The organism is Geobacter sp. PheSNFMC (assembly GCF_059620965.1).
In genome coordinates this window covers 1-56436 of record NZ_JCAMRN010000035.1, presented here as the reverse complement: position 1 = coordinate 56436, position 56436 = coordinate 1, and the positions used below count along the sequence as shown (strand labels likewise).

Sequence of the window (56436 nt, the reverse complement as noted above, 5' to 3'; positions counted from 1 at the left end):
GGTCGCCGTTCAGGTCCACCCAGGTTTCGGCGCTCGTCCGGGCGAGCGGGGTCTGGCCGCTGAGGGCCCAGCCGCCATAGAGGCTGAAGTGATCGATACCGGTGAAGAGGGGGTGTGCCGTCAGGTCGCGCACCTGGAAGCTGATATCGTCATCTCCCACCAGGTTGTGCTGTTCGTGGAGGACGCCGTTGGAAAAGGCGACCCCCACCCGCTGCATGAGAACGCCCACCGGGGGGCCGATGTGCAGCATCAGCGCAACCCTCCCCCCGCGCTCGGCAAAGCGGATCACCGCATCCACCTCGGCCGGCGCCAGTGGGGTAAAGGGACCGGAAATCACGAGCCCCGCCGCCTGCCGGAGCGACTCGTCGGTCAGCCGTTCCCGGCTGCTCACGACCCGGAGACCCTCTTCGCCCAGGATGGCGCCGAAGCGGGACAACTGCAGTTCTCCTTTCTGTTCAATGACGAAACGCTGGCCGTGCCCCTGGTCCACCATCACCAGCGGCGCTGCCCCCCAGGCCGGCATCCCGGCACACAACAACGCACCAAATACAAGAAACAGAGCACCGATCCTTTTTCCGGGCAGGCGAAACATGGATGCCCCCACAAAAGAGATATTTAAGGTCCTTTTTATATCATTTACTCCGTGCGGGAGGCAAACGCTTTTTCGGGAACCACGCGGAAACCGGCCCTTTTGCCTCGGGCACAAAAAAAGCCCCGGATTTCTCCGGGGCTTTTCTCACTGGGGTGCGGCCAATCTATATCCGCGTCACGTTGGCGGCCTGAAGACCCTTGGGGCCCTTGGTCACCTCAAAGGTTACCCTATCGCCTTCAGCAAGGGTCTTGAAACCGTTGCCGGTAATGGCGGAGAAGTGAACGAATACATCCTCGCCATTCTCCTGCTCAAGAAAACCAAACCCCTTGCTGTCATTGAACCACTTCACTGTTCCGTTTACCATGTACGTGCTTTCTCCATACTTCTTTTTGATATGTTCCGCATTGCGCGCGGACTTACAAACAATAGCAGGTTCACTTTCAGGAAAACAAGAAAAAAACCCGGAGCATCGCAAATTTTTTTCAGGGTGTGCCGGGGGCCTCGGCACGGACGTGCGCGTCAAGGCTACCGGACAAGGTTTTTGACCGTGTTTCCGCCACTCTACTTCATCAGCAGCAGGCTCAACGCCATGACCGCCATCCCCCCCACGAGCCCCAGCAGGCTGTCGTGCCCCTTGCCGTAAGCCCGGCTGGCCGGCAGCAGTTCATCCAAGCTGATGTAGACCATGATACCCGCCACCCCACCGAAGAGCGCACCGGTCACCTGGTCGGGAATGGTGCCGGACCCCCCTCCCGAATAGAGCAGGAGCGCCAGGTAGCCGACGGCGGCACCGGCGGGCTCGGCCATGCCGCTCAGCAGCGACAGGGCAAATGCCTTCCGCCGATTGCCGGTCGCGTAGAAGATCGGCACGGAAACGCTGACCCCCTCGGGGATATTGTGGAGCGCAACGGCCACGGCAATGGCGGCGCCGACGCGCGGATTCTCCAGGGCCGCCAGGAACGTGGCCATCCCTTCGGGAAAGTTGTGGATCGTGATGGCGAGGGCGGTGAACAGGCCCATCCGCAGCAGGTGGCGCTGCGGCGGCCGGTGATCGTGGGTGCCGGTCGGAGCGCAGCGGGGATCGGCGGCAAGGGAATCGAAGTCGGGAAAGGGGGCCGAACGGTCGTGGAGGGGGGCAATCTCATGGTCGGCGTGGATCTCGTGGGGGTTCTTCGCAGCGGGGATCACGGCATCGATGAGGCCGATGCAGAGCATGCCCCCGAAGAACGATGCGGCGTTCAGCCAGTGCCCCCAGGGCTCGCCGCAGGACCGTACCAGGGAGTCGAGCCCCTTGGGAAGGATTTCCACGAAGGAGACGTACACCATGACACCGGCCGAAAACCCGGTTGCCACCGAAAGAAACCGGTAGCTCGTCCGCTTGGCGAAAAAGGCAATGGCACTGCCGATGCCGGTGGCCATGCCGGCAAACAGTGTCAGGCCCAATGCAAGCAGAACGGGATTCATGGGGCGGCCGGGCCGGACCGGGCAAGCATGCGCACCCCTCCTTCCGTCAGGCGGCGGCAGACCGTGCGGCGCACCAATCCGTTGCCGCGGCGCAGGGTCGACTCGGCCGCTTCTTCCCCGCCAGCTGCGAGGCGGTTCAGCCAGAACAAAGTCAGCGGCCAGATCTTTTCCGCGAGGGACACCAGTCCGTCCTCCTCCATGGGCTTGAGCATTCCTTGGGCGATACTGCTTTCAATGATAGTGGCGGACCAGTCGGAGCATGGCCCGATGGTCCCTGAGACGCTTTTCGCGCAGGAGCACTCGGGGCAGCCGGCGACGTGGGCCGTGCAGGCTCCGCAGAGGTCCGGAGGATAAGTATAGCGCCATGAAGGGATGCCGCAACGGGCGAGGGGGAGGCGCCGTCGAAGTCCGGGCCCAGCCGCGTGCAAAAAAATGCCCCGGATATCTCCGGAGCATCCCGTAACCGTGGCTCACCAACTCCACGTCACCTTCATGCCGCACCGACGGATCAGCCAGCCCGTGCCCCTAACTCAGATTGTCGTAGTCGCCGCTCGTGTAGGGGAACGTATCGTGCTTCACTTCATGGGTCAGGTCGGCAATGGTCCCGCACAGATCGCACCGGTACTTGTCGCCGATGGCCGTGTAGGAATCATGCCCGCATGCTCCGCTCCAGGCCTTGATGTCGCATCTCTCCGTGGACGGACTCCCGGTTGTTGTCTTGCCTGTGTCCAGCATGACCATGCACCTCCTTCCATGTAATTCATTATATCACAGATAAGGGGCAAGGGGGCTCCGCCAATCCGCGGCCCGCGGTCAGTCGCCGGAGCTGCAGGCAAGCATCACCATGCTGAACAGCAGGATCCTTTTCGATTGAGTCCTCCGAAAAAGAGTGAGAGAGATACTGGAAGCTCGAGGGCGCGGAGACGACAGGCATTTCCAGAGTAGCGCACGCCGGGCCCGAAACGCCAGGGATATTCATCCGCTGCTTGCGCGCAGCGGAAATCCGGTGCATAGTCTCAGGCATCAACGCACCCTCAGGGGAGGACCACATGAGCAGAACGGTATTCATCACCGGGGCGTCAGCGGGATTCGGCGCGGCATGCGCCCGGCTCTTCGCCGACAGGGGAGACCGGCTGGTTCTGGCGGCTCGCCGGGAGGAACCGCTCCTGGCGCTCAGGGACGAACTGGCGCCGCAGGCGGAGGTCCACACCGTCACCCTCGACGTGCGGCGGCGCAAGGCGGTGCAGGAAGCGGTGGAAGGGCTGCCCGACGCCTTCAGCCGGATCGACATCCTCGTTAACAACGCGGGGCTCGCCCTGGGGCTGGAGCCGGCCCACGAGACGAACCCGGACGACTGGGATGCCATGGTCGACACCAACATCAAGGGGCTGATCTACTGCACCCGGTTTCTCCTGCCGGGCATGGTCGCCCGCAACCGGGGGCATATCGTCAATATCGGGTCGGTGGCCGGTTCCTGGCCCTATCCCGGCGGCAACGTCTATGGCGGCACCAAGGCGTTCGTGGAGCAATTCTCCCGCAACCTCCGGGCCGACCTGCTGGGGAAACGGGTGCGGGTTACCTGCCTGGCGCCGGGGATGGCCGAAACCGAGTTCTCCATGGTCCGCTTCAAGGGCGATGCGGAACGGGCGGCCCAGGTCTACGCCGGGACCCAGGCCCTCACGGCCGAGGACATCGCGGGCATCGTGGCCTGGGTGACGGAACTCCCGCCCCATGTGAACGTCAACGCCCTGGAGGTCATGTCGATCTTTCAGTCGTGGAGGCCGCTGGCGGTCCACCGGCCCGGGGCGAGTTGACCCCTCTCCCGCCGGCACCCGTCTCACAGCATTATCACCGCGTCCCGTGCCGGGATGCGTACGTCACGGAGGAAACTAATCGTGCCAGAAACATCGCTTGAACAGGGGGCCGAACACATCCGCCACCCCGTAGACCTGAGCGGCGAGGAGGGCTGGATCCCTTTCGATGCGCCGTCGCTGGTCGGCGCATCGCTCCGCTTCGTCTCCGGAGAACCCGACGGCAACCGCTTCCGGGCCCGCTACTATCGCGACAGCGAACAGCATCTCCATGCCCGCATCTGGTTCGGTCCCGAGACCGAAGGCCCGCCGGGCCATGCCCACGGCGGATCGATCGCCGCCGTTATGGACGAGGCCCTGGGACTTGCCGCGTGGGCCGCCGGTTACCCCATCGTGGTGGGGAACCTCAACATCAGCTTCCGCACCATGCTCCCCCTCCAGAAGGTGGTCACCGTGGAGAGCCGCGTCGTCTCCGCCCAAGGCCGGAAGGTCATGGTCCACGGCCGGCTCTTCTGCGACGATGCGGTCTATGCGGAAGGGGAATGCCTCTGCATCACCCTGCCGGGGCGCTGACCGGGCGTCCCCATCTCTCCGGCGGAACCCGGGCGGGCAGCCCCCTCCCCCGGGTTCCGCCCGGCCGGAACGCCGCGTCAGTCTTTCAGCTCAAAGGAAACCTTCAGCACCACCTGGTATTCAGCCACCTTGCCGTCGGCACCGATGTGACCGCGGATTTCCTGCACCTCGAACCAGGAGAGCTTGTCAAGGGAGTTCCGGGCCCTGACCAGGGCCGTCTCGATGGCCCCCTCAATGCTCACTGCCGATACGCCGATGATCTCAACCTTCTTGTAGATCCTGTCCTTGCCGTACATGACTGCCTCCTTTCATCCCCGAGGGACGTGCTGCAACGGGACTCCCTCCGTACGCTCAGGCGCAAACCTGTGCGGCCAGATCTTCGGCCAGCCGGCACAGGGTGGCGGATTCCTCCAGGCCGTCGATAAAGCGCCGGGGGATACGCGAAAAACCGACCTGGGCGCCGACCAGGGCACCGGCGAGCATGGCCCGGGCCTGGTTCTGGCCGCCGCCGTTGACGGCATGGAGGACCGCGGCCTCGAAATCGTCGCGAAAACGGGCCGCCAGATAGTAGACCGCCGGCAGGAGGTGATAGATGGCGCAGGGCATACCGTAGACGATGGAGACCTTCCATGCCGGCTCGATCCGGATCTGGGGGTCTGCCGCGGCCGCCGCCACGTAGGACGGGGTCAGCAGGGCATCGGGGGAAGCGAACGTACCAGCCCGCGGTGGGTCCGGCTCACCCGGGCGGGGCGGCTGCAGGTTGCCGGTGGTGACGGCGTGGAACGGCAGTTCTCCCCGCGCAACCAGCGCCATGAGTCTGGCCGACAGGCCTTCGTCGAGGGGATGTCCCTGCACCAGCATCCCCAGTACCGCACCATAGGCGGTGGTCATGGAGACGACGGTGTCGTCGATCTGGGTGAGGACGCAGTTGCCGGCCACGGCGGCGGCAAGACGGTCGGGCTCGCACGCGTAGCGCACCGCCAGGGCGAGCGTCCGCTCCGCCGCCTCCGTGGTGTCGGCATGGCCGCCGGTCCTGCCCCACGGCAGCTTCCGTTCCACCCGCTGCCGCCACAACTCGCGGATCGACTGGCTGGTATAGCCCCCCGGCCCGCACACGGGGGTGCCGTCCAGCAACGGCAGCAACTCCTCATCCAGACGGCGGCAGAAATCCGCCTCGTCATAGCCGCCGCACGCAACCAGGGAACTGAGCAGCAGTTTCAGGATGTATCCCGCCTGGGAGAGCTGGCCGGCCTTCAGCCCGGCATGGTAGCGATCCGGCCGGGGATCGGTGTAGTCGGTGATCCACGGGCCGTAGTCCCGCCGCATCTCATCGAGATCGTAATACCAGTGGGGCCCCAGGCCCAGGGCTTCGCCCACGAAGGCGCCCATGACGGCACCCGCGGCCCGGTCCCGGATGGTGGTTGCGTCAGACATGGTGATCCTCCCTCCCCGGTGGGGACGCGGGGCCGGCCTCGGCCCGCGGACAAAGATATCGGTCGTGATGGAAGGATAACAAGGACGAGGCATCAGTCAACGAGACCTTACGCATCGTTCCGTCGTGGTACACTTGAGGGACACCAATCCGCTGTCACGGGAGGTCTCCATGCGACTGCCCAGAGCCCTTCGGTTCCTGCTTCCCCACCTGTTCCTGCTGGCTGCCGCCACGGGCTGCAACGCCGCCCGGACGCTGCCGGCCGCCATCACGCTCCCCCCCGGCTTCAGCATCGCCGTTTATGCCGACAACGTGCCGGGGGCCCGCTCCATGGCCCTCGGCTCCCGGGGAACCCTGTTCGTGGGGAGCCGCGGGGAGGGCAAGGTCTACGCCCTGGTGGACCGCAACGGCGACCAGGTGGCCGATGAGGTGATCACCATCGCCAAGGGGCTGCAGATGCCCAACGGCGTAGCCTTCCGCAACGGTTCCCTCTACGTGGCCGAGGTGAGCCGGGTGCTGCGGTACGACGCCATTGAAGAGCGGCTGAAAAATCCCCCGCAGCCGGTCATCGTCAACGACTCATTCCCGGACAGGACCCATCACGGCTGGAAGTTCATCCGCTTCGGCCCCGACGGCAGACTCTACGTGCCGGTGGGGGCCCCGTGCAACGTTTGCGAGGAAAAGGATCCCCGCTTCGCCACGATCATGCGGATGAACCCGGACGGCACCGGCCTGGAGATCTTCGCCAACGGAGTTCGCAACACGGTGGGCTTTGACTGGAACCCCGGCACCGGCGAACTCTGGTTCACCGACAATGGCCGCGACTGGCTGGGGAACGACATTCCGCCGGACGAGCTCAACCGGGCGCCCAAGCCCGGTCTCCACTTCGGGTTCCCCTACCGCCACGGCCGCGACATCCCTGACCCCGAGTTCGGCGCAAAACGCAAGCCCGACGGGCTCGTGGCGCCGGAGATGGAGCTTGGCCCCCACGTGGCGGCGCTGGGCATGCGCTTCTACACCGGCACCATGTTTCCCGAACGCTACCGCAACCAGATATTCATCGCCGAGCACGGCTCCTGGAACCGCAGTGAACGGATCGGCTACCGCATCACCCTGGTGCGCCTCGAAGGAAACCGGGCCGTCTCCTACGAGCCCTTTGCCGAGGGGTGGCTGGACAACGGCAAGGTCTGGGGCCGGCCCGTGGATGTGCAGGTCATGCCCGACGGCAGCATGCTCGTTTCCGACGACAAGGCCGGGGCCATCTACCGGATCAGCTACCGGCAACAACCGCCGGCCCATGGCGCACGGTGAGTGCATCCCCTGCATATCTGGTCCCCCTGCGAAGGGATCAGCCACGTGGGGCTGTTACAGCCATCTTGGCCACGTTGCACAAGCCGCAGGAGCAAACCGCCACAAATGCCAGCACACACCGTATTCCGTTCCTAAAGGGAGGGAGGCCCCCATGAAGATTGAGACTTACGATCGTGGCTCTTATGCTGGTATCTCTTGCCCTGTGCAGTTGTTGCCACCACCATGCAACGTACGTGCAATCCAGCGCCGCCGGAGAAGTGAAGGCCTCCTATTTCTTGTCCATCGAAGTGCACCCCGGGCATGCACTGGAACTTTATTTCATTCCGGTTAAAGCGGGGCGCTATGATCTAGTCTGTACGATGGAGGGACAGCCGGCCTGGGGATGACGGGAAACATGATAGGAGAGGACAGCGACAAGGCGGCACCATGATACCCGGCGCATGACGACACAGGCGGTCCGTGATGGGCCGCCTGTCGTTACACAGGATGTCGCCGGGACACCCTGCGCGATACTTACTTTTTTTTGGTCATCCGGGATGGCCGAGAAGGCTTTGCCTCAACAGCAGCTTCAGGTGGAGGAACATATGAGTCCGGGGCAGCCGGTTCGAGCGTACAGAAGTGCGATGCCGCTATCTTACGGCTTTTTCCGTCACTGAACTGGATTACCGCCAACGTGGCCGTCACTTCCAGAACCTTGCCGGATCCCCATCCCAACCCACCAGTGTGATTGACAATATTACCGACTTTGATAGTCATTTGAGCAACTCCGGTTTCTCTTATTGAGGTGAATGCTTTGTCGACACCTCTGGGACCTGACGATACGTAGAAAACAAAGCCTGATATTTAACAATACTCCTATTTACTTTAAAACCATACAATAATATTTCTATCCATCGATTAATGTTGTCTACAATCTATTCATTACCCCTAAATATCCATACAACGCTTTCAATATACTAGGTATTTTCAATAACAACATCACTCTAATGAGAGAAGCCTCCTCTCCCTTGAAGTATTTGCAATTTGCTCAAAATAGTTTGATTTACTCCCTCTAAATAACATAAATAGATTGACTTACCTGAAACAAAACTGTTAGTGTCGGTACAAGTTCGGCATGACGCCTGACAAAAACAACAGGAAGTATCAGGAGAAAGTACACACATGGTAAACGGTACGGTAAAATGGTTCAACGACAGTAAGGGGTTTGGTTTTCTTGAGCAGGAAAATGGTGAAGACGTGTTTTGTCATTTTTCCGCCATTTCGGGTGACGGATTCAAATCCCTTACTGAAGGCGATAGAGTAACGTTTGAAATCACCAAGGGGCCGAAAGGCCTCCAGGCTGCAAACGTGACCAGAGTGTAACAGCTCGTCCCCAGCAAACACAAAAGCCCCGGGTACCTCCGGGGCTTTTGTGTTTCGAAAATTCCGGTCCATGACATTAACTCCGCGGCAGCATTGATTTCCTTGACGGGAGTTCCGGCCGGACCAACCTTGCGCAGGAGTGATGATTCAATGGCTAAACCCAATTTTCAGTTTCAGAAGAGGCAGAAAGAGTTGGAACGGAAGAAAAAAATGGAGGAAAAGCTGCAGCGGAAACTCGCAAAAAAAGATCGCCTGCCTGGCAGCATCGAGAGCACCTCTCCCGGTGGGGAAACCGAATGACAGCGGCAACAGACCGGTTGACCGCCTTTCGTGCACCTTAACACCACAAGGCTTCAGCGGGGTTTCGAAAAAACGGCATGGTCGGCAGATTGCCACGCATGCCCCGCTGCTCTTCCAGAAAACCCATATCGTCAGACTGCTTTCCTCACCTTGAAAAAACGCCCCTTGATCCTGTGTCCCCCCAGAAAGTTCAGAGCCTGATCACTGCTCTGCCGCGCAATGGCCACGTAGGTAAGGAAATCGAACACATCGATCTTCCCCACCTCGCTGGCCGGCATACCTCCCTCTCCGGTGAGTGCCCCCAGAATATCACCAGGCCGCAGCTTGTTTTTGCGACCCCCGTCGATGCAGAGCGTCACCATGGGGGGCAGCGGCGGCTTCGCCGGTAGCGGCGCCAGCGTGGACAGGTCGCCACGAGTGGTGGTGCTGCCGGGCACATCCGCGATGGCTGCAATCAGACGGCTTTCCCGGGGCGTTACCAAGCTTACGGCCAGCCCCCGCTCCCCGGCGCGACCGGTGCGGCCGATGCGGTGGGTATGGACCTCCGGATTGCGGGACAACTCGTAGTTGATCACCGCCGAAAGCTCCTTGATGTCCAGCCCCCGGGCGGCGACGTCGGTGGCCACCAGCACCGATGCACTCCTGTTGGCGAACCGGACCAGCACCCGGTCCCGCTCTCGCTGGTCCAGGTCACCATGGATGGCCAGGGCGGCATAGCCCCGGCCGGCCAGAGCATCGGCAACTTCCTGGCACTCTATCTTCGTGTTGCAGAAGATGAGTGCTGACTCCGGGCGATAATGCCCGAGAATCCGCGCGACCGCTTCGGTCCGCTGGACGCTGTCCACCTCGTAGAAGACCTGCTCGATGACCCCCTCCCCGTGGACTTCGTCCACGCTGACTTCCACCGCTTCCCGCTGAACCGCTGCGCTCATGGCTGCGATGGTTTCCGGGTAGGTGGCGGAAAAGAGAAGGGTCTGCCTTTTGGACGGGGTGGCAGCGACCAGGGCGCTGATGTCATCCTGGAAGCCCATGTCGAGCATCCGGTCCGCCTCGTCCAGTACCAGGGTCCGCAGCGAGGAGAGGTCGAGGCTGCCGCGCCGCAGGTGATCCAGCAGGCGGCCGGGTGTTCCTACCACCACATGGGCGCCATGCTCCAGGGAGCCCAACTGGGGTCCGAAAGGGACGCCACCGCAAATGGTCAGAATCTTGATATTATCGGTAAATCGAGCCAGACGCCGCAGTTCTTTGCCCACCTGATCCGCCAGTTCACGGGTCGGGCAGAGCACCAGCGCCTGCACCCGAAAGGATAACCCATCCAGACGCGTCAGCAGTCCGATGCCAAAGGCCGCGGTCTTGCCGCTACCGGTCTTGGCCCTGGCGATCACGTCCTTACCAGCCAGGATGAGCGGCAGGCTGTGGGCCTGAATCGGAGTCATCTCAGCATAGCCGAGGGAGGCCAGGTTCTTGAGCATGGGTGATTTCAGGTGGAGCGACGAAAATGCCTTCGGATTCATGGGGGATCTCCCGTTCTGCGCCCGCAAAAAAACCACAGGGCGTGCCCTGTGGTTCATACGCTTGCCAGATATACCATGCTGCAGCCCAGGGATCAATCAATAAGCCGCCCATGGCGGTGACCTTCCTCCGGAACGGGATATACTTGAGTCAAGCGGGATCAGATCATGGCAAATCAATTCGTTCATGTGGAACTGGCTACCAACGGCCCGGCAAAGGCCAAGACGTTTTATTCGATACTGCTCGATTGGCCCCTGGAACTGTTGATCACGGCCACGCTGGAGGACGTGAAGGGGAAAACGCGGCTCACCCTGCGGCACAAGGGATTGCTCGCAGGAGAGATGCGGGAGATGTGTGCGACCGGCTGGAACGAATCTTTTGACAAGCTGGCCGCGATCCTGGCACGGGAGGGAAAAGGGCCATGAGGAACACGATTTTCGGGTTGGTGCTGCTGGCGTTGGCGTCACCCGCCGTTGCCGGGGAGAAGGGAGGAACGACGATGGGCGCGATGCATCTCACCAGTCCCGCCTTTGCCAATGGCGCGGCCATTCCGGCCGCGTATACCTGCGACGGCACGGACGGCAGCCCGCCGCTCGTGATCGACGGCGTGCCGGACAAGGCCCGCTCCCTTGTCCTGATCATGGATGATCCGGACGCTCCCATGGGCACCTGGGTCCACTGGGTGTTGTGGAACATCCCACCGCAGACCGCGGCACTCGCCGAAAACAGCGTCCCCGCCGGGAGCGTGCAGGGACGCAACAGCTGGCAACGCACCGGCTACGGCGGCCCCTGTCCGCCATCGGGAAGCCATCGCTATTTCTTCAAGCTCTACGCGCTCGACACCCTCCTCAACCTGCCGGCAAGCGCGGGCAAGGCCGACGTCGAACGGGCCATGAAAGGGCATGTCATGGCCGACGCTGGGTTGATGGGCATCTACCGGCGGCGTTAACCGCGTGGGCCCGCGCAACCCACTGCACGGACGGCGACAGTGGCGATCGAAAGACAGCGGGATGTCATGTCGGGCATGCTTTCATGGCGCTGACGGCTGGCATCCATTAAATCCGTATCGTTTAGTGGCCGCGCGGGTTATGCTGTGCACATGCGCACCTCGTTCTCAGCAGGAACCGGCAAGGGCAAACGATGGGACGTCTTGTGCCCCCGCTCCTCTGCTCCTGGAGGGCAAACACCGGGAGCGTTCCCGAGCCACACTGTGCCACCCGAGAGCCCGGCATGCCCATGACCCTCCGGCGCAACATCCCCCTGCTCTACGCTTTCTCCTTCTTGCAGATGACCCTGTTTCCCATGGCGGTCATCACCCTGTTCTGGAAGGACCAGATCGGGCTGAGCCTGTCCGAGATCCTGCTCCTGCAGAGCATCTTCGCCGTGGCCATGGCGGTGATGGAATACCCATCCGGCTATATCAGCGACCGGATCGGCTACCGGCCGGCCCTGACCGCGGCCTCGGCCCTGGGAATCGCGGGATGGGCGGTCTATACGGCGGCCACATCGTTCAGGGACGTCCTCATCGCCGAGATCCTTCTCGGCATTGCCACCTCGTTCATCAGCGGCACCGACAGCGCGCTCCTCTACGAATCCCTCAAGGACCAGGGAGAGGAAACGGCCTATGCCCGCCACGAAGGGCGCACCACCTTTTTCGGCCAGACCGGCGAGGCAGCCGGGGCGCTCTTTGCCGGTGTCCTCTATGCCCGCTATCCCCTTCTTCCTTTTTTTCTCCAGGTAGGGGTCTGGGTGCTAGCCCTTTTCCTGACGCGCAGACTGACCGAGCCCTCACGGGAGCGGCACCACCAGGCCAGCCATCTGAAGGAGGCCCTTGCCTCGGCCCGCTACGTTTTCGTCCGCAACCGGCGCCTGCGCGCCACCATCCTGCTCAGCATCGCACTCGGCCTCGCCTCCTTCTATCCGGTCTGGCTGATCCAGCCCTACATGCGCGACTGCGGCGTGCCCCTCGCCTCCTTCGGCCCGGTCTGGGCCGGGGCCAACCTGGTCGTGGCCCTCTTTGCCGTGTTGAGCCACCGGGTGCGGGCCCGGTTGGGGGACCGCCGGATGATCCTGCTCCTGGTGCTGCTGGTCTGGGCCGGCTATCTGGGGCTGGGTTGGACGGCGGGGGCATGGAGCTTTCTCTTCTACTACCTGCTCACTGCCATGCGGGGGATGCGGGGTCCGCTCCTCCTCCACCTGGTCCAGGACGAAATTCCCTCGGCCAACCGGGCCGGGATGCTGTCGCTGCAGTCCCTCTGCTTCCGGCTCCTGTTCGCCTGCACCGCCCCCCTGGTGGGGCGGTATGCCGACGCCGCCGGCGCGGGCGGTACCTTCCGCCTCCTCGCCGTGGCCTACCTGCTCGTTCTGCCGCCGCTGGTTTATCTCTTCTTCAGGCACCGGCACGCGGATGCCGCCCCTGCCTGCAAGGGCGGGACTTGAGTTCCGCACGGCGTCACCGTGCTCCTCACTCTTCGTCGAGATTCAGGAGCGGCGGCAATTGGTGAATGCCGTCCAACAGCCACCGTGCCGCGCCGAAATCGCCCCCTTGGTTCATGGTGCCCGGGATCGCGGCCACGGCAAGCCCGGCCCGGGCCGCGGAGGTGACGCCCCGTTCCGAATCCTCGATGGCCAGGCAGCGGCCGGGGTCGAGCCCGGCGCGGGCACAGGCCGCCAGGTACGGTTCGGGATCGGGCTTCGATGCGCCGTAGTCCTCGCGGGTGAGGATGAAATCGAAATAGTGGAGCAGCTCGCTCCTACGGTGCATCTGCAGGAAATTCACCCGCCGGCAGCTGGTGACGATCGCCATGGGGAGCCGGCCGTGGAGCCGCTCCAGGGTATCACGGACCCCCGGTATTACCCGCGCCTCTTCCCCCAGCAGCCGGAAGTATATCTCGTCGCGGACCAGGCGCAGGTCATCCGCTGCCCTGTCGTCCCGCCCCGGCCCGGCGGCGAGATCGAGCACGCTTTCACCCCGGCGTAGGGAGATCCGGCAGAAGTCGTCGAGGGAAAGCTCTACGCCCACCCGTACCAGGGCCTCGGCATTGGCCCGGTAGTAGAGGTGCTCGGTCTCCATCAGCACGCCGTCGTTGTCCCAGAAAATACCTTCGAACATAAATCTCCCCTATCCCGTTTGGCACGGTGACGCCGAAGCGACGCCACCATCAAGCTTAAAATCCTCCGCGTTTGTCCGTCAAGGCCCAATGTCACGGCAACGCACGCTCCGCCCCCGGACGGCCTACCCACAACGGCAGCCAATGGGCCGCGCTCTGAAATCGGTGTGCGGCACCGGCGAACTCCGGAAAAATGTTGACAAATTCTCATGACGATGCTATCAATTCAACAAATTTAGTTGCGATAGACGACAATACTCAACCATTCGCGAGAATGGGGCGGAAAGCCTACAGGGTCTCACCGAGACAGCCGGGTTGCCGAAATATCACAGGATATCGGCCCCGGCTTTTTTGTTGCGCGAGTCAGTGAGAGGTGCGCCCGAACAGGCGCCGGATCGTGCCGGTTTCCATCGACGACGGACACGGCAGGACAACTGCTGGTGATAAACGATAATACTAAACCATCCGCGAGGATGGGGCGGAAAGCCTACAGGGTCTCACCGAGACAGCCGGGTTGCCGAACTATCACAGGATATTCGGCCCCGGCTTATTTATTGTCATGAGACAGAAAGGTACCCGTGTAACCCATGCGCCGATTCGTTACGCTGCCAACCGTGGCCTATTGGCTTCGTTCCGTTGTCCTGGGCATCTGCGTCATTGCCCTCACGGGCTGCGCCGCCACCCGGCAAGCCTGGTTCCCACCGGTCCACCCCGAAAGCGAACTTGAACGGAACCGGTTCCAGGTCACGCCGGGAGCTGACGTCATCGGCCGACTGGGGCTGGTCAAACTCGAAGAGGGGGATACGCTGCCGGATGTGGCGCGGCACTTCAGCGTGGGCATCAATGCCATCAGCGCAGCCAATCCGGGGGTTGATGTGTGGCTGCCCAAGGCGGGCGAACGCATTACCCTGCCCCTGAACTTTATCCTGCCGGACGCCCCCCGAAAGGGGATCGTGATCAACCTGGCCACCATGCGGCTCTTTCAATTCAAGGAAAACGGCGGAGCCCTGACCGTGTCCACCTACCCGGTCGGAATCGGGACCAAGGAACGGCCCACCCCCCAGGGCCCGACGCGCGTGGCGCGCAAGGCCAGCCGGCCGACCTGGTATGTGCCCGCCTCCATTGCCGAAGATCACCGGAAAAAAGGGGACATTCTCCCCGCAAAGGTGCCGCCGGGGCCGGAGAACCCCCTGGGAGACTACGCGCTCTATCTGAGCAGGTCGGGCTACCTGATCCACGGCACCAACAAACCGGCCAGCATCGGCCTGAAGGCATCCAATGGCTGCATGAGGCTCTATCCGGAACATATCGAGGTGCTGTTCCGGGATACGGCAGTCAACACCCCGGTGCTCATAGTCAATCAGCCCTATCTCATCGGCCAGCGCGACGGCGTGCTCTACATGGAAGCCCACACCCCCCTGGAGGATTCGGGCACCAGTGAACTGGCCCGGATCCATGCGAAGCTGAAATCCTTTGAACGCGCGTCGGCGCGCACCCTTGACTGGGACAAGATCAACACAGTCCAGACCGAGGCCCGGGGGATTCCCGTCCCCATCCTGGAGCTGAGGCCGGGAGCGGAACAGGAAGCGTCCTCCCCCCTGAGAATCGAGCACCCGGCCGCACTGTACGGCAGGCCGGAGCTGCCGGCGCTCAAGCTGGACGCATGGTATGTCCTGGTCGGCGACATGCGCGACGAAATCGAAGCACGGAGGACGGCCGCCATCATCAACCATCAGGGGCCGCCGATCCCGGCCCGAGTGCTGTCGAAGGATTCGAGCTACCGGATCGTCGCCGGCCCGTTCAGTGACGGCGGCAAGGCCAGGGATGCGGCCAAACGGTTGAAAATCGACCTTGACATAGACGGTATCGTGATCGAACCCGGCAGGACCATCTGACCTGCCCCGCCCTATCGAACCGAAGGGAGGTGATGCGGGACAACGGGACGTCCCTCGGCAACCCTCGGAGTACACTACACAAACAGGAGGTATGTGTGATGAAGAAGAGACTATCGGTAATCTCGGTGACGCTGGTTCTCGCCGCTGCCTTGGCCGGCTGCGCGACATCCCGGGAAATGGAGCAGGTACAGGCCGACCAGCGCCTGCTCGACGCGAAGATCGAACAGGCGCTGCAGGAAGCGCAGGCCGCCAAAGCCTCGGCAGATGCGGCAAAACTGGAAGCGCAGGACGCTACCACCCGCGCCGAAAACGCCGAAAAGGCCGCCCAGGAACGGGAGCGGATCGCCGATGAGAAGGCGAAAAAAGCCGACGCCGTGTTCCAGAAATCCATGAGGAAGTAGCGTCTCTCCGCACCGGGCAGGTACGTGACGGTCCGGAATCCCCGTCACGTACCTGCCGGCCGGGACAACCGGTCCCGGCACATCATATTCCCGATGCTTCCGCCATGGAGTAACGGCATCTATGACACACTCTCGACACAGGATGGCTGCGCGCCTCGTGCCGGTCTGCATCTGCTGCATGCTGCTCCTCTGCGGCTGCAGCCACCATCAGGCCGCGCCGATCTTCCAGGAGGCGAACGACCTGTTCTCCCAGGGGAACTACAGCGCCTCCCTCGACGCATATACCCGTATTGGCGAAACCCATCCCGCCGCGAAAGACCGAGTGCTGTTCGAAAAGGGATTCATCCATGCCTATCCCAGAAATGAGCTCAAGGATTACCAGAAGGCACTGGAGTGCTTCGAGCAGCTCATCAGGGAGTTCCCGGAGAGCAGGTACCGGCAGGACAGCGAGCGGATGATCTTCGGCATCAACACCGTCGCGCTCAAGGACGGCACCATTGCCGCACAGCAGGCCCGCATCGAGGCGCTCAGACAGGATCTCGACAACAGGAACAAGGACATCGCCGCCCTGCGGGAAACGATTAACACCCTTGAGCAAAAGGTATTTGCCATTGCCACCCGGAAGGGAGCGGTGGACAGGATCCTGATCGAAAAGAAAGACCGCCGGCTGTCGCTGCTCTCCATGGGCGAGGTGATCAGGACCTACAAGATAGCCCTGGGGGGCAACCCGGTGGGTCCCAAGGAACGGCAGGGCGACAACAAGACCCCGGAGGGGTCCTACGTCATCGAGGGGAGGAACAAGGGCAGCCGTTATCACCTGTCCCTGCGCATCTCCTATCCGAACGAAAAAGACAAAAAGCGGGCACGGGAACTGGGAGTCTCTCCGGGCGGGGACATCATGATTCACGGCATCAAGAACGGGCTCTCGCAGGTTGGCGCCGCGCACGCCGAGGTGGACTGGACCCAGGGGTGCATCGCCGTAACCGACGAAGAGATTGAGGAAATTGCAGAGGCGGCGCCCAACGGGACGGTGGTCGAGATCAGGCCATAGCAGAGACTGCCACGGCCAGAAAGCAGCCGCTTCGGCGCTCCCGGGTCAGGGGTGGTAGGGTGATCCGGCTGCCTCCATCTGGGTCAGGAAGAGCCGGGTGTCGAATTCCAGTTGGTGATAGCGGGGCTCCATATACTCGCAGAGCTGGTAAAACGCCTTGTTGTGCTCCTTTTCCTTCAGGTGCGCCAGCTCGTGCACCACGATCATCTTCAGGAACTCCAGGGGCGCTTCCCGGAAAATGGACGCGATGCGGATCTCGTGCTTTGCCTTGAGCTTTCCCCCCTGCACCCGCGAGACAAAGGTGTGGGTTCCCAGGGCATTCTTGATCGCATGGATCTTGCCATCATACAAGACCCGGCTGAGCGGCTGGGCGGTGCGCATGAATTCGTTCTTGACCGCGACGGTGAAGTCATAGAGGGCCCGGTCGGTCCTCACGTCGTGCACCGTCGGATACCTCTGCACCAGGACTTCGCCCAGGCGGTTCTCCGTCACCAGCTGTGCCACCTGGGCCGCCATCTGCGGCGGGTAGCCGGTCAAATACTTCAAATGATGCATCTGCAGATCGTTCCCTTCCTGGTTGCAACCGCCCATAACAACAATACAAAAAAGTCCCCGCCATGGGCGGGGACTTTCAGCAATCCGGGACTCCCGTCAGGGTGCCTGGTGGTATGCGAGCCGCAGTGCCGGGTTACCGGATCTTGGCGGAGGTGATGACCACCGGCGTCACCGGGATATTGGCGAAGAGCATGTTGAGACGCTGGGTGGGGGTGGCGGCAATCTTGTCCACCACATCCATGCCCTCAACCACCTTGCCGAACACGGCGTAGCCGTAGCCGTCGGGGCGGGGGCGGTTCAGGTTGTCGTTATTCACCAGGTTGATGAAGAACTGGGCCGTGGCGCTGTCAGGGCTGGCGGTGCGAGCCATGGCAATGGTGCCCCGGTCGTTCTTGAGGCCGTTGTCCGCCTCGTTCTTGATCGGCGCCCTGGTCTCCTTCTGTTTCCGGTCGGTGGTGAAGCCGCCTCCCTGGATCATGAAGCCGGGGATGACCCGGTGGAAGATGGTGCCGTCATAGAAGCCGCTCTTGACGTAGTCGAGAACGTTCTTCACCGTGGCCGGCGCCTTGTCCGGGTAGAGCTCCACGGCTATCTTGCCGAGGCTCGTCTCCATGACCACCACGGGATTGGCGGCCTTGGCCGCCTTGTCGGCGGCATCGGCATTGCCGGCCAGAAGCAGTGCGCCGAACAGCCCGCTCATGAGCAGGGCGATGATCAGTCTCTTGAACATGAATAACCTCCGGAAAGTGAGAAGGCGTTATGCAGCAAACAGATTATTATATAGGCATTTCCCCGGGAAAGGTCAAGCCTTCCGCATGACCAGGGTGACGTAATCCTCCATGATCCGCAGGTCGGTCTGGACGCACCCCAGGCTGGCGAACCGCCGCTGCACGTCGAACTTGTCCTGGAGCGGAATCCCGGACAGGAGCAGCCAGCCGCCGGAACGGACGCGCGCCACCATCTCTCCTGCCAGGGCCAGGTGGATATCGGCGTAAATATTTGCCATCAGCAGGTCGTAGAGCGCCCGCCCCACGGAGGCCAGCTCGCCGCAGACCGTGAAGACCCGGTCGGCCACGCCGTTCAGCCGAACGTTGGCAGCGCAGGAAGCGGCCGCATTGGGATCGATGTCCACCGCCACCACCGAGGCCGCGCCGAGCTGCACCGCCGCGATGGCGAGGATGCCGGTGCCGCTCCCCAGATCGAGGCCGCGCATGCCGGTCAGCCCGGGTATCCGCTCCAGTTCTTCCAGGCACGAGGCCGTGGTTTCATGTTCACCGGAGCCGAAGGCACCCTTTTTACCCATGATGAGGGGGATGTGCGCCCCCAGCGGCAGGGGCGCGTCCTCCGGCACGATAATGAATCCCCCGACCCTGAAGGGGGTGAAGATACGACCAGCCATGACTCAGCGCTCCGTTGGTGAGGTGCCCCAACCATACCCCATTTCGACGGTCGGGGGAACAAACAAATGGTTGACTTGACGGGAGGATGTGCGGAAAATGTCGGGTTACCGGCCCCATGGCCGCAACCATACCGACATTGCAGGAGGATTTGATTCCGTGCAGATAACATTCGGCACCGACGGCTGGCGGGGGATCATTGCCCGGGAGTTCACCTTCGACAATCTTTCCCGGGTGGCCCAGGCCACCATGGATTACCTGAAACGGGAAGGGCTCGCAGCGCGCGGGCTCGTGGTGGGGTACGACCGCCGCTTCCTCTCCCGGGACTTCGCCGACCGGGTGGCCGAGATTGCCGCCGGCAACGGCATCCGGGTCTGGCTGACCGACGGCCCCGCTCCCACTCCGGCCATTTCCTGGGCCGTCCACGAGATGAAGGCTGGCGCCGGCGTCATGATTACCGCCAGCCACAACCCTCCCGCCTACAACGGGTTCAAGGTCAAGGAGTCCTTCGGCGGCTCGGCCCGCCCTGCCACCACCAGGATTCTGGAGGAGATGACCGCCGCCAATACCGCTGCCGGCCGGGAAATCGAGGAGCGTCCCCTGGCGGCGGCGCTGGCCGATGGCACCGTAACCGTCTTCGACCCGCGCGAAGGATACTGCCGTCAGCTCGCCCGTTACGTGGACCTGGATCTCATCCGCCGGGCCGCCATCCCCCTGGCGGTGGACCCGATGCACGGGGCCGGGGCCGGCGTCATTCCGGAACTCGTGCCCGGCGCTCTGGAGATCCACGGCGACGAAAACCCGGGCTTTCGTGGCGTGCCCCCCGAGCCCACCGAAGAGCACCTGCAGGAGCTGGCTGCGCTCGTGCGGGACGGCGTCTGCCGGGTGGGACTGGCCCTCGACGGCGACGCGGACCGGATCGGCGCCGTGGACGAAAACGGCGAGTTTTTCTCCTCCCACCGGATCTTCACCGTGATCCTCCGGCACCTGGTGGAGCGCAAGGGCCTCACCGGCGGGGTGGTCAAGACGGTCTCCACCACACGGATGATCGATCTGCTGGCGCAGAAGTACGGGCTTCCCCTCCACGAAACCCCCATCGGCTTCAAGCATATCTGCGAGCTGATGCTCGAGCACGACATCCTCATGGGTGGCGAGGAGTCGGGAGGGCTCGGGGTAAAGGGACACATCCCCGAGCGGGACGGGGTCCTCATGGGGCTCCTGCTTCTGGAAGCCATGGCCATGAGCGGCAAGGGGCTTCGCCGGTTGCTGGACGAAACCATGGACGAAATCGGCGTCTTCCACTACCAGCGGCTCGATCTCCCCATTGAGGATGCCCCCAAGGCAGCCCTCATTACCCGGCTGCGGGAGGAGCGGATCGACGCCATTGCGGGACGGTCGGTGGCCGGCACCAATTTCCGCGACGGCTTCAAGTTCATGTTCGAAGATGGCTCCTGGCTCCTGATCCGCCCGTCAGGGACCGAACCGGTGCTGCGCCTCTACAGCGAGGCCGGCACGCCCGGGACCGTTGGGGAACTGCTGGCGGCCGGCCGGGAAATCGCAGGGGTCTGACCGGAGAGGGTAGTGGCTGCTTGACCCCTGCCATTCTTGCATCTACAATCGTTGTAACGTGGCAACATCCTGAATTTCTAGCAGAAAGCGGTGCACTATGATCAAGGCATACCTTCGCGCGGAAGACACCTTCAGGCCAGTGGCAGTGGAGTCCGATGAACTGGCGGAACTGGACACCGATACCCTTGTCTGGCTCGACCTCATGTCCCCCACGACCGAGGAGCTGGCCACGGTTGAGCGTTGCCTCAAGCTGGAGCTGCCGACGCGGCAGGAGTCGGAGGAGATCGAGTTCAGCTCCCGCTACTGGGAGGACGAAACCGGCATCGACATCAACACCTACTTCCTCGTGAAGCAGGATGACAAATACCATAACGAAACCGTTTCGTTCATCCTGAAGCGGCACTTCATCGTCACCATCCGGTTCAGCGACCACCGCATCTTCACCGAATTCTCCCGCCGGCTCCGGCTCAATCCGCGCGCCTTCCGGGACGGGGCCGACATCCTCAACGGAATCCTCGCCATGCGGGTCGACATGGACGCCGACATCCTTGAGGCCCTGTCCAAGTCAATTGCCAGCATCGGCCGGAAAGAGCCCCAGTCCTTCGACAATCCGACCACGTTCCTCGAATACATCACCGACTACGAGGACATCAACATCACCATCCGCGAAAACCTCACGGACAAGCACCGGGTGCTCTCGTCGCTCCTGAAGAGCACCATGATCAGCGAACCCCTCAAGAAGGAGTTCAGCATGATGATGAAGGACGTGAACTCCCTCATCATCTCCGCCAACTTCAACTTCGAGCGGCTCGACTATCTGCAGAACCTCTTCCTGAACCACATGAGCGTGGAGCAGAACAAGGTCATCAAGATCTTCACCGTCATGTCGGTCATCTTCCTGCCCCCCACCATGATCGCCAGCATCTACGGCATGAACTACAAGCACATGCCCGAGCTGGAGTGGGTGTTCGGCTATCCCTTCGCCCTGAGCCTCATCGTCCTCTCGGCGGTATTACCCCTCTACATCTTCAAGAAAAAAGGGTGGCTGTAGCATGCCGCGCAAGGCACAGGCAGCCGGGGCCGGCGCCCCGGAACCGACGGGCGCGCGCCCCCCGGAGACGAGCCTTGCCTCGCCCGAGCTCTACCTCAACCGGGAACTCACCTGGCTCGAGTTCAACCGGCGCGTCCTCCACGAGGCCGAGGACCCCCGCACCCCCTTGCTGGAGCGGGTCAAGTTCACGGCCATCGTGAGCTCGAACCTGGACGAGTTCTTCATGAAACGGATCGGCGGCCTCAAGCAGCAGGTCGGGGCCGGGGTGCAGCACCCCACCGTGGACGGCCGTACCCCCCGGCGGCAGATTGCCGAGTGCTACGCCGTGGTGCGGGATCTGGCCGAACGCAAGCGGCGGGTGTTCGGGGAGCTGCTGGGTCTCCTGGGGGACGCGGGCATCCGGATTCTCGGCTACAGCGAGCTGAGCGAGAAAGAGCGCAAGGGGCTGCGGCAGCACTACCAGCGCAATATCTACCCCCTGGTGACCCCCCAGTCCATCGATCCGGCCCACCCGTTCCCCTTCATCTCCAACCTTTCCCTCAATCTCCTGGTGACCCTGCGCTATCCGCGGGAGCGCGAAACGTCCCTTGCCCGGGTGAAGGTACCGGTGGGGGCGGGCATCCCGCGCTTCATCCGCGCGGGGGACGGCGAGCGGTTCGTCCCCCTGGAAGAGGTGATGCGCCACAACCTGGACATGCTCTTTCCGGAGATGGAGGTGACGGCGTGCGAGCTCTTCCGGGTGACCCGCAACGCAAACACTGAACGTAACGAAGAACAGGCGGACGATCTGCTGTCCCTGATCGAGTCGGAGTTGCAGGACCGCCGCTTTGCCCCCATCGTCCGGCTGGAGGTGGGCGCGGACATGGACCCGGTCCACCGGGGGATGCTGGCCGCAGAGCTGGAGCTGACCGAAGCCGACGATGTCTTCGATGTCGAGGGGATGCTGGCCTTTCGCGACCTCTTCGAGATCGCCGCCCTCGGCTACCCGGAACTGCGCGATCCTCCCCACCATCCCGTCGACCACCCCCGGCTCATGACCGACCGGAACATTTTCCACGTGCTCCGCGACGCCGGGGCCATCCTCCTGCAGCACCCCTACGACTCCTTTGCCACGTCGGTGGAGCGCTTTCTCATGGAGGCAAGCGAAGACCCGAAGGTACGCGCCATCAAGATGACCCTCTACCGGACCGCCTCGGACAGCCGGATCATCGATTGCCTGGTGAACGCGGCCAACAACGGCAAGCAGGTGGCCGTGGCGGTGGAGCTCAAGGCCCGCTTCGACGAGGCGGCCAACATCAGGCTGGCGGAGCGGATGGAGGAGGCGGGAATCCATGTCACCTACGGCGTGGTGGGACTCAAGACCCACTGCAAGGTGATCCTGGTGGTACGGCAGGATTACAACGGACTGCGGCGCTACGTCCACATCGGAACCGGCAACTACCATCCCGGAACGGCCCGGGTCTACTCCGACCTGGGGCTGCTCACCAGCGACGAGACCATAGGCCAGGATGCCACCGAACTCTTCAACTACCTCACCACCGGCTATACCCCGCGGCGCACCTATCGGAAACTGCTGCCCGCTCCGAAGCACCTGAAGCGGGCGCTGCTGGCCAGGATCGAGCGTGAAGCGGAACTTCACTCGGAAAAGAGCCCGGGGCTCATCCAATTCAAGATGAACGCCCTGGAAGACGCCGATATCGTTGCAGCCCTCTACCGGGCAGCACGGCAGGGAGTGCGGATCGATCTCATCATCCGCGACAGTTGCCGCCTCCGGCCGGGCGTACCGGGGCTCTCGGAATCGGTGCGGGTGGTGAGCGTGGTGGGGAGATTCCTGGAGCACGCCCGGATCTACTACTTCCGCAACGGCGGCGACGAGGAGTACTTCATCGGCTCCGCAGACGCCATGAAGCGCAACCTGGAGTACCGGGTCGAAGTCCTGGCACCGGTGGAAGCGCCGGAACTGAGGAAGGAAATCCGAACCATGATCGACGTGCAACTGGGAGACCGGCGAAGCGCCTGGGACATGCGGCCCGACGGCAGCTACCTGCAACGGACGCCGGGCGAAAGGGACGATCCCCGGGGAAGCCACGAAATTCTCGTGGACCTGGCTGAAAAGCGCCGCAAGGCCGGGGCGCGCCTGAAAAAGAAAAAGGCCCGGGGAGTCGTCCGGCGCTCGGCCCGGTAACCCTTCGGGTCCATGTTGCTGCTGGATCTTTCCGTTGTACTGACAGGGGTTCCGTCCGAGCCCCGCCCGCGCCTCCCGCAACGGCAACCGCCCCCCTATCCCACTGGTCCGTCCTGTGTTGCACCCCGCCCGCCACAATGCGCCGGAACCCCGCATGGTGTGGCCACAGACCATGCGCCACCGGGGCCGCGGGACCTCACCCAGGCCGTACGTCCGGCCGCGGTCGGGGCACTGCGGACTACAGCTTCACGTTCCGCCAGACCTGCACCACCGTGCCGATGATCCGGGTGTCGGGATCGGGATGGAACGGGGAATAGGCGGCATTGTCGGAGGAGAACAGCAGCTCGCCGGCCTTGAGGCGATAGCGGCGGAGAATGGCCTCGCCCCACCGGTTGGTGACGAGCACGATCTCTCCCGGCGCTGCCGGCCGTGCCGGATCGAAGAAAACCATATCCCCGTCGCGGATTGTGGGAGCCATGAAATCGCCGTAGGCAAGCACCGCATAACACCCATGCGGCATCCCGGGGAAGACAATCCGCCCCTGCACCACGTCCCCCGGAATGTCCCCAGGAAATCCCTGGGGAATGCTCTCCAGCAGCGGCGTGCCCTCGCCTGCCCCCTCGCCCGCACCGTCAGGGGGGGCGTTCATGGCGCCCTTTCCCTGGAGAAGCCAGGTCACGTTGACTCCGTAAGTCCGGCAGAGCGCAATGACGAGCGTGTCTGAAGGGGCCTTCCTCCCCCGTTCGATACTGCTCAGAAACCCCTGGACAATGCCGAGGGAGTCGGCGAACGCCTTCTGGGTCATGCCCCGCGCCTGACGAAGTTTCCTGATGCGCCCACCAAGGGGGGACTCAGCCCCGTTTCGCGCCGTATCTGTCACAATATCTCCCTGATGCACCGTCGTGGCTCTTCCACCCCACAGCACATATTTCTGACAGATATAGTATTACTTGTCAATATTGCATCCGAAGACGCACCATTGCCGTAACCTTGCATGGACCTGAAAAAAGATGTTAACCGCCTGGCCAATAGCAACTTTTGACTACCGCTTTCGGGTTACCCCTCAGCAATCCGATTATGTGATATAGTGGGGACTTGCGTCCGGGGCCTCCGGCGCCACCATGCATCACTCACGGGAGCACCATGGCACACGACACCATCATCGTCAAAGGCGCGTGCGAGCATAACCTCAAGTGCATCGACGTGGAGATCCCCCGGGACAAGCTCGTCGTCATCACTGGCATCTCCGGCTCGGGCAAATCGACCCTGGCCTTCGACACCATCTATGCTGAGGGGCAGCGCCGCTACGTGGAATCCCTCTCGGCCTATGCCCGCCAGTTCCTGGAGCAGATGGAAAAACCCGACGTGGAATCCATCGAGGGGCTCTCTCCCGCCATCTCCATCGAGCAGAAGACCACCAGCCGCAATCCCCGCTCCACTGTGGGCACCGTCACCGAGATCTACGACTACCTGCGGCTCCTCTTTGCCCGCGTCGGCCGCCCCCACTGCTATGAATGCGGCAAACCGATCACCTCCCAGACCGTGTCCCAGATGGTGGATCAGATCATGGCCATGCCCTCCGGAACCAGGCTTCAGCTTCTCTCGCCCATGGTCCGGGGCCGTAAGGGGGAGTACCGGAAGGAACTGGCCCAGTTGCGCAAGGACGGCTTCGCCCGGGTCATCGTGGATGGCGTGCAGTACGAACTGGCCGAGGATATCCCCCTCGACAAGAACAAGAAGCACGACATCGACATCGTGGTGGACCGGATCATCGTCAAGGAGGGGATCGAGCGGCGCCTGGCCGACTCCCTGGAGACGGCCCTGAACCACGCGGAAGGGGTGGTGAAGGTCCAGGTCGTGGACGGCGACACCATCCTCTTCTCCGAGGCCCTGGCCTGCATCGACTGCGGCATCTCCTACCCCGAGATGACTCCCCGGATGTTCTCCTTCAACAACCCCTACGGCGCCTGCCCCGACTGCACCGGCCTCGGCACGCGGATGTATTTCGACGAGGATCTGGTTGTGCCGAACCCGGAGCTCTCCATCCGCGAGGGGGCCATCGTGCCGTGGGAAAAGCGGCTCTCCGGCTGGTATCACATGACCCTCGACGCCCTGGCCAAGGCCTTCGATTTCGACATCCGGACCCCGTTCAAGGAGCTCTCTCCCACGGTGCAGGGGGTAGTCCTGCGAGGCTCCGGGGGGAAGAAGATTGAGTTCTGGTGGGAGGAGGACGGGGGGCGGCGTCACACCTACACCAAGGAATTCGAGGGGGTCATCCCCAATCTGGAGCGGCGCTACCGGGAAAGCGACTCGGAGCAGGTGCGGGAAGAGCTGGAGCGCTACATGAACGTGATGCCCTGCCCCACCTGCCAGGGGGCGCGCCTGAAGCGCGAGGCCCTTCACGTGAAGGTGGCGGAGCGGGACATCCGTCAGGTGACGGCCCTCTCCATCAAGGACGCCCTGGAGTTTTTCGCCTCCCTCACGCTCACCCCGAAAGAGGAGGAGATCGCCCGCCGCATCCTCAAGGAGATCCGGGAACGGCTCCACTTCCTGGTCAACGTGGGGCTCGACTACCTGTCCCTGGACCGGACCTCGGGCACCCTCTCCGGCGGCGAAGGACAGCGGATCCGGCTCGCCACCCAGATCGGCTCCAGCCTCGTGGGGGTTCTCTACATCCTGGACGAGCCCTCCATCGGCCTGCACCAGCGGGACAACGGCCGGCTGCTGCAGACCCTCAAGCACCTGCGCGACATCGGTAACACGGTGCTGGTGGTGGAGCACGATGAGGAGACGATCCTGGAGGCGGACCACGTGCTCGACATGGGGCCCGGCGCCGGTGAGCACGGGGGCCGGGTGGTGGCCCAGGGAACCCCGGCGGAGATCATGGCGAACCCCGAGTCCCTCACGGGCCGCTACCTCTCGGGGGAGCTCACCATCGCCGTGCCGAAGAAGCGGCGCAAGCCAAAGCGCTTCATCACCGTGGAGGGGGCAGCGGAGAACAACCTGAAGGATGTCACCGTTGACATCCCCCTCGGTGTCATGACCTGCGTCACCGGGGTGTCCGGGTCGGGCAAATCGACCCTGGTCATCGACACCCTTTACAAAGTCCTGGGTCAGCGGCTCTACCGGAGCCGGGAGCGGGCCGGCGCGGTACGCGACATCCGGGGACTGGAGCAACTGGACAAGGTCATCAACATCGACCAGTCGCCCATCGGCCGTACCCCGCGCTCGAACCCCGCCACCTACACCGGGGTCTTCGCCGACATCCGGGACCTCTTCGCCCAGCTCCCCGAATCAAAGGTGCGGGGCTACAAGCCGGGGCGCTATTCGTTCAACGTGAAGGGGGGACGGTGCGAGGCATGCGCCGGGGACGGGATCATCAAGATCGAGATGCACTTTCTCCCCGATGTCTACGTCCAGTGCGAGGTCTGCAAGGGGGCCCGCTACAACCGCGAAACCCTGGAGGTTACCTATAAGGGGAAATCCATCGCCCAGGTCCTGGACATGACCGTTTCGGAGGCTCTGCGCTTCCTGGAGAACATTCCGAAGATCAAGACAAAGCTCCAGACCCTGGAGGAGGTGGGGCTCGGCTACATCCGCCTGGGCCAATCGGCCACGACCCTGTCCGGCGGCGAGGCCCAGCGGGTGAAACTGGCCAAGGAGCTGGCGCGCCGGGCCACCGGCCGAACCATCTACATCCTCGACGAGCCCACCACCGGCCTCCACTTCCACGACATCGCCAAGCTCCTGGAGGTGCTGAAAAAGCTGGTGGAGGGGGGCAACACCATCGTCATCATCGAGCACAACCTGGATGTCATTAAGACCGCAGATTACATCATCGACCTGGGCCCCGAAGGGGGCGACCGGGGCGGCGAGGTGATCGCCGCCGGCACACCCGAGGAGGTGGCCAAGGTGACGCGGTCCCACACGGGACAGTATTTGCGGAAGATGCTGTGAAGAGGCGTGATAACGGCGGGGGAAGGAGGGCTAGTCCTCCCCCTCGGGGATGTCGATCGGCATTTTCTGCAGGCGTTTGAAGTAGAAGTTCTGGCCGTAGAGCACGGCCACCGGGTTGTGGCCGGTGACCCGGTCCTTGCAGACGAGGGTGGTGACCGGGGCAGCGGAATGCTTGGTGAACAGCATATCGTGGCCCACGCAGAGGCCGACGATGATGTTCATGTGGGTGCCGCAGCGGTTCAGTACCTCTGCCTGGGCAACGGGATTACAGGCGGGCTCGAAGGTGCCGGGACGGACCTTGTCGCTCTCGTCCAGGCCCAGTTCCAGCTTGTCGATGCTGCCGGCCTTGCAGCAGACGCTCACCGGCTCCAGCCCCTGGGCCTCAAGGATAGAGGCCAGCTGCCGGGTTTCATCCAGGAGCCCGATGCAGGTGGCGATGCCCACCTTGTTCCAGCCCATGAGCTTCGCCAGGGCTATGGTGTCTTCCACCCGGGTCCAACGGGCCACCACGGCGTCGCTTCCGGGCATCTTCCGGTAGCAGAGCCCTTCGACCCGGGCCGCTACCCGGGCAAGCCGGGCATCGTCGCTCTCGCCGCGGTATTCGTCGAAGCTGGAGGCCACGATGTCGCCATGGGCCGAAGACGGGCAGTCCGCAGGCCGGCCGGGCCGGTTGTCCGGGTTGCTCCAGCAGTTGGTGGTGCCGCTTTTCTGCCAGACGGCGCTGCAACGGGCACAGGATGGTGGCGTCGGCGTATCGCTCATGGTTTCTGCTCCTGGATCAGAACGTAGGGACTGATGATGAGGGTGGAAAAACTGATCTCTTCATTGGCGTCCCAGGCCGAGATCTGCTCGGCCGAGGGCTTGGCCAGGAGCCCGGTCTGGATCCAGTCTCCCACCACGGCGGTATCGTCGGAAGCAATGCTGACACCCACCTCCACAAGGTCGAGCCCCCGGTTCACGACAATGAGCCCGCCCCGCTCAAGATGAGCCCGCAACCAGCTCCACTGGGCCACGTCAACCTGTACCGCCAGTTCCTCCCGCGTTGTCTTCACTGCGTGCTCTCCCTTGTATTGATGTTCATCGTGCAGTTGTATCAGCATATCAGGATTATCGAAAAAAACCACCAATGACCGGCAACGCCGTCATTGGTCGAACTCCGGCAGGTGACGACGGTGCTTGAGAGGGAGATGCTGCCGCTGCAATTCAGGGTTACGTCGCTCCTCGATGGCGAGCCGGTCGAAATAGCGCTGCCAGAGTTCGCGAAACAGGCGCTCCCCGTCGGACAGCGGGAGCGGGCCGGTCACCTCCAGTTCAGTGTCGGTCCATGTGCGGCGGGCCGGGTCGAAGATGATGGCCTCGCCCCGGCGGGGATCGTGAATGATCCAGCGCTGGTCGGCGAAACGGTCGGCAAAATGGGGAGCCACCAGGGGAAGGATGCGGTGTTCCGGCTCAATGGCGGCATACCAGATATCGCCGTCCAGGTGCTGGAAACGGACAAGCCCCTTGTAGCGGTGCGCCTCGCGCCCCACGGCCCGCGCAAGTTTCCACACGGGCACGACCCGCTCGTGGGCGAGCATCCCGTCGAGCTGTTGTCCCACCACACACCCCAACTGCAGGAAGTGGAGGATGAGCAGCTCCCGGCCCGGTTCCGCGGCATGAAAGGCAAGGCGGAGCGTGTGCAGCGCACCGGCGGTGAGGGTTCGGCGCAAAAATCCGTAAAACGCTGCGGCACGCTGCCGGTCGGTTGCCACCTCCTCAACCGCGGCAAAGAGCGCCTGCTGCTCCGGTTGTCGGTCAGTGATCGCCTCGGGCTCCACTCCCCGTTCCCGGGCCAGGGCAACGACCGTGAGGAAACCCGCAAAGGTGCCGTCGTAACGAAGGATCACAACTCACCTGTGATGGTGGACCGGATGTCCATGCCGGCCCCACCGTCGAACAGGGACGGCTGGCTCCAGCGCTCCCGACGGGGCGGTTTTTCGGTGAGTCGCAGCCGGAGGCCTACCGCATCGGGAGTCAGATCGGCGGCGAACCGCCCCCGGGCGGTAATGAAGTAGCGGGCGCGCTTCATCACCACCCCGAGCAGGGGCAGGTCGTCCAGGGACAGATGGCTGCCCCGCCGCGCAAGGACGATCCGCTGGGCCGAGCGGACCCCGATTCCCGGCACCCGGAGGAGCGCCTCGTAGTCGGCCCGATTCACCTCGACGGGGAACAGGTGGAGATTCCGGAGCGCCCACCCGGCCTTGGGGTCCAGCGAGAGGTCCAGGTTGGGGCGCTCTTCGTCCAGGAGCTCGCCGGCGGCGAAGCCATAGTAGCGCATGAGCCAGTCGGCTTGGTAGAGGCGGTGTTCCCGCGCGAGCGGTGGGGTGCCCACCACGACGGGAAGGCGTTCGTCCCGGTTCACGGAGATGAAGGCGGAGTAGTAGACCCGCTTCAGGGAAAGCCTTCCGTAGAGCCCCGCCGCCAGCGAAATGATCTGCAGGTCAGTCTCCCCCGATGCGCCGACGATGAGCTGGGTGCTCTGCCCGGCCGGGGCAAAGGGGGGCATCTTCCGGGAAACCTTGCGCTCCTCCCTGGTCTGGACGATCAGCTCCCCCACCCGCTTCATGGGCCCCACGATCGACTCCCTGCTTTTGTCGGGAGCCAGGAGTGCGAGGCTCTCCCGCGACGGGAGTTCCATGTTGATACTGACCCGGTCGGCATGGCGACCGAGCCGCTCAACCAGGGCGAGGTCCGCGCCAGGCAGCACCTTCACGTGGATGTAGCCGTTGAAGCGGTACTCCTCGCGCAGCTGCCGGGTCGCTTCGATGAGAAGCTCCATGGTGTAGTCGGGATTCCTGACGACCCCGGTGGAGAGGAAGAGCCCTTCGATGGCATTGCGGCGGTAAAAGCCGATGGTGAGCTCCGCCACCTCGGCGGGGGTGAGCATCACCCGCCGGATGTCGTTGGAGCGGCGGTTCACGCAGTAGGCGCAGTCATAGATGCAGACGTTGGTGAGAAGGATCTTCAGGAGGGATACGCAGCGGCCGTCGGCGGTCCAGGAGTGGCAGATGCCGCACTGGGCGGCGTTTCCGATCCCGCCCTTGCCCTTGCGGGAGCTGCCGCTGGAGGCGCAGGAAACATCGTACTTGGCACCGTCGGCAAGGATTTCGAGTTTTTCAGCAAGGGTGAATTCCGGCATGGTTACACACTACCGAAGGAATATGACGGAATATGTCGCGCCACTACACGCCGCGCAGCAGCCACCACCAGACCGGGAGCGTGACGAAGGAAAGGGGAATGCCGATCCCCACCATGAGGGCCACCAGGGGCGGGTTCAACCGGTGGTCCACGGCGATGATCCCGGCGGAGATCATGGGGGCCATGGCCGCCTCGAAGAGCGTCACCTGCATGACCGGGCCGCTTCCCCCCAGAATTCCCACAAAGAGGAGAGTGATCAGGGCCGGCCCCAGGGCCAGTTTGTAGAGGAGCCCCAGAGAGAGGGGTTTCAACTCTCCCCGCATATGGGAGAGCTGCAGCTGGAACCCCACGGAGGCCAGAGCCAACGGCGTCAGGGTGTCGCCCACTTTCTGAAGCACGGCAACGGCAACAGGATGGAACGGGACCGGCTTCAGGAGGAATGCCAGGATAAGAGCCTGGAACGGCGGGAAGTAGATGATCTTACGGGCGATCTGGCGGACAGAGACATCTCCCGAGGAATAGAGCGTGGCGGTCAGGATGCCGAGGGTTGAGAGGACCAGAAAGGAGCCCAGTTGGTCGGCAATGAGACCGATGCCGAGGAACTCCTTGCCATAGTAGGCCTCGATCATGGGAAGCCCCACGAAGGAGGTGTTGCCGAGCCCCCCCACGAGCATCAGGGCACCGGTCGTTTCCCGGGGGAGAGCGGCCAGGCGGCCTGCGACACGGAAGATGAGAGCACCCGCGCCAAAGAGGAACCAGGCCATGGCGGCCGAGTAGAGGAGCGAGAGGTCGAGACGGAGGTCATGGATGTGCAGGAGCGCCACCGCAGGCAGCGACACGTGGATGATGAAGCCGTTGAGGGCCGCGGGGGTGCTGTCGGGGAAGCGGCCGGTGCGGCGGAGGATCATCCCCGCCAGGAAGCAGACCACGAGCAGGACGATATTGGTCATGGGTCAGAGGGAAAACTCCCGGCTTTCCCGTTCCACCCTGTCCACCACGCAGTAGATGCCCCCTTCCTTCATTCCCGGTTTAAAGCAGCCATTGCAGGAGATGCAGCGGGCCCGGCTCTCGTCGCCCTGCTGCCAGCGGAGGGGAAGACTGGACTCACGGATGAGGGGGCGGGAAAGGGCCACATAATCCGCTTCCTCTCGCCGGATGACTCCTTCCACCAGCTCAAAGGATCGGAAGCCACCCACCGCCATAACCGGGCAGGAGACGGCGCTCTTGATCCGATACGCGGCGGGAAGATTGTACGCCTCCTGCTCCCGGGTCTCGATCCCCTGGCGCACTGCGGTCCGGTTCCCCGAGGCGGGGGTGCCGCCCGAGGCCTCGATGGCGTCGATGCCTTCTTCATCGAGCATCCGGGCAACCTGAACCGCCTCGTCCAAGTCGAACCCGCCGGCCAGGTTGTCGGAACCGTTAAGCTTGACCATGACGGGAAACTCTTTTCCCACCGCCCTGCGAACGGCGCGGCAGGTCTCCAGGAGAAACAGGGCGCGACTTTCCAGGTTGCCGCCGTAGTGGTCGGTCCGATGGTTGGTGAGGGGAGAGAGGAACTGGTTGATCAGGTAGCCGTGGGCGGCGTGGAGCTGGACCGCGTCAAAGCCCCACTCGCGAGCGCGGCGGGCGCCGGCGGCGAACAGGCCCGCCACCTCGGCCACTTCGGCTGTGGGTAGTTCCCGCGGCAGTTCCGGGTACTGCTCCGCCTTGATCGCCGAGGGAGCCACCGGCTGGCAGCCGGCGGCCCGGGACGACGTCTGCCCCCCGCAGTGAACCAGTTGGAGGCAGATTTTTCCCCCCTCCCGGTGGACGGCGCCGGTTACCTGCCGCGCGGCGGCGGCGAAGGAATCCTCATGGGCACCCATCTGCCCGGGCAGTTGTTTTCCGTCAGGACGAACGAACGCGTAGCCGGTGATGAGGAGCCCCACCCCACCCCGGGCGAGGGAGGCATAGTAACCCGCCAACTTCTCCGTGGGACGGCCGTCCTCCCCACACATCCCCTCCCAGGTGGCGGAGCGGACCAAACGGTTGGCAAGCACCATATGGTTGATCTTGGTCTCGTCGAACACCTTGCGCATCAGCGTTCCTCCTTCAACCGGCAGCAGGTCGGCAGGGGCGGCATCAGAATATCTCGAAGAATTGGCCGGTTCCCAGCTTGTGGACCTTCATGAGATTGGTGGACCCCCGGGCCTCCACCGGCACCCCCATGGTGATGACCACCACGTCGCCCTTGCGATAGCCGCCGGACAGGAGCGTCGACTCCACGGCCATGATCTGCTCGTCAGTACCGGCCATGGTGCCGATGGGGTATGCCTTGACGCCCCAGTAGAGAGACAGCCGCCGCATGGTGTCCACCGAACCGGTGAAGGCGAGGATCGGCAGGGGAGGTCGGTAGCGGGAGATGCGGGCCGCCGTGCTCCCCGACTGGGTCATGCAGGCCACGGCCTTTGCCTTCAAAATCACTGCGGCGTGACAGGCGGCCTCGGCCACCGCCTCGGCGATGCTGACGCTGTGCCGGCGCGACCCCGAGCCGTCCTCCACCTGGGCGAAGCGCTCAACGTCGAGGGCCACCTTGTCCATGGTCCGCACCGCCTCCAGGGGGAACAGCCCCGACGCGGTCTCTCCCGAGAGCATGACCGCATCGGTACCGTCGAGGATGGCGTTGGCCACGTCCGAGGTCTCGGCCCGGGTGGGGCGCGGGTGGCTGATCATGGACTCCAGCATCTGGGTGGCGGTGATGACCGGTTTGCCGGCCTCATTGCAGGCCCGGATGATCTTCTTCTGGAACAGGGGGACCTTTTCCGGGCTGATTTCCACCCCCAGATCGCCCCGGGCCACCATGACCGCATCGGCAGCCTTGAGAATGCTCTTGAAGTTGCGCAGAGCCTCGGGCTTCTCGATCTTGGCCACCACCGGCACCTGGACGTTCCGCTCGAAGAGGATCCGCTTCAGTCCTTCCACGTCGGCGGCAGTGCGGACAAAGGACAGGGCGATGTAGTCCACCCCCGTCTCCAGGCAGAAATCCAGGTCGCGAAGGTCCTTCTCCGAGAGCGACGGCGCAGAGACCTTGACGCCGGGAAGGTTGATCCCTTTCAGGTCCTTGAGCATCCCTCCCTGGACCACGGTACAGCGGACCGTGGTGCCGGACACCGACTGGACCCGCAGCTCGATGAGGCCGTCGTCCAGCAGGATACGCGAGCCGGGCTTCACGTCCCGGGGGAGGGCCCGGTAGATGGTGGAAATGAGTCCGGGACGCCCCAGGACCTCATCGGTGGTGATGTCGAGCGACTCGCCCCGCACCAGCGGAATGGCGCCGTTCTCCATCCTGCCGGTCCTGATCTTGGGCCCCTGGAGGTCGGCCAGAATGCCGATCTCCTTGCCCCGCTCTGCGGAGAGATGCCGGATGAGGGCGATTGCCTCCCGCCGCTGGTCGTTGGAGCCGTGGGAAAAGTTGAGCCGGAAGACATCGACTCCGGCCTCCATCAACTGCCGGATCATGCCGGGCGAGGAGCTGACGGGTCCCAGGGTGGCGATGATCTTGGTCTTGCGTGACAATGTATCCATGGGCTTCGGCATAGGCATCAGTGGTGGAATCTGCCGACCCGTCCCTTGTGGGCCGGACTCGGGGACTTGTGGCACTCGAAGCAGGGGAGCTCATCCACCTTGCGGATATCGAGGCTCGATCGCGGACGGTCTGAGGGGGGAACGTTGTACTTCTCGGTCTGGAAGTAGGGGCGGTCGCTGCCACGCTCATCGGTCAGGGCAACGGTGCGGTAGGACACCTGCCAGTTGGTGCTGATGGGGACGGTATGGCACTGGTCGCAGCCTCCCGGCGGAGGAATAGCCTTCCAGGACATCAGCATGGCACAGCCGCCGGCCAGCGACAGCATGGCCACGGAAGCCAAAAACGCGAAAACTCGGGTGAGCATGGGGCACTCCTTGAAGGGCGGTCGTTTACGGCATGGAAAAGCATAGCACAAGAGGAAGGCAAAACAAACCCGGTGGGCGGTGTAACACCCATGAAAAGCAGGGGGCCGGCAGATGTCCGCCGGCGCCGCCTTGGATCAGAAGCCGAGGAACTCGTTGAGCCGCCGGATCTCACCCATGAGCGTCTCGAAGCCATGGAAGGTGAGGGACTGGGGGCCGTCCGAGAGGGCCTTGTCCGGCTCCGGGTGGACCTCCACGAGGACGCCGTGGGCTCCGGCCACCAGCGCCGCCTTGGCCATGGGTGCAACGAGGCTCCGCTTGCCGGTGGCGTGGGAGGGGTCCACCATGACCGGCAGATGGGTCATCTCCCGGATGAGGGGCACCACCGCCAGGTCGAGGGTATTGCGGGTGGCGGTCTCGAAGGTCCGGATCCCCCGCTCGCAGAGGATCACCTGGCCATTGCCCTCTGCCAGGATGTATTCGGCCGCGGCCAGAAATTCCTCCAGAGTGGCGCTCATCCCCCGTTTGAGGAGCACCGGCTTGCGGATGCGGCCCAGCTCCTTGAGCAGTTCGAAGTTCTGCATGTTCCGCGCGCCGACCTGGAGCAGGTCGGCATATTCCGCCACAAGTCCCACCGTATCGGGGCTCATGACCTCGGTCACGATGGGCAGCCCCGTTTCCCGGCGGGCAATGGCCAGGAGCTTCAGCCCCTCCTCCCGCAACCCCTGGAAGGCATGGGGACCGGTCCGGGGCTTGAAGGCCCCCCCCCGCAGAAGATCAGCGCCGTATTTTTTCACCGCCCGCGCGGTGCGGACGATCTGCTCCTCCCCTTCCACGGCGCAGGGGCCGGCCACCACCACGGGGCGTTTCCCTTCGCCGATGACCACGTCACCCACCCTTACCACCGTGTGGCGCGGGTGGAAGTCGCGGGACACGAGCTTGTAGGGCTTGGAGACATGAATGACCTCCTGAACCCCGGGCAGATCCCGGATGGTGGTATCATCCACATATCCGCGATTGCCGAGGACGCCGATGGCTGTCCGCTCGCTGCCGGGAATGGGCGCCGCCGTAAGCCCCATTTGTTCCACCGCTTTCACTACCGCCTCGATCTGCTTCGGTCCAGCCTTGTGGTTCATGACAATCAGCACGAATCCCCCCCCGGTTCCCGAATGAAACAGCATTTACGCATCATTCTACGATACCAGACCGCCCCCGCAGGGGTCAACGGCTAAGAGCCGCGCTACCGCTGCCCACCCCAGCGGCCGTGCCGGTGAATGGCACGTGGTGGCCGGTTGCTTTTTCGACGCGTTCCGGTACAATGGGCTGACTCGATTCCAGACCAAGGAGAATGCCCGTGACCAAGGCCGTTGCCGCTATCCTCGCCGCCGGCGCGCTCTGCGCCTCCGCTGTCCCAGCTCTCGCCGCCGCATCGGGAGAGAAGCTCTTTGCGGGAAAGTGCGCCATGTGTCACAAAGTGAAGGGTGCAGGCGGGGTGCTCGGACCCGACCTGACAACGGTGGGGACAATGCGGGACGAATCGTTTCTGCGTGAACAACTGGTGAACCCCAAAAAAATGAATCCCGCCACCACCATGCCGTCCTTCAAGGGCCTGCCCAAGCAGGAGCAGGACGCGCTGGTCAACTACCTGAAAGGCCTGAGGTAGAGTCCCATGCGACTGAAGGACGAACAGATAGCCCGGCTGGCCGAACGCCTCCTGGAGGGGCTCACGGCCGCCGGCCTCATCACCCTCAAGGCCGAGCGGAGCAAGGTCCTCGACGGCATCAGGCGCGCCGTTGCCGCCGACATCAAGGGAGAGGAGGATCTGGATAAAGAGGCTGAACGGCTTCTGGAGCAGACCCTCCGTTCCATGGGTGGCGGGGCTGGCATCGACCGCCACCGGATGCTCAGGATGATCAAGGACAAGCTGGCGAAAGACCGCGGCATGGTTCTCTGATCCCTGCCGTTCGGAGCGTACACCATGAGCATATCCGAAGACCGCATCTCGCACCTGGCCCACTGCATCTATGATCGGCTCTGGAAGGACGACCTGGCCGACTTCGCCGATGAGCGTCGGGCACTGCACTGCCTCAAGGAGGGCATCACCTCCTTCTTCGCCGTTGCCGGCGAGGTGGATGCCGCGGTGCGCAGGAAGCTGGCCTCCTACTCACAGGCAAAGGTGCCCGGCAGCCGGGACTATGAAATCCTGTACCAGAAATTCTACCAGGAAGAGATGGCGAAGCGGAAATGGTGACGTTCAGCGGTCCGCTCCGCACCCGCGCCGTCCTGCTGCTCGCCGTCGCCTGTTCCTGGCTGCTCTCCGGCTGCGCGCCCCGGCCTACCATGTCCGTTTCCCCGGACTTCCGTCCCACCGGCGGGGTTGAGACCGTCTACGTTGTCCCCTTTGCCTCGGCCCTGGTCCCCGAGTTGTTCTCAGAAACCGCGTTCAACGACTTCGTTGACCTCCTGAGCGGCCGGCGACGGGAGACCGGTATTACCTCCTTCGTCATCCTCAAGGAGGAGGTCAAGGAGGTGGACCCGGCATGGCTCGCCCGCCAACTCTACATCTCCGGCGACATCTGGAGTTATGTGGAGGATTCCGGGTGCTGCACCACCAACATCAGGGTGAAGGCGCGAGCCTACCTCCACGAGCCGGGCAGAAAAGAGCCGGTGGCCGAAATCTTCGTCCCCCTTGAAGCCTTCTTCGATCACGACCGGTCAACGGTCGAGCGGGAGCGCGACCGGCTGGCCCGCACCCTTGCCCGCGAATTCGCCGACCGCTTCGCCGTCATTCTTGCCCCGCGCCGCTGAACCGGCGCACCCCTTCCCCGGCTACGCCTTTTCGTGTCGCCTTCGCGCCCATGACGGCATCAGGAGCCCAGCAGGGGCTTTCCCGGAGAAGCCGCTCCGCAAAAAATTTTGCCCCGGGGTCTTGATTTTTGGCAAAGGGGTGACTATAGTTACCACGTGTTAGCACTCAGTCGTATCGAGTGCTAATTTTTTTCGATGAAAACACCCGAGCATATCATGGAAGAAAGGAGAAGGAGCAGATGAACCTCAGACCGTTGCAAGACCGTATCCTCGTGAAAAGAATCGAGGAGGAGACCAAGACCGCCGGCGGCATCTTCATCCCCGACACAGCCAAGGAGAAGCCCCAGCGCGGCGAGATCGTGGCCGTCGGTAACGGCAAGAAGACCGAGGACGGCAAGGTGATCCCCGTTGATCTCAAGGTGGGCGACAAGGTTCTGTTCGGCAAGTATGCCGGCACCGACATCAAGATCGAGGGGCAGGAGTTCCTCATCATGCGCGAGGACGACATCCTGGGCGTGATCGAGTAACCGGCACCACGCCGGACAGCACAGCATACCCGAGTGAACCAATCCAAGGAGGATAGACAGATATGGCAGCCAGAATCATCAAATTCGACCAGGAAGGGCGCAACGCCATCCTGAAAGGTGTCAATACCCTCGCCGACGCGGTGAAGGTCACCCTCGGTCCCAAAGGCCGCAACGTGGTCATCGAGAAGTCCTTCGGCTCCCCCCTGATCACCAAGGACGGCGTCACCGTGGCCAAGGAGATCGAGCTCGAGGACAAGTTCGAGAACATGGGCGCCCAGCTCGTGAAGGAAGTCGCCTCCAAGACCTCCGACGTTGCCGGTGACGGCACCACCACCGCCACGGTCCTCGCCCAGGCCATCTATCGCCAGGGCTCCAAGCTGGTGGCCGCCGGCCACAACCCCATGGAGATCAAGCGCGGCATCGACAAGGCCGTCGAGACCATCGTGGCCGAGCTCAAGAGCATCTCCAAGCCGATCAAGGATCACAAGGAAATCGCCCAGGTGGGCACCATCTCCGCCAACAACGACAAGACCATCGGCGACATCATCGCCCAGGCCATGGAAAAGGTCGGCAAGGAAGGGGTCATCACCGTCGAGGAAGCCAAGGCCATGGAAACCAGCCTGGAGACCGTCGAGGGGATGCAGTTCGACCGCGGCTACCTCTCCCCCTACTTCGTGACCGATCCGGAGCGGATGGAGGCGTCGCTCGAGAACGCCATGATCCTGATCCACGACAAGAAGATCTCCAACATGAAGGACCTCCTCCCGGTCCTGGAGCAGACCGCCAAGAGCGGCCGTCCGCTGCTGATCATCGCCGAGGACATCGAGGGCGAGGCCCTTGCCACCCTGGTCGTGAACAAGCTGCGCGGCGTGCTCAACATCTGCGCCGTCAAGGCCCCGGGCTTCGGTGACCGCCGCAAGGCCATGCTGGAAGACATCGCCATCCTCACCGGCGGCCAGGTCATCTCCGAGGAGATCGGTAACAAGCTCGAAAACACCACCATGGACATGCTCGGCCGCGCCAAGCGGATCACCGTGGACAAGGACAACACCACCATCATCGACGGCGACGGCAAGGAAGCCGACATCCAGGGCCGCGTCAAGCAGATCCGCGCCCAGATCGAGGAGACCACCAGCGACTACGACCGCGAGAAGCTCCAGGAGCGCCTGGCCAAGCTCGTGGGCGGCGTTGCCGTGATCAAGGTCGGTGCCGCCACCGAGACCGAGATGAAAGAGAAGAAGGCCCGCGTCGAGGACGCCCTCCACGCCACCCGCGCCGCCGTGGACGAAGGGATCGTCCCCGGAGGCGGCGTTGCCTACCTGCGCGCCCTTGCTTCGCTGGAAGCCCTCAACCTTCCCACCGAGCAGCAGTTCGGCGTCAACGTCATCAAGCGCTCCATCGAGGAGCCCATCCGCCAGATCGCCCAGAACGCGGGCGTCGACGGCTCCATCGTGGTCGACAAGGTGAAGAACGGCAAGGATGCTTTCGGCTACAATGCCGCCGAAGACGAGTACGTTGACATGCTCGCCGCCGGCATCATCGACCCGACCAAGGTGTCCCGTTCCGCCCTGCAGAACGCGGCGTCCGTCGCCGGACTCATGCTCACCACCGAGGCCATGATCGCCGACAAGCCGAGAGAAGAAGCTCCCATGCCCGCCATGCCCGGCGGCATGGGCGGCATGGGCGGCATGATGTAATCAGCCCGCCGTCCAGGTCGGTATCGCAACACAAGGGGAAGGGCTTCGGTCCTTCCCCTTTTTCATGCCCGGCGTCTCCGAACCATCGAACACCCCAGCCTCGCGGTTCTCCACCAGCAGCCAATCCATTAAAAAACCAAATATATTCAGGCCAGTTACCAAACAGGACTGTTTTTGTCCAGATGGTGCAAACAAAAAAACCGTGTATACTGAAAGGGTCAAACGCCCACATTCGCGTTCCATGCACTCCACGACAGGGGGATAAGGATGAGGACCACTGCCATGAGCACCCTTACAGAGCACATGACCGCCATAAGGGAAGGGAAACGGCGCTTCGAGAACGCCTTCCAGGGCGTGGCCCGGATGATCCTGGAACAGGGGATCGACAAGGTCACCGTCAACGGCCGGATGACCTATGATTTCCGCATCTTCCGCACCGGCCGCAAGCACCCCATCGGCATGTATGACGAAATAAACAGTTTCGTCTCCTTTGTGAAGGATGCGGCCGAGGGGGGATCGTCCAAGGAGATGGCCTTTGTGCTGGTGGGCGAGCCGGGCAACGGCAAGACTTTTTTCGTGGAGTTCGTCTGCGCGCGCTATCGCGATTACCTGGCGCGGGACGAGAACCGCAAATACACCTTCCGCTTCTCCGGCATGGAGAAACTGGGGAGCTACGGCAAGATCGACGTGATCGAGTCCCAGACCTACGAGGACCCCGTGGTGCTGGCCATGAACCTCTTCGAAAGCCGGGACGAGAACCGCGAGTGGCTGGCCCGGGAATTCGGCTTCTCAGACCAGGAGCTGGAGGACCTCTTCGACAACTACCGTCCGCTCGGGGCCTGCACGGGATACATGTGGAACGACATCAGGAGCTTCACCGGCGGCGATGCCGCGGCCATGCTCGATTTCGTGCAGGTGGTGCCGGTACCGCTCACCGAGACCCTGGGGACCATCACCGGCAAGTACGCGGCCAAGGACAAGATCACCTCCAGCGCGGTGGACCTGCTGGGAGAGGAATCGATCCAGCGGCTGCTCCACATCACCGACGTGACCAACCCCTACCGCTTTGACCTGCGGCGCGGCGCCCTGGCCCGGGTGGCGGGGGGCGGCATCCATTTCTCCGATGAAATCTACAAGAACAAGAAGGACCTGGTCCAGGTCTACCTGGGGGTCATCCAGAACCGGGTCATCGAGATCGACGGCTACCGCTGGCCCATCGACACCCTGATCGTCGCCACCAGCAACAACGCCGAGTTCAACCGCTTCCTGGCCGAGAAGGAAGAGGCCCCCATCATCGACCGGTGCCGCATCTGCTACGTCTCCCACAACACCCACTACCGGATGCAGGAGCAACTGACCGATTACGCCATCGGCGGGGAAACCAAGACGACCCTCACCAAGGAGGAGCTCCACCAGGACCCGAATCTGAACTACGCCGCAAGCGTGGCAGTGACCCTGTCGCGGCTCCCCCGGTCCGAAAAGCTCACCCCCATCGAAACCATGAAACTGGCCGCCGGCGAGGTGGCCGGCGAAAAGAGCCTCAAAACCCTTGCCGAGGTGGTCGACACCCTCAACCAGGAGGCGGACATCACCAAGAGATTCGGCCAGAAGGGGCTCGGCCAGCGAAACCTGGGGCGGGCGATCCAACTCCTGGTGGAAAGTTCCGAAACCAACGAAGGGCGCTGCATGGTGGCCCACGACGTGTTCAAGGCCCTGGAGCGGGTAGTCCTCGACTATGTCCCGGACCAGAACGACCGGGGCAAATACCTGGATGACCTGAAGATCGCCAAGGGGCTCTACCGGGAACGGATCATGACCGAGATGTTCAACGCCTACATGGATGAGCCCTACGCCATCAAAAAGGATGTCATGAACTACGTGAACATGATCATCGGCATCGACGCCGAGAACCTGGGGCCCGATCGGATGTGGAAATACAAGGATCCCCAGACCGGAGGGCTGAAGGCCCTGAAGATCGACGAGCGCTATATCCGCAACGTGGAAGATCGGCTGGGGCTGCGAACCGGTGAGCAGCGCGAGAGCTTCCGCACCTCGATCCGCAAGATCTACGGCCAGAAGATCTCGGTGGAGCCGTCCTACGACTTCATGGACAACCTGGAGTTGGTCAAGGCGGTGACTGACGTGCGGCTCAAGAGCGACATCGCCGGAGCCGGCAGCCTGATCGGGGCCCTGGCAAACCGGACCAACGAGGAAAACCAGAAGCTCTACGACCGGATGGTGGACACCATGCTCAAGAAGCTGGGCTACTGCCGGACCTGCGCCCAGAAAACCATCGAGTACTTCTGCACCCAGGAAGACGAGATCTAGCCTTCCGGCAGGACACCATGAAACCCGACCTGCAAAGACACATGGAGAAACTCAGGGCTGCCGGCTTTCCCCCCGAGCGTGAGAAACTGCTCCTGCGGGAACTGAACGATGCCCGTACGCACGAACTCCCGGAGCCGACCCCGTCCGGCCCGCCCGTGCCGGGCATCTACGATGCCCACGACCTGATGGAGCTCCAGGCCATGGCCCAACCCCAGGCGAGCCACACGACACGCATCCGCTCCCTGGACGAACTCCTGGAGCGGGACCGGCTGCGTGAGGAGGACGGTTTCCCGCGCAAGATCCGGATCGGCAAACTCATCAAGCCGGGTGCGGGGGGCAAGGAAAAGATCGTGGTGGTGCCCACCACGGTGGAGGAGAAGCTGATCCACGACCGGGCGCCCGAAGAGACCGAGGAAGACGAATCCATGGGGGGCACCGGCGACGGTGACGAGGGGGAAATCATCGGCGAGCAGCCGGTCCGGCCCCAGCAGGGAGGAGAAAGCGGCACCGCCGGCCACGGGGAGGGCGAGGGACATGAACTGGAGTCCACGGCCTACGATCTGGGGAGAATCCTGACCGAGCGGTTCGACCTGCCCAACCTGAAGGAGAAGGGCAAGAAAAGCTCGCTCTCCCACTACAGCTACGACCTGACCGACCGGAACCGGGGCTTCGGCCAGATCCTGGAGAAAAAACAGACCCTGCGGCGGATTCTCGAAACGAACATCGCCCTGGGCACCGTGACCGATATGGCCGAAATCGATCCCACCCGGCTCGTCATCTCCCCCCGGGACCGCGTCTACCGCATCCTCTCCCGTGAGCTGGAGTACGAATCCCAGGCCCTGGTCTTTTTCATCCGCGATTACTCGGGCTCCATGGAGGGAAAGGCCACCGAGGTGATCTGCTCCCAGCACGTGCTCATCTATAGCTGGCTCCTCTACCAGTTCGCCCGGCAGGTGGAGACCCGGTTCATCCTCCACGACAACGACGCCCGGGAGGTGCCGGACTTCTACACCTACTACAACCTGCGGGTGGCGGGAGGAACGCGGGTGGCCGCGGCGTACCGGATGGTGAGCGAGATCGTGGAAAAGGAAAGCCTGGCCCGGGACTACAACATCTACGTGTTCCACGGCACCGACGGCGACGACTGGGACACCAACGGCGAGGAGACCATCCCGGAGCTCCGGCGAATGCTCGCCTACGCCAACCGGGTCGGCGTCACCATTGCCGAGCACACCTACGGCTCGAGCGGCAACACCGAGGTGGAGCGGTACCTGAAGCGCTCGGGCCTGCTGGAGGAAAAGCCGGAACTCCTCCGCATGGACGTCATGGGCGAAGACGCCGAAGAGACCAGGGTCATCGAGGGGATCAGAAGACTGATTTCGTGACAGAAGGGACTTTTCAGGAAGCGTGATGCCCGGGCACGGTCAAGGCGTCCGGGGATAACCGACAAGGCGCGTTTCGGGCAGGGTTATGCAACTCATCGACCAGCACACGAAAAAGATCATGGAGGGGTGCAAGGAGCGGGCGCGCGAGGCGGGGCTGCGCTTTTCCGACGAAACCCTCGAATACATCGTCACCAACCGGGACATGCTGGAACTCCACCCCAAGGTGATGATCCCCACCCTGTACGATTACTGGGTCCATGACGTGGAGGTGCTGAAGGAGAAGGGGAAGTACGAGCTCTATCCCCACAACCCCTACGAGACGGTCATCAACACCCGGCCGCCCATCTCGTTCTACAACGACAACAACCCGGACTGGCTCAACGTGATGATCTTCTACCACGTGCTTGCCCATATCGATTTCTTCCAGAACAACCTCTACTACCGCCACACCTGGGACTATGACCTGACCGGCAAGGCCCTGGCCGACAAGAGGCTCATCGCCCGGCTACGGTCCGAGCACGGCCGCCGGCTCGACTATGTGATCGAGTTCGCCCGCTCCATCGACAATCTGGTGGGCTACTACGGCGAACTTTCCACCCTGTTCCGGGAAGAAACCCCGCCGCTGCCGCTCCGGCTCGACTACTACTTCGACGTGTTCCTCCAGAGGGTGAAAAAGGTCAAAACCGCCGGGTACGTGCAGGAAATCGAACGGTACAACCGCTGCATGCGCGACTTCGGCGATCTGGGCGAGGAAACCTTCTTCGCCGAGGTCATGGCCAGGCACCCCGAGTTCGAGGCTCTCTACCTGAAGAGCCGGTCGGAGGAAAGACGCGGGCGGCCCGACCTGATGCAGTTCATCATGGAGCACTCCCCCTTCCTCAACCGGGAGGAAAACCGCTGGATGAAGAGCGTCCTTGAGGTGATCCGCTCCACATCGGTCTACTTCCAGCCCCAGATGCGGACGAAGATCATGAACGAGGGGTGGGCCAGCTACTGGCATGAGAAGCTCTTTCTCACCGATGACCGGATCAGGGGGCGCGAGGTGGACTTTGCCCGGGTTCACTCGGGGGTCACCTGCCTGCACCGGGTGGGACTCAACCCCTACGCCATCGGCATGCGGCTCTTCCAGCACATCGAGGAGCAGGCCGACAAGGGGCGCATCTCCCTGGAGTTCCAGCAACTGGCCGACAGCCATGCCCGGCAGGAGTTCGACCGCGGCACCAGGGGCGGAACGGCCTTCATCTTCGCCATCCGCGAAAACCTGTGCGACTTCTCGTTCATCAACACCTTCGTGGACCAGGATTTCGTGAACCGGCACAAGCTCTTCGTAGTGGGGAGGCGGCTCAATAGGGAACGGATGACCTGGCAGTATTACGTGAAGAGCCGCACGGCCGAGGCCTACCGGGCCATGCTCACGGATTCCCTTTATCACCCCCCCGTCATAGTGGTGGACGAGGCAAAGGGAGAGGGGAAGTATCTCTACCTTGACCACCGGTTCGAGGGGAAGCCGCTGGTCAAGGACTTCATCGGGAACACCCTGATGGGAATCGAGTACCTCTGGGGCGGTCCGGTAAAGCTCGAAACGAGCGAAGTGGGGCTGCCGCCGCCCGACGAAGCCGTGAAGCCCCCTGAGCGGCAGCAAAAGATCCACTGGCGACGCTACGTCTACACCATGGAGGACCGGAAGCTCTCGCGGACGCTCCTGTAAGGACCAGCCCCCATGACGAAATCCATGGACACCATATCCCGCGCACTCCAGCACATGGACCGGAGCGTCAACGCCTGGGACCACCGGGGTTCCGTCCCCTTCGAGGAATTCCTGCGGATTCTCGTGGCCAACCCGGCACTGGTGCTCCGCAACGTCTTCCAGGTCTTTCACGACATGGTCACGAGCCACATCGGCATCGGCATCGACGAAACCCCGGACGACCCCGAATCGATCCACTACGTCTCCTACGACTGCCGCAAGCTCTTCGTGGAGGGATCCGACACCCCGTTCTTCGCCGACCGGCTCTTCGCCAACCGCCTCGTGACCCTGGTGGAGACCTGGAAGCGGGGGGCCCAGCAGAACAAGATCTATGTCTTCGAGGGGCCGCCCGGCAGCGGCAAGAGCACCTTCCTCAACAACCTGCTCATGAAATTCGAAACCTACGCCAACACGGCGGAGGGTGCCCGCCACGAGGCGGTCTGGCGCCTGGACCGGCAGGCCCTGGGCGGATTCACGCACCACGAGACCGCGGTCTTTCTGGACAAGCTTTCAAAACTCCTGGAGGAGTACGAGTTCAACCAGGAAGAGCTCTTCGAGGCCGAAGGGGCCATGCCCGCCGGGGACGACTTCGTGGAGATCCCCTGTCCCTCCCACGACAACCCGGTCCTCGTCATTCCCAAGCAACTGCGGCGCCAGTTCTTCGACGACCTGTTCAAAAACGACGAGATGAAGTGGCGCCTCTTCACCGAAAAGGAGTTCGACTGGGTCTTCCGCGGCACCTGCTGCACCATCTGCAGCTCCATCTACCAGGCGCTGCTGGCCCGGCTCAAGAGTCCGGCGGCAGTGCTCCGGATGCTCCACGCCCGCCCCTATCACGTCAACCGCCGCATGGGTGAGGGGATCAGCGTCTTCAACCCCGGCGACAAGCCGGTGCGCCAGAACGTCTTCACCAACGAGATGCTCCAGAGCCGCATCAACGCCGTGCTGCGGGACAGCAACCAGGTGAAGTATCTCTTCTCCCAGTACGCCAAGACCAACAACGGCATCTATGCCCTCATGGACATCAAGGGGCACAATACCGACCGGCTCATCGAGCTCCACAACATCGTGAGCGAGGGGGTCCACAAGGTGGACGACCTGGAGGAGAACGTCGACTCCCTCTTCCTGGCCCTCATGAACCCGGAGGACAAAAGCAACATCGAGAGCTACCAGTCGTTCCTCGACCGGATCCAGTACATCAAGATACCCTACGTGCTCGACCTGAACACCGAGGTGGAGATCTACCGCAACATCTTCGGCAAGCAGATCGACCACAGCTTCCTGCCGCGGGTGCTCCACAACTTCGCCCGGATCATCATCTCGTCGCGCATGAACGAGCGCTCCTACGCCATGAACGACTGGATCCCGGAGCCCCACCGCTACGGCATGTACTGCGACTTCAACCTCCAGCTCCTCAGGATGGAGATCTACACGGGGCACATCCCCGCGTGGCTCACGGAGGAAGACCGCAAGAAGCTCACGGCCAAGCGCCGGCGCATGATCATCGCCGAAAGCGAGCAGGAGGGCGACCGGGGCCTGTCCGGCCGGGACGCCATCAAGATCTTCGGCGACTTCTACTCCACCTATGCCCGCAAGGACAAGCTCATCACCATGACCACCCTCACCTCCTACTTCACCAAGGTGCGGCCGGAACTGGGGAAGCAGCTTCCCTCCGGCTTCCCGGAATCTCTCATGCGCCTCTACAACTTCACCATCCTGCAGGAGGTGAAGGAATCGCTCTACTACTTCAACGAAGAACAGATTTCACGGGACGTGCAGAACTACCTCTTCGCCATCAACTTCGAGCCGGTGGTGGACGAGACCTGCACCTGGACCGGAGACAAGCTCCACATCACCGAAACCTATCTGGAAGCCATCGAAAACCGGCTTCTGGGAGCAGGCGTCGAGGAGGAAAAACGGCTCGCCTTCCGGGCGGGAGCCCAGAAGGAATACGCCTCCCGCACCCTGGCCCAGGAAATCCTGTTCGAAGGAAAAGCGATCTCAGAGACCGCCCTCTACCATGACCTTTTCGAGCGCTACGTCTTCAACCTCAAGGAAAAAGCCCTGGATCCGTTCCTGAAGAACGAGAACTTCCGCCGTGCCATCAAGGACTTCGGCCGGGAGGAGTTCAAGACCTATGACAAGCGGATCCGGGACGACGTCACCTTCCTCATCGGCAACCTGGGTACCAAGTACCGCTACACCCGGAACGGCGCCAAGGAAGTCTGCATCTACGTCATCGACAACGATCTGGCCAAGACCTACGGCCGCGCCTGACCCAACCCGCACCCTCAGGAGGAACATCCCCAATGACCCTGCGTATCCTGCCCCTCGCTCTGATCCTCGCCTGCCTGGCAGCCCCCGGCGTACTCGCGGCCGAGCCTGCCGCCGACAACCGGGGGGAACTCCAGAACCGCATCGAGCAGCTTGAAAAGCAGATTCGCGACCTGAAGGAATTGCGCGAGAAGCAACAGCAGAAGGACGCGCGGGTCCGCGAAATCCAGGAACCCTGCATTGCCGCCGTGGGCGCGCGGGAGGTCTGCTCCTGCCTGGCTGAAAACCTACCGATGGGGGTCGACTTCATGGCCTATGTCCGCATGGTGTCAGCACCGAAAGAAGGAGCTGACGAGCAGGTGCTGGAGATGGTGAAGGCGGCGCGGGAGCGGTGCGTGAGATAGGGGGGCTACATCTCCACCCGCGTCACCACCCCCTGGAGCCGGCTGGCCGGCAGCTTGTGGAACTGGACGAAGTTGGGGGTGAGCTTCTTGAAGACCGAGAAGACCCGCCAGGCCGGATTGCGGGTGCTGATGTCCTCGACCCCATAGAAGATGACCTTCTCCTGGATGCCGTTGGCCTTGAGCAGCCCTTCGATATCCACCACTTCCATGTATCCCGCCTGGATCCGGAAGGCGTCGAGCCCCGGCCCGATCCCCCTGATCAGTTCCGTGTCCACGCCCAGGGGCTCGTCGCTGATCATCAGGGAAATGAACACGTTGCGCTCATAGATGATGTTGCTCCGGATGATGCAGTGGACCACATAGGGGGGGACCACGTCGGTCTCCCGGGTGAAGAAGAGCCCGGTCCCGCGGATGGGCCCCTTGGCGTAGATCTGCTCGTAGGAGAGGAGGAAGGTTTCCAGGTCAAGGGGCTTCAGGGCGTGGTAGAGAGAGCGCTGGCCCCGGGTCCAGATGATGATGGTCACAAAGGGGATCGACGCCAGAATGATGGACCAGTAGGCGCCGTGGGGCAGCTTGGAGAAGGTGGACACGTGGTAGGCGGCGGCGATGAGAGTCACCGCCAGGGCCACCAGGGCCCGCCACTTTTTTGTGGTGTGGGAGAAAACGATGATCATCATGATGCCGGTGATGGTCATGGAGCCCGTCACCGCCATGCCGTAGGCTGCGGCCAGGTTCTCGGACTTGCGGAAGACCAGCATGATGAAGATGACCGCCACCATGAGCGACCAGTTGACCGCGCCCAGATAGATCTGGGACTTGATCTGCCGTGAGGTGTAGTCGACCCGCATCAGGGGGAGGAGCCGCGTGGTGATCCCCTGGTAGACGATGGAGAAGACCCCGCTGATGATGGCCTGGGACGCGATGATGGTGGCCATGATGGCAAGGATGAGGAAGGGGATGTAGAGGGCTGGCGCCTGGCTCCGCACCATGCCGAAGAGGAGGTTTTTCGCCTCCGGATTGGCAATGGCGAACACCCCCTGGCCCAGGTAGTTGAGGTAGAGGGCCACGAACACGAAATGCCACGCCCGGACGATCGGCTTCTTTCCCAAGTGCCCCATGTCTGCGTAGAGGGCCTCGCCGCCGGTGGAGCAGAGTATCACCTCGGAGAGGACAAAGTAGCCGGCCAGGCCGTTCTCCCGGAAGAAGGAGAAGGCGTGCCAGGGGTTGATCGCCTCCACGATCTGCGGCATGGAAAGGGCGGAGACCGCGCCGGTGACGGCGAGGGTTCCGAACCAGAGGGCCATGATCGGCCCGAACGCGCTGGCCACCCGGTCGGTCCCCTTGTGCTGGACCGAGAAGAGGCCGATGGCGATGGCCGCGGCAATGGCAACCAGGACACCCGTGGAAAGCCCTTCCAGACCGGGGATGAGGAGCAAACCCTCCACGGCGGAGAGAATACTGATGGCCGGAGTGATGACCGCGTCACCCAGCAGCAGCGACACCCCCACAAAGGAGAGAAAGCCGGCAAAGGCCACCAGTCGGCCGGCCTTGACCAGCTTCATGATGATCTCCCGCAGGACGATTTCCCCCCCCTGCCCCTTGCGCCCCAGGCTCATGGCGAGCCAGGCGTACTCGGCGGTGACCAGGATCGTCATGGTCCAGAAGACCAGGGAGAGGATGCCGTAGACGTTTCCGACCGTAGGCTGGGTGAGGGTGAAGATGACGGTCAGGGTGTAGATGGGGCTCGTGCCGATGTCGCCGAAGACGAGCCCCAGGGCCTTGACGATGCCCCCCAAGGATGTATCGTGCTTGTGATGTTCCATATCATCCCGCGGCAAGAACTGCCGAGAAAACAAACTGATCGCATATCCCTTGTGGCCCGCGGCGGAGACTGCGCGCCACAACCGGCACCTTATATCACTTCGCTCCGGCCAACTCAACATAATTCCAGGCCCGGTGAGGGGAGCTTCGCCCTTGACCCGGCAACCTTCCATCGGGTAGTCTGAACCAATGCTCAACTCCCGCGAATCGATGAAAAAACCCGAACTTCTCGCCCCTGCCGGCTCCCTTGAGGCATTCTTCGCCGCCATGGAAAAGGGGGCCGACGCAGTCTATGGCGGCCTGCGCGATTTCTCCGCCCGGGCCAAGGCCAAGAACTTCAGCATCTCCCAGATGGAGCGGATGACCACCTATGCCCACAGCCTGGGCCGCAAGGTCTACGTCACCCTCAACACCCTTGTGAAAGAGGCGGAGTTGCCGCAACTCGTGGAGACCCTCGCCGCCCTGGAGGCCATGGGCACCGACGGGGTCATCCTCCAGGACCTGGGGGTGGCGCGGCTGATCCGCGACCACTTTCCCGGCATTCCCCGCCACGCCTCCACCCAGATGACGATCCACAACCTGGCCGGGGTCCAGGTGCTGGGCGAGATGGGCTTCGAGCGGGTCGTGCTCGCCCGTGAGCTCCACCTGGACGATATCCGCCGCATCTGCGGGTCGACGCCGGTGGAAATCGAATGCTTCATCCATGGGGCGCTCTGCTTCGCCATCTCGGGGCAGTGCTACTTCTCGTCCTTCCTCGGAGGGCACAGCGGCAACCGGGGGCGCTGCGCCCAGCCCTGCCGCCGCCACTATCGCTATCGGGCCAAGGATGGGTACTACTTCTCCACCAATGACCTCTCCACGGTGGATCTGATCCCGGACCTGGCCGCCGCCGGCGTGGCGTCGCTCAAGATCGAGGGACGGATGAAGTCGGCCGAGTACGTGGCGAGCGTGGTGGAGGCCTACCGAATGGTGCTGGACGCGCCGGAGCGGAAACGGGCCGAGGTGACCGGCCGCGCCAAGGAGCTTCTGAAGCTCTCCTTCGGCCGGGTGCCGACCAAGGGCTTCATGGGCTCCCGCTCCCCCTCCGACATCGCCATCCCCACCCTGCGCGGGGCCACGGGCCGGTTCCTGGGAGAGATCACCGGGGTAAAGGGCAACAGAATCACCTTTGAGACCAAGGATCCCCTCTTCGTGGGGGATCGAATCAGGGTGCAGCCGAAAAGCGACATGGCCGGCCGCGCCTTCACGGTGAAAGAACTTTTTGCCGGCCAGGGCAAAGTGAAATCGGTCCGGGGAAAAAGCATTGTTTCCGTGATCTCGCCCTTCCCGTTCAAGGTGGGGGATGCGGTCTTCAAGGTCTCGTCCGAAACCGCGTTCACCATGAGCGAAAATGCCTGCCTCAAGCGCCTGGCCTCGGTGAAGCCCTGCGCTATTCCCTGCGATGTGGCCCTCACCCTGGACGGGGAGACCCTGCGGGTGACCGGCCAGGCCGCCGGGGGTCGGATTGAGGCCGCCTTCCCCGTGGGCGCCCTGGAACCTGCCCGAACCGAAGACATGACCGGCGTGCTCCGGGCCCAGTTCTCCCGCACCGGCGACACCCCCTTCGAGCTGAGGAACCTCGACGCGCCCGGCTTCCCCCGCGTCCTCATCCCGCCGGCCCGGCTCAAGGATATCCGCCGGGAATTCTACCGGCTCCTGGCCGAGGAGGCCGTGGCCGGTGCCCGGACCCGCCAGACGGAGGCCCGGCGCCGGGCTCTGGCGGCCCTGGTTCCGGCGGCACAGCCGCGGCGGGAGTCGAGGACGGAGGTCATCGTGCGGATCGAGCACCTGCGGGATGCCTCTCTCCTGCGGCAGCCGGGGGTCGACGGCATCATCCTTCCGGTCTCCCGGGCCAACATCCACCAACTGCCCCTCGCGGCCCGCAAGCTGCGGGGGGACGCTGAGCGGATCACCTGGCACCTGCCGTTCATCATGTTCGACGACGACCTCCCCTTCTACCGGGAGGCGGTGGACGTCATCCTGGCCCACGGATTCCGGCGCTTCGAACTGTCCAACCTCTCCCACGCGGCCCTGCTTAAAGGGCGCGACGCCGAGCGTGCCACCGACTATCGCCTGTTCTCGCTGAACACTCAGGCTATCCTTGCCTGGCACGAACTGGGGGTCACAACCGCCACGCTCTACATCGAGGACGACGCCGAGAACATGGCGCGGCTCCTGGGGGCCGCCGTGCCGGTAAAGCGGCGGGTGCTGGTCTACGCCGGCGTGCCGGCCATGACCACCCGCGTCGCCATCCGCGGGGTGAAGAACGATGCCCCCCTCGTCTCGGACCGGGGCGACGAGTACGACGTGACGATCCGGGGAGACCTCACCACGATTACCCCAGCCACCCGCTTCTCCATCACCCACTTCCGGGGGCAGCTCCAGGAGGCGGGCTGCGGCACCTTCATCGTGGACCTGTCCCAGGCGCCCCGGGAGCGGTGGCGGCCAATCCTCGACACCTTTGCCCGGGGCGGCGAGCTGCCGGGGACCAGCCCCTTCAACTTCGTGATGGGCCTCGTGTGAGGCCAGGCACAAACACATTCACCACAAGGACACGGAGAAAATCACAGGGGGAACCAAAGAGATTTTCCTCCGGGTCCCCTGTGGTTAACTAACCATTTTTTGGAAAACGGGGCTGCAAGGATAGAACAATGGGAACCAGCACTGACTCGGCCATCACCGACTATCTCATCCGCATCGTCACCCGGGAAGGCAACATCCGGGCCCTGGCCTGCGTCACCACCCACCTGGTGGGCGACGCATGCCGCCGCCACGGCACCCTGCCCACGGCCTCGGCCGCCCTGGGGCGGGCCCTGACCGGCGGCGTGCTCATGGGAGCCCTCCTCAAGACCGGTCAACGGATCGCCCTCACCTTCGAGGGGAACGGCCCCCTGCACAAGATCATTGTCGAGGCGGACGCCAACGGCGCCGTGCGCGGGCTTGTCAGGAATCCGGCAGTGAACCTTTTGCGGGACGACGGCAAACTCGACGTGGCCGGAGCCCTGGGGAAGGCCGGATTTCTGACCGTCAGCCGGGATCTTGGCCTCAAGGAGCCCTACACCGGCACGGTCATGCTCCATACCAGCGAGATCGCCGAGGACCTGGCCTGGTACCTGGCTGAGTCGGAGCAGATTCCCTCGGCCGTAGGGCTCGGCGTGTACGTGGAGCAGGACGGATCGGTTGCCGCTGCCGGCGGCTTTCTGATCCAGGCGCTCCCCCCCGGCGATGACCAGCTCATCGACCGGCTCATGGAGCGTATCGGTTCCATGCCGCCGGTAACGGAAATGCTCCGGACCGGGGCAACCCCCGAAGGACTTCTGGAGTACCTCTTCGAGGACATCCCCTTCGACATTCTGGAAAAACGGACCGCAGCACTCGTCTGCTCATGCAGCCGCGAACGGATCGAACGGGTGCTCCTTTCCCTTGGGAGCGACGAACTCTCCTCCCTGATCCACGACCAGGGCAAGGCCTCTGTCGGGTGCGAATTCTGCGGCGAGCACTATAATTTCACACGGGAAGAGCTGGAACGGCTCAGGGACTCCCTCACCGCCGCCTGACCCTCTCGAAAATTCCTCCGCCGGCGGTATACTCTGTATCGTGGGTCCGCGCGGCGCAGGCCGGCCTCGCGGACTCATCACCCCCCACCGCAGCGGAGGTCCCCATGAAGATCATCGACATCACCGTCCCTCTCTCCCCGGATCTCCCCGTCTACCCGGGAGACCCGCCCTTCTCGCTCGAACCGGTGGCCCGCGTGGCCCGGGGCGACGGCGCCAACGTCTCGCGCATCACCCTTGGGACCCACGCCGGCACCCACATCGACGTTCCCCGGCATCTGCGCGATGACGGCGCCTCCGTGGACCAGGTGCCCCTTGACCTGCTGACGGGCAAGGCCCGGGTGCTCGAACTGCGCGACGTGACCGCCATCGGGCGCCGGGAACTGGCCCATCTGCCGGTAAAGGGAGAAGAGCGGATCATCCTCAAGACCGCCAACTCCCTCCTCTGGGGCCACGCCGGCTTCCGCGACAGCTACGCCTCGCTTACTCCCGACGGTGCCCGCTATCTGGCCGAGGCGGGCACGCGCCTGGTGGGGATCGATTACCTCTCCATCGGCCCCTTCGGCAGCGAGGCCGAGGTCCACCGGATCCTTCTGGACGCCGGCATCCTCATCCTGGAGGGGCTGAATCTCGCCGGCGTCGAGCCGGGGCACTACGAACTCCTCTGCCTTCCCCTCAAGATAGCCGGCGGAGACGGCGCACCGGCCCGCGCACTCCTTCGTTCCGTCGCGCGGGTACCGGCCGGGGAATCCTCCTTCGACCCCCACACCACCCGCTGGCCCCTTTCCTGAGGCATTGACTGTGACGCGCCGGCGCACGATTGTCAGTTCGCGGGAGCTCGACCTCCTGCGCCGCCTGCTCATGGAGCGGACCGAGGAGCTGGAGCGCGTCAACGAGCGCCTCTTCCTCGCCGACCAGGTAAAGACCGACTTTCTGTCCCACATGTCGCGGGAATTCCAGCGGCCCCTCAACCATATCGTGGATTTCGCCCAGTGCCTGCGGGAAGAGGCCATGGGGCCGGTCACCCGCGAGCAGCGCATCTGCCTCGACACGATCATCGCCCGGGGCAAGAGGCTTCAGCGCCTGCTGGAAAGGGTCCTCTCCCTCTGCAACGACGAGCTGGGGATGGCCCTGTTCCTGCCCCGGAAGTTCCCGGTGCGCGAAGTGCTGGACCACGTCATGGACAGCCTGGGGGCTGCGGCCGGGAAGCGGGGGGTGGAGCTCCATGCCGGCTGCGGCGATGACGGATGCACCATCACCGCCGACAAGGGGAAATTCACCTTCATCATCGAAGAGCTGGCAACCAACGCCCTCAAGTTCTCGGACCAGGGGGGACGGGTGGACGTTGCCATCGACGCCGTAAAACGGCGCGGGAGGGGCGAAGAGCTGCGGATCAGGGTTTCGGACCAGGGAAGGGGTATCGGCAGCAAAGAGCTGGAGCAGATCTTCCGGAGCTTCGAGATGGGAAAACGGGGCCGGGCGGAACCGGGCAGCCTCGGCATCGGGCTCACCCTGGTCAAACGGTTCGTAGAGCTGCATGGCGGCACCATAACCGTGGAGAGCAGTCCCGGCATCGGGAGCACCTTCACGGTCGTGCTCCCCCGGCAAGGCCCCGCTGAGCGGGTCGGCCCACCGCCCCGGGTGATCCTGGCCGACCAGGACCCTGAACGGCTCCGGGAGCTGGCCGATGCACTGCGGCAGGAGCGGTGCGACATCATCACCGCCGTGGACGGGCGGGACGCCCTCGACAAGGGGATGGCCCAGTCACCTGCACTCTGCATCCTCGCCCTCGACCTGCCGGGAATCGACGGGATCGACGTCTGCTCCCGCCTCAAGGCCCATGAACAGAGCTCCCAGATTCCGGTGATCATCACCGCGCCCCACCGGGATGCATCGGTGCGGGCCCGGTGCGCCCAGGCCGGGGCCGACGGATTCTTCGCCCTTCCCGCCGAAGTGGGCGACCTTCTGATGGCGGCACGGGGGCTCATTGCCCGGAAACTCAGCTACGATTTCCTGAAGCGCAACTATGAAATTGCCGCCAGCGAGGCCTTCACCGACCCTCTCACGGGGCTCTTCAACCTCCGGCAGTTCTGGCTCAGCCTCGACCACGAGCTGAAGCGCGCCCGCCGCTACCGCCGCAACTGCTCGCTGGCCATGATCGACATCGACTGGTTCAAGCACTACAACGACTGCCATGGCCACCTCCGGGGCGACGAGGTCCTCAGGGAGGCTGCCGCCGTGTTCCGCGGCTGCATCCGGACCTCGGACATCGCGGCCCGCTACGGGGGGGAAGAGTTCGTCGTCATCATGCCCGAAACCACCAGGGAACTGGCCCTGCTGGCCGGCGAGAAGCTGCGCCGGGCCGTGGAAGAGCACCCCTTCCCGCTCCGGGAGACCCAGCCCGGCGGCGCTCTCACAATCAGTATCGGCATCGCCACCTTCCCCGACGACGCCGAGGAGGGGCGGGAACTGGTCGAGGCCGCCGACCGGGCCCTCTACCGGGCCAAGGAAGGGGGCCGAAACCGGGTGGTTGCCGCAGTTGCGGACGGAGCCGATTGAGACCGGGGGACCGGGTGATATACTGAACGTCAAGGAGAACGAGGAACTACCGGACTCCCGCATCCTCTCAGGGAAAGGAGATGGAGCACATGTCACGGGTTACTCACAAATCAGTGGTCGAGGAGCAGGGACAGCGGACCGCGCGCAGCACCGACGCCTACCTGCCGAAGGTGGGACATGAAGCTGCCCTGTGCAAGAAATGCGGCGCGCTCTACCGCAACAAGCGCTGGACCGTTGCAGGGGAGGAGGCGGGAGCCGGCAACCTTGCCAAGGTGGTCTGCCCCGCCTGTCAGCGGATGGCCGATAACAACCCCGGCGGCATCGTCACCTTTGCCGGCGACTACCTCTTGGCGCACGAGGACGCCATCCTGAATTCCATCAAAAACATCGAGGCCAAGTCCCGGGCAAAGAACCCCCTGGGCCGCATCATGGAGATCAGCCAGGACAAAAACGTCCTCACAATCGCCACCACCGAGGACAAACTGGCCCAAAAGCTGGGCCGCGAGATCTTCAAGGCCCACCGGGGAGAGCTCCACTACCGGTGGAGCCACGGGGAGAGTTTTGTCCGGGTAAGCTGGTTCCGTTAAGCGACAACGGGGGGATGACATGCCGTCATCCCCCCGCCGGGTTTCCTTGTTCGTTCAATCAGTCAGAACGGCCT

At 63.4% G+C, this 56436-nt stretch carries 54 protein-coding genes, 1 pseudogene and 2 riboswitches (1 of these 57 only partly in view); of the genes and pseudogenes, 30 read left to right on the top strand and 25 right to left on the bottom strand.

Annotation, left to right across the window (positions count from 1 at the left end):
* The 5 genes from AC6CDK_RS09605 to AC6CDK_RS09585 form a co-directional block, all read right to left on the bottom strand.
* Window positions 1-592, bottom strand: the 5' portion of a protein-coding gene (locus AC6CDK_RS09605) for a DUF4350 domain-containing protein (protein ID WP_066358237.1). The gene continues 173 nt to the left of window position 1, outside the view; 592 of the gene's 765 nt are visible here — the first part of the coding sequence; its start codon is at window positions 590-592; the stop codon falls past the left edge of the window.
* A gap of 163 nt (window positions 593-755) precedes the next feature.
* Complete coding sequence (locus AC6CDK_RS09600; protein WP_039647751.1) at window positions 756-956, bottom strand: cold-shock protein; 201 nt, start codon at window positions 954-956, stop codon at window positions 756-758.
* A gap of 197 nt (window positions 957-1153) precedes the next feature.
* Window positions 1154-2056 carry a zinc transporter ZupT gene (gene zupT, locus AC6CDK_RS09595; protein WP_039647749.1) on the bottom strand — a complete coding sequence of 301 codons (903 nt, stop codon included), beginning with the start codon at window positions 2054-2056 and terminating at the stop codon, window positions 1154-1156.
* Window positions 2053-2268 (bottom strand): hypothetical protein, encoded by a 216-nt coding sequence (locus AC6CDK_RS09590; protein ID WP_226048548.1) that lies wholly within the window; start codon window positions 2266-2268, stop codon window positions 2053-2055. The genes zupT and AC6CDK_RS09590 overlap by 4 nt, the downstream gene beginning before the upstream one ends.
* A 313-nt stretch (window positions 2269-2581) precedes the next feature.
* Window positions 2582-2791 carry a hypothetical protein gene (locus tag AC6CDK_RS09585; protein WP_039648467.1) on the bottom strand — a complete coding sequence of 70 codons (210 nt, stop codon included), beginning with the start codon at window positions 2789-2791 and terminating at the stop codon, window positions 2582-2584.
* 314 nt (window positions 2792-3105) lie between these two features.
* Here AC6CDK_RS09585 and AC6CDK_RS09580 point away from each other — a divergent pair, with 314 nt between their 5' ends.
* A complete protein-coding gene (locus tag AC6CDK_RS09580) occupies window positions 3106-3870 on the top strand; it encodes an SDR family oxidoreductase (protein WP_192905951.1) in 765 nt (254 codons plus the stop codon).
* Window positions 3871-3951: 81 nt separating this feature from the next.
* Complete coding sequence (locus tag AC6CDK_RS09575) at window positions 3952-4440, top strand: PaaI family thioesterase (RefSeq protein ID WP_039647745.1); 489 nt, start codon at window positions 3952-3954, stop codon at window positions 4438-4440.
* A 77-nt stretch (window positions 4441-4517) separates the two neighbouring features.
* Here AC6CDK_RS09575 and AC6CDK_RS09570 read toward each other — a convergent pair whose 3' ends face one another.
* Both AC6CDK_RS09570 and AC6CDK_RS09565 read right to left on the bottom strand, forming a co-directional pair.
* Window positions 4518-4736, bottom strand: a complete 219-nt coding sequence (locus AC6CDK_RS09570; RefSeq protein WP_039647744.1) for a dodecin — start codon at window positions 4734-4736, stop codon at window positions 4518-4520.
* 55 nt (window positions 4737-4791) lie between these two features.
* The gene (locus AC6CDK_RS09565) at window positions 4792-5874 is read right to left on the bottom strand and encodes an ADP-ribosylglycohydrolase family protein (protein WP_039647742.1); all 1083 of its coding nucleotides are present in this window, start codon (window positions 5872-5874) and stop codon (window positions 4792-4794) included.
* 169 nt (window positions 5875-6043) lie between these two features.
* Here AC6CDK_RS09565 and AC6CDK_RS09560 point away from each other — a divergent pair, with 169 nt between their 5' ends.
* Entirely contained in the window at window positions 6044-7183 is a 1140-nt protein-coding gene (locus tag AC6CDK_RS09560; protein ID WP_039647740.1) for a PQQ-dependent sugar dehydrogenase, read from the top strand.
* A gap of 513 nt (window positions 7184-7696) precedes the next feature.
* Here the strand turns inward: AC6CDK_RS09560 and AC6CDK_RS09555 are convergent.
* Entirely contained in the window at window positions 7697-7939 is a 243-nt protein-coding gene (locus tag AC6CDK_RS09555; protein ID WP_052269458.1) for a hypothetical protein, read from the bottom strand.
* Between the two features lie 405 nt (window positions 7940-8344).
* Here AC6CDK_RS09555 and AC6CDK_RS09550 point away from each other — a divergent pair, with 405 nt between their 5' ends.
* Together AC6CDK_RS09550 and AC6CDK_RS09545 are read left to right on the top strand one after the other, a co-directional pair.
* Window positions 8345-8545: a cold-shock protein gene (locus tag AC6CDK_RS09550; RefSeq protein WP_039647738.1), complete on the top strand. Its 201-nt coding sequence runs from the start codon at window positions 8345-8347 to the stop codon at window positions 8543-8545.
* 150 nt (window positions 8546-8695) lie between these two features.
* Window positions 8696-8845: a hypothetical protein gene (locus AC6CDK_RS09545; protein WP_052269457.1), complete on the top strand. Its 150-nt coding sequence runs from the start codon at window positions 8696-8698 to the stop codon at window positions 8843-8845.
* 131 nt (window positions 8846-8976) lie between these two features.
* Here AC6CDK_RS09545 and dbpA read toward each other — a convergent pair whose 3' ends face one another.
* Entirely contained in the window at window positions 8977-10359 is a 1383-nt protein-coding gene (dbpA, locus tag AC6CDK_RS09540) for an ATP-dependent RNA helicase DbpA (protein WP_039647736.1), read from the bottom strand.
* A 165-nt stretch (window positions 10360-10524) separates the two neighbouring features.
* On the opposite strand from dbpA, the gene AC6CDK_RS09535 reads away from it, so the two are divergent.
* The 3 genes from AC6CDK_RS09535 to AC6CDK_RS09525 all read left to right on the top strand — a co-directional run bounded on the left by AC6CDK_RS09535 (window position 10525) and on the right by AC6CDK_RS09525 (window position 12796).
* Complete coding sequence (locus tag AC6CDK_RS09535; protein ID WP_052269456.1) at window positions 10525-10782, top strand: SRPBCC family protein; 258 nt, start codon at window positions 10525-10527, stop codon at window positions 10780-10782.
* Window positions 10779-11306, top strand: coding sequence for a YbhB/YbcL family Raf kinase inhibitor-like protein (locus AC6CDK_RS09530; RefSeq protein ID WP_039647734.1), 528 nt, complete (start codon window positions 10779-10781; stop codon window positions 11304-11306). Before AC6CDK_RS09535 ends, AC6CDK_RS09530 begins: the two co-directional genes overlap by 4 nt.
* A gap of 281 nt (window positions 11307-11587) precedes the next feature.
* On the top strand, window positions 11588-12796 hold the full coding sequence (locus AC6CDK_RS09525) for an MFS transporter (RefSeq protein ID WP_275451515.1): 1209 nt from the start codon (window positions 11588-11590) through the stop codon (window positions 12794-12796).
* A gap of 25 nt (window positions 12797-12821) precedes the next feature.
* Here the strand turns inward: AC6CDK_RS09525 and AC6CDK_RS09520 are convergent, their stop codons facing one another.
* A complete protein-coding gene (locus AC6CDK_RS09520) occupies window positions 12822-13469 on the bottom strand; it encodes an HAD family hydrolase (RefSeq protein WP_039647732.1) in 648 nt (215 codons plus the stop codon).
* A 244-nt stretch (window positions 13470-13713) separates the two neighbouring features.
* Window positions 13714-13790, top strand: a riboswitch (cyclic di-GMP riboswitch).
* Window positions 13791-13912: 122 nt separating this feature from the next.
* A riboswitch (cyclic di-GMP riboswitch) is annotated at window positions 13913-13989 on the top strand.
* A gap of 65 nt (window positions 13990-14054) precedes the next feature.
* On the opposite strand from AC6CDK_RS09520, the gene AC6CDK_RS09515 reads away from it, so the two are divergent.
* The 3 genes from AC6CDK_RS09515 to AC6CDK_RS09505 all read left to right on the top strand — a co-directional run bounded on the left by AC6CDK_RS09515 (window position 14055) and on the right by AC6CDK_RS09505 (window position 16814).
* On the top strand, window positions 14055-15362 hold the full coding sequence (locus AC6CDK_RS09515; RefSeq protein WP_192905952.1) for a L,D-transpeptidase family protein: 1308 nt from the start codon (window positions 14055-14057) through the stop codon (window positions 15360-15362).
* A 98-nt stretch (window positions 15363-15460) separates the two neighbouring features.
* The gene (locus AC6CDK_RS09510) at window positions 15461-15763 is read left to right on the top strand and encodes an Lpp/OprI family alanine-zipper lipoprotein (protein WP_039647727.1); all 303 of its coding nucleotides are present in this window, start codon (window positions 15461-15463) and stop codon (window positions 15761-15763) included.
* 121 nt (window positions 15764-15884) lie between these two features.
* Window positions 15885-16814, top strand: a complete 930-nt coding sequence (locus AC6CDK_RS09505) for a L,D-transpeptidase family protein (protein WP_039647726.1) — start codon at window positions 15885-15887, stop codon at window positions 16812-16814.
* 45 nt (window positions 16815-16859) lie between these two features.
* On the opposite strand, the gene AC6CDK_RS09500 is transcribed toward AC6CDK_RS09505, so the two are convergent.
* The 3 genes from AC6CDK_RS09500 to AC6CDK_RS09490 form a co-directional block, all read right to left on the bottom strand.
* Entirely contained in the window at window positions 16860-17369 is a 510-nt protein-coding gene (locus tag AC6CDK_RS09500) for a M48 metallopeptidase family protein (RefSeq protein WP_039647724.1), read from the bottom strand.
* Between the two features lie 133 nt (window positions 17370-17502).
* On the bottom strand, window positions 17503-18099 hold the full coding sequence (locus AC6CDK_RS09495) for a peptidylprolyl isomerase (protein WP_039647722.1): 597 nt from the start codon (window positions 18097-18099) through the stop codon (window positions 17503-17505).
* Between the two features lie 72 nt (window positions 18100-18171).
* Entirely contained in the window at window positions 18172-18768 is a 597-nt protein-coding gene (locus AC6CDK_RS09490; protein WP_039647720.1) for a 50S ribosomal protein L11 methyltransferase, read from the bottom strand.
* 157 nt (window positions 18769-18925) lie between these two features.
* Between AC6CDK_RS09490 and AC6CDK_RS09485 the strand changes: the two genes are divergently transcribed.
* The 3 genes from AC6CDK_RS09485 (at window position 18926) to ppk1 (ending at window position 23571) form a co-directional block, all read left to right on the top strand.
* The gene (locus AC6CDK_RS09485; protein ID WP_039648461.1) at window positions 18926-20335 is read left to right on the top strand and encodes a phosphoglucomutase/phosphomannomutase family protein; all 1410 of its coding nucleotides are present in this window, start codon (window positions 18926-18928) and stop codon (window positions 20333-20335) included.
* A 97-nt stretch (window positions 20336-20432) separates the two neighbouring features.
* Window positions 20433-21386: a magnesium/cobalt transporter CorA gene (corA, locus tag AC6CDK_RS09480; protein ID WP_010943935.1), complete on the top strand. Its 954-nt coding sequence runs from the start codon at window positions 20433-20435 to the stop codon at window positions 21384-21386.
* Between the two features lies 1 nt (window position 21387).
* Window positions 21388-23571 (top strand): polyphosphate kinase 1, encoded by a 2184-nt coding sequence (ppk1, locus tag AC6CDK_RS09475; RefSeq protein ID WP_039647718.1) that lies wholly within the window; start codon window positions 21388-21390, stop codon window positions 23569-23571.
* Window positions 23572-23809: 238 nt separating this feature from the next.
* On the opposite strand, the gene AC6CDK_RS09470 is transcribed toward ppk1, so the two are convergent.
* The gene (locus AC6CDK_RS09470) at window positions 23810-24451 is read right to left on the bottom strand and encodes a LexA family protein (RefSeq protein WP_066356714.1); all 642 of its coding nucleotides are present in this window, start codon (window positions 24449-24451) and stop codon (window positions 23810-23812) included.
* Window positions 24452-24714: 263 nt separating this feature from the next.
* On the opposite strand from AC6CDK_RS09470, the gene uvrA reads away from it, so the two are divergent.
* A complete protein-coding gene (uvrA, locus tag AC6CDK_RS09465) occupies window positions 24715-27528 on the top strand; it encodes an excinuclease ABC subunit UvrA (RefSeq protein ID WP_039647714.1) in 2814 nt (937 codons plus the stop codon).
* Window positions 27529-27558: 30 nt separating this feature from the next.
* Here the strand turns inward: uvrA and AC6CDK_RS09460 are convergent, their stop codons facing one another.
* The 9 genes from AC6CDK_RS09460 to aroF form a co-directional block, all read right to left on the bottom strand.
* Window positions 27559-28290: a DUF1847 domain-containing protein gene (locus AC6CDK_RS09460; protein ID WP_192905860.1), complete on the bottom strand. Its 732-nt coding sequence runs from the start codon at window positions 28288-28290 to the stop codon at window positions 27559-27561.
* Entirely contained in the window at window positions 28287-28580 is a 294-nt protein-coding gene (locus tag AC6CDK_RS09455) for a DUF2288 domain-containing protein (RefSeq protein WP_039647711.1), read from the bottom strand. The genes AC6CDK_RS09460 and AC6CDK_RS09455 overlap by 4 nt, the downstream gene beginning before the upstream one ends.
* Window positions 28581-28670: 90 nt before the next feature.
* Complete coding sequence (locus AC6CDK_RS09450) at window positions 28671-29414, bottom strand: TIGR03915 family putative DNA repair protein (RefSeq protein ID WP_192905861.1); 744 nt, start codon at window positions 29412-29414, stop codon at window positions 28671-28673.
* Window positions 29411-30706 (bottom strand): putative DNA modification/repair radical SAM protein, encoded by a 1296-nt coding sequence (locus tag AC6CDK_RS09445; protein ID WP_039647709.1) that lies wholly within the window; start codon window positions 30704-30706, stop codon window positions 29411-29413. The genes AC6CDK_RS09450 and AC6CDK_RS09445 overlap by 4 nt, the downstream gene beginning before the upstream one ends.
* A 43-nt stretch (window positions 30707-30749) precedes the next feature.
* Entirely contained in the window at window positions 30750-31655 is a 906-nt protein-coding gene (locus AC6CDK_RS09440) for an AEC family transporter (protein ID WP_039647707.1), read from the bottom strand.
* 3 nt (window positions 31656-31658) lie between these two features.
* Complete coding sequence (locus tag AC6CDK_RS09435; RefSeq protein WP_039647706.1) at window positions 31659-32783, bottom strand: NADH:flavin oxidoreductase; 1125 nt, start codon at window positions 32781-32783, stop codon at window positions 31659-31661.
* A gap of 43 nt (window positions 32784-32826) precedes the next feature.
* Window positions 32827-34269 carry a pyruvate kinase gene (gene pyk / locus AC6CDK_RS09430; protein WP_039648458.1) on the bottom strand — a complete coding sequence of 481 codons (1443 nt, stop codon included), beginning with the start codon at window positions 34267-34269 and terminating at the stop codon, window positions 32827-32829.
* A 17-nt stretch (window positions 34270-34286) separates the two neighbouring features.
* A complete protein-coding gene (locus AC6CDK_RS09425) occupies window positions 34287-34634 on the bottom strand; it encodes a hypothetical protein (RefSeq protein ID WP_039647704.1) in 348 nt (115 codons plus the stop codon).
* 135 nt (window positions 34635-34769) lie between these two features.
* Entirely contained in the window at window positions 34770-35780 is a 1011-nt protein-coding gene (gene aroF / locus AC6CDK_RS09420) for a 3-deoxy-7-phosphoheptulonate synthase (protein WP_039648456.1), read from the bottom strand.
* Between the two features lie 206 nt (window positions 35781-35986).
* Between aroF and AC6CDK_RS09415 the strand changes: the two genes are divergently transcribed.
* The 5 genes and pseudogenes from AC6CDK_RS09415 to groL all read left to right on the top strand — a co-directional run bounded on the left by AC6CDK_RS09415 (window position 35987) and on the right by groL (window position 39664).
* Window positions 35987-36295 (top strand): c-type cytochrome, encoded by a 309-nt coding sequence (locus tag AC6CDK_RS09415; protein ID WP_039647702.1) that lies wholly within the window; start codon window positions 35987-35989, stop codon window positions 36293-36295.
* A gap of 6 nt (window positions 36296-36301) precedes the next feature.
* Window positions 36302-36883 (top strand): annotated as a pseudogene (locus AC6CDK_RS09410) (DUF507 family protein).
* A complete protein-coding gene (locus tag AC6CDK_RS09405; RefSeq protein WP_039647694.1) occupies window positions 36877-37440 on the top strand; it encodes a hypothetical protein in 564 nt (187 codons plus the stop codon). Before AC6CDK_RS09410 ends, AC6CDK_RS09405 begins: the two are co-directional and overlap by 7 nt.
* A gap of 239 nt (window positions 37441-37679) precedes the next feature.
* The gene (gene groES / locus AC6CDK_RS09400; RefSeq protein WP_010943951.1) at window positions 37680-37967 is read left to right on the top strand and encodes a co-chaperone GroES; all 288 of its coding nucleotides are present in this window, start codon (window positions 37680-37682) and stop codon (window positions 37965-37967) included.
* Window positions 37968-38029: 62 nt separating this feature from the next.
* Window positions 38030-39664, top strand: a complete 1635-nt coding sequence (groL, locus tag AC6CDK_RS09395) for a chaperonin GroEL (RefSeq protein WP_039647693.1) — start codon at window positions 38030-38032, stop codon at window positions 39662-39664.
* Here the strand turns inward: groL and AC6CDK_RS09390 are convergent, their stop codons facing one another.
* A complete protein-coding gene (locus AC6CDK_RS09390) occupies window positions 39665-39907 on the bottom strand; it encodes a hypothetical protein (protein ID WP_152609753.1) in 243 nt (80 codons plus the stop codon).
* 24 nt (window positions 39908-39931) lie between these two features.
* On the opposite strand from AC6CDK_RS09390, the gene AC6CDK_RS09385 reads away from it, so the two are divergent.
* The 5 genes from AC6CDK_RS09385 to AC6CDK_RS09365 all read left to right on the top strand — a co-directional run bounded on the left by AC6CDK_RS09385 (window position 39932) and on the right by AC6CDK_RS09365 (window position 47802).
* Window positions 39932-41992, top strand: a complete 2061-nt coding sequence (locus tag AC6CDK_RS09385) for a serine protein kinase PrkA (RefSeq protein WP_192905862.1) — start codon at window positions 39932-39934, stop codon at window positions 41990-41992.
* A gap of 17 nt (window positions 41993-42009) precedes the next feature.
* Window positions 42010-43377 (top strand): DUF444 family protein, encoded by a 1368-nt coding sequence (locus AC6CDK_RS09380; RefSeq protein ID WP_039647689.1) that lies wholly within the window; start codon window positions 42010-42012, stop codon window positions 43375-43377.
* Window positions 43378-43462: 85 nt separating this feature from the next.
* Window positions 43463-45085, top strand: coding sequence for a SpoVR family protein (locus AC6CDK_RS09375; protein WP_039647686.1), 1623 nt, complete (start codon window positions 43463-43465; stop codon window positions 45083-45085).
* Window positions 45086-45109: 24 nt separating this feature from the next.
* Entirely contained in the window at window positions 45110-47401 is a 2292-nt protein-coding gene (locus AC6CDK_RS09370; RefSeq protein WP_039648455.1) for a serine protein kinase PrkA, read from the top strand.
* 32 nt (window positions 47402-47433) lie between these two features.
* Window positions 47434-47802 (top strand): hypothetical protein, encoded by a 369-nt coding sequence (locus AC6CDK_RS09365; protein WP_192905863.1) that lies wholly within the window; start codon window positions 47434-47436, stop codon window positions 47800-47802.
* A 5-nt stretch (window positions 47803-47807) separates the two neighbouring features.
* Here AC6CDK_RS09365 and AC6CDK_RS09360 read toward each other — a convergent pair whose 3' ends face one another.
* Window positions 47808-49625 (bottom strand): KUP/HAK/KT family potassium transporter, encoded by a 1818-nt coding sequence (locus tag AC6CDK_RS09360; protein WP_039647682.1) that lies wholly within the window; start codon window positions 49623-49625, stop codon window positions 47808-47810.
* A gap of 187 nt (window positions 49626-49812) precedes the next feature.
* Here AC6CDK_RS09360 and AC6CDK_RS09355 point away from each other — a divergent pair, with 187 nt between their 5' ends.
* The 5 genes from AC6CDK_RS09355 (at window position 49813) to AC6CDK_RS09335 (ending at window position 56362) form a co-directional block, all read left to right on the top strand.
* Window positions 49813-52185 carry a U32 family peptidase gene (locus tag AC6CDK_RS09355; protein WP_192905864.1) on the top strand — a complete coding sequence of 791 codons (2373 nt, stop codon included), beginning with the start codon at window positions 49813-49815 and terminating at the stop codon, window positions 52183-52185.
* A 128-nt stretch (window positions 52186-52313) separates the two neighbouring features.
* The gene (hslO, locus tag AC6CDK_RS09350; protein ID WP_039647679.1) at window positions 52314-53219 is read left to right on the top strand and encodes an Hsp33 family molecular chaperone HslO; all 906 of its coding nucleotides are present in this window, start codon (window positions 52314-52316) and stop codon (window positions 53217-53219) included.
* 104 nt (window positions 53220-53323) lie between these two features.
* On the top strand, window positions 53324-54007 hold the full coding sequence (locus AC6CDK_RS09345) for a cyclase family protein (RefSeq protein ID WP_039647677.1): 684 nt from the start codon (window positions 53324-53326) through the stop codon (window positions 54005-54007).
* A 10-nt stretch (window positions 54008-54017) separates the two neighbouring features.
* Entirely contained in the window at window positions 54018-55775 is a 1758-nt protein-coding gene (locus AC6CDK_RS09340; protein WP_039647675.1) for a sensor domain-containing diguanylate cyclase, read from the top strand.
* 89 nt (window positions 55776-55864) lie between these two features.
* Window positions 55865-56362 (top strand): BCAM0308 family protein, encoded by a 498-nt coding sequence (locus AC6CDK_RS09335; RefSeq protein ID WP_039647673.1) that lies wholly within the window; start codon window positions 55865-55867, stop codon window positions 56360-56362.
* Window positions 56363-56436 lie beyond the last annotated feature (74 nt).

Excerpts from the sequence above, each read along its gene's own strand:
- AC6CDK_RS09600 (WP_039647751.1), bottom strand. The coding sequence starts at position 956 with ATGGTAAACGGAACAGTGAAGTGGTTCAATGACAGCAAGGGGTTTGGT.
- zupT (WP_039647749.1), bottom strand. The coding sequence starts at position 2,056 with ATGAATCCCGTTCTGCTTGCATTGGGCCTGACACTGTTTGCCGGCATG.
- AC6CDK_RS09590 (WP_226048548.1), bottom strand. The coding sequence starts at position 2,268 with ATGCTCAAGCCCATGGAGGAGGACGGACTGGTGTCCCTCGCGGAAAAG.
- AC6CDK_RS09585 (WP_039648467.1), bottom strand. The coding sequence starts at position 2,791 with ATGCTGGACACAGGCAAGACAACAACCGGGAGTCCGTCCACGGAGAGA.
- AC6CDK_RS09580 (WP_192905951.1), top strand. The coding sequence starts at position 3,106 with ATGAGCAGAACGGTATTCATCACCGGGGCGTCAGCGGGATTCGGCGCG.
- AC6CDK_RS09570 (WP_039647744.1), bottom strand. The coding sequence starts at position 4,736 with ATGTACGGCAAGGACAGGATCTACAAGAAGGTTGAGATCATCGGCGTA.
- AC6CDK_RS09565 (WP_039647742.1), bottom strand. The coding sequence starts at position 5,874 with ATGTCTGACGCAACCACCATCCGGGACCGGGCCGCGGGTGCCGTCATG.
- AC6CDK_RS09560 (WP_039647740.1), top strand. The coding sequence starts at position 6,044 with ATGCGACTGCCCAGAGCCCTTCGGTTCCTGCTTCCCCACCTGTTCCTG.
- AC6CDK_RS09555 (WP_052269458.1), bottom strand. The coding sequence starts at position 7,939 with ATGACTATCAAAGTCGGTAATATTGTCAATCACACTGGTGGGTTGGGA.
- AC6CDK_RS09550 (WP_039647738.1), top strand. The coding sequence starts at position 8,345 with ATGGTAAACGGTACGGTAAAATGGTTCAACGACAGTAAGGGGTTTGGT.
- AC6CDK_RS09545 (WP_052269457.1), top strand. The coding sequence starts at position 8,696 with ATGGCTAAACCCAATTTTCAGTTTCAGAAGAGGCAGAAAGAGTTGGAA.
- dbpA (WP_039647736.1), bottom strand. The coding sequence starts at position 10,359 with ATGAATCCGAAGGCATTTTCGTCGCTCCACCTGAAATCACCCATGCTC.
- AC6CDK_RS09535 (WP_052269456.1), top strand. The coding sequence starts at position 10,525 with ATGGCAAATCAATTCGTTCATGTGGAACTGGCTACCAACGGCCCGGCA.
- AC6CDK_RS09530 (WP_039647734.1), top strand. The coding sequence starts at position 10,779 with ATGAGGAACACGATTTTCGGGTTGGTGCTGCTGGCGTTGGCGTCACCC.
- AC6CDK_RS09525 (WP_275451515.1), top strand. The coding sequence starts at position 11,588 with ATGCCCATGACCCTCCGGCGCAACATCCCCCTGCTCTACGCTTTCTCC.
- AC6CDK_RS09520 (WP_039647732.1), bottom strand. The coding sequence starts at position 13,469 with ATGTTCGAAGGTATTTTCTGGGACAACGACGGCGTGCTGATGGAGACC.
- AC6CDK_RS09515 (WP_192905952.1), top strand. The coding sequence starts at position 14,055 with ATGCGCCGATTCGTTACGCTGCCAACCGTGGCCTATTGGCTTCGTTCC.
- AC6CDK_RS09510 (WP_039647727.1), top strand. The coding sequence starts at position 15,461 with ATGAAGAAGAGACTATCGGTAATCTCGGTGACGCTGGTTCTCGCCGCT.
- AC6CDK_RS09505 (WP_039647726.1), top strand. The coding sequence starts at position 15,885 with ATGACACACTCTCGACACAGGATGGCTGCGCGCCTCGTGCCGGTCTGC.
- AC6CDK_RS09500 (WP_039647724.1), bottom strand. The coding sequence starts at position 17,369 with ATGCATCATTTGAAGTATTTGACCGGCTACCCGCCGCAGATGGCGGCC.
- AC6CDK_RS09495 (WP_039647722.1), bottom strand. The coding sequence starts at position 18,099 with ATGTTCAAGAGACTGATCATCGCCCTGCTCATGAGCGGGCTGTTCGGC.
- AC6CDK_RS09490 (WP_039647720.1), bottom strand. The coding sequence starts at position 18,768 with ATGGCTGGTCGTATCTTCACCCCCTTCAGGGTCGGGGGATTCATTATC.
- corA (WP_010943935.1), top strand. The coding sequence starts at position 20,433 with ATGATCAAGGCATACCTTCGCGCGGAAGACACCTTCAGGCCAGTGGCA.
- ppk1 (WP_039647718.1), top strand. The coding sequence starts at position 21,388 with ATGCCGCGCAAGGCACAGGCAGCCGGGGCCGGCGCCCCGGAACCGACG.
- uvrA (WP_039647714.1), top strand. The coding sequence starts at position 24,715 with ATGGCACACGACACCATCATCGTCAAAGGCGCGTGCGAGCATAACCTC.
- AC6CDK_RS09460 (WP_192905860.1), bottom strand. The coding sequence starts at position 28,290 with ATGAGCGATACGCCGACGCCACCATCCTGTGCCCGTTGCAGCGCCGTC.
- AC6CDK_RS09445 (WP_039647709.1), bottom strand. The coding sequence starts at position 30,706 with ATGCCGGAATTCACCCTTGCTGAAAAACTCGAAATCCTTGCCGACGGT.
- AC6CDK_RS09440 (WP_039647707.1), bottom strand. The coding sequence starts at position 31,655 with ATGACCAATATCGTCCTGCTCGTGGTCTGCTTCCTGGCGGGGATGATC.
- AC6CDK_RS09435 (WP_039647706.1), bottom strand. The coding sequence starts at position 32,783 with ATGCGCAAGGTGTTCGACGAGACCAAGATCAACCATATGGTGCTTGCC.
- pyk (WP_039648458.1), bottom strand. The coding sequence starts at position 34,269 with ATGGATACATTGTCACGCAAGACCAAGATCATCGCCACCCTGGGACCC.
- AC6CDK_RS09425 (WP_039647704.1), bottom strand. The coding sequence starts at position 34,634 with ATGCTCACCCGAGTTTTCGCGTTTTTGGCTTCCGTGGCCATGCTGTCG.
- AC6CDK_RS09405 (WP_039647694.1), top strand. The coding sequence starts at position 36,877 with ATGGTGACGTTCAGCGGTCCGCTCCGCACCCGCGCCGTCCTGCTGCTC.
- groES (WP_010943951.1), top strand. The coding sequence starts at position 37,680 with ATGAACCTCAGACCGTTGCAAGACCGTATCCTCGTGAAAAGAATCGAG.
- groL (WP_039647693.1), top strand. The coding sequence starts at position 38,030 with ATGGCAGCCAGAATCATCAAATTCGACCAGGAAGGGCGCAACGCCATC.
- AC6CDK_RS09390 (WP_152609753.1), bottom strand. The coding sequence starts at position 39,907 with ATGGAACGCGAATGTGGGCGTTTGACCCTTTCAGTATACACGGTTTTT.
- AC6CDK_RS09385 (WP_192905862.1), top strand. The coding sequence starts at position 39,932 with ATGAGGACCACTGCCATGAGCACCCTTACAGAGCACATGACCGCCATA.
- AC6CDK_RS09380 (WP_039647689.1), top strand. The coding sequence starts at position 42,010 with ATGAAACCCGACCTGCAAAGACACATGGAGAAACTCAGGGCTGCCGGC.
- AC6CDK_RS09375 (WP_039647686.1), top strand. The coding sequence starts at position 43,463 with ATGCAACTCATCGACCAGCACACGAAAAAGATCATGGAGGGGTGCAAG.
- AC6CDK_RS09370 (WP_039648455.1), top strand. The coding sequence starts at position 45,110 with ATGGACACCATATCCCGCGCACTCCAGCACATGGACCGGAGCGTCAAC.
- AC6CDK_RS09365 (WP_192905863.1), top strand. The coding sequence starts at position 47,434 with ATGACCCTGCGTATCCTGCCCCTCGCTCTGATCCTCGCCTGCCTGGCA.
- AC6CDK_RS09360 (WP_039647682.1), bottom strand. The coding sequence starts at position 49,625 with ATGGAACATCACAAGCACGATACATCCTTGGGGGGCATCGTCAAGGCC.
- AC6CDK_RS09355 (WP_192905864.1), top strand. The coding sequence starts at position 49,813 with ATGCTCAACTCCCGCGAATCGATGAAAAAACCCGAACTTCTCGCCCCT.
- hslO (WP_039647679.1), top strand. The coding sequence starts at position 52,314 with ATGGGAACCAGCACTGACTCGGCCATCACCGACTATCTCATCCGCATC.
- AC6CDK_RS09345 (WP_039647677.1), top strand. The coding sequence starts at position 53,324 with ATGAAGATCATCGACATCACCGTCCCTCTCTCCCCGGATCTCCCCGTC.
- AC6CDK_RS09335 (WP_039647673.1), top strand. The coding sequence starts at position 55,865 with ATGTCACGGGTTACTCACAAATCAGTGGTCGAGGAGCAGGGACAGCGG.